The 57,671-nt window shown below is 73.9% G+C and carries 51 protein-coding genes and 1 tRNA gene (2 of these 52 cut by a window edge); 34 read left to right on the top strand and 18 right to left on the bottom strand.

What is annotated here, in order from left to right; genetic code table 11:
* Positions 1–700, top strand: the 3' portion of a protein-coding gene (locus CRP39_RS11495; protein ID WP_097206518.1) for a site-specific integrase. 692 nt of this gene lie to the left of the window's left edge; only the last 700 of its 1,392 coding nucleotides appear in the window; its start codon lies beyond the left edge, outside the window; it ends in the stop codon at positions 698–700.
* Between the two features lie 72 nt (positions 701–772).
* Here CRP39_RS11495 and CRP39_RS11490 read toward each other — a convergent pair whose 3' ends face one another.
* On the bottom strand, positions 773–2,473 hold the full coding sequence (locus tag CRP39_RS11490; protein WP_101811059.1) for a tyrosine-type recombinase/integrase: 1,701 nt from the start codon (positions 2,471–2,473) through the stop codon (positions 773–775).
* A 394-nt stretch (positions 2,474–2,867) separates the two neighbouring features.
* Between CRP39_RS11490 and CRP39_RS11485 the strand changes: the two genes are divergently transcribed.
* Both CRP39_RS11485 and CRP39_RS11480 read left to right on the top strand, forming a co-directional pair.
* Positions 2,868–6,230, top strand: coding sequence for an AAA family ATPase (locus tag CRP39_RS11485; RefSeq protein WP_101811058.1), 3,363 nt, complete (start codon positions 2,868–2,870; stop codon positions 6,228–6,230).
* A 14-nt stretch (positions 6,231–6,244) separates the two neighbouring features.
* Positions 6,245–7,456 carry an McrC family protein gene (locus CRP39_RS11480; protein WP_172442398.1) on the top strand — a complete coding sequence of 404 codons (1,212 nt, stop codon included), beginning with the start codon at positions 6,245–6,247 and terminating at the stop codon, positions 7,454–7,456.
* Between the two features lie 202 nt (positions 7,457–7,658).
* On the opposite strand, the gene CRP39_RS11475 is transcribed toward CRP39_RS11480, so the two are convergent.
* Positions 7,659–8,192, bottom strand: coding sequence for a hypothetical protein (locus tag CRP39_RS11475; protein WP_143426610.1), 534 nt, complete (start codon positions 8,190–8,192; stop codon positions 7,659–7,661).
* Between the two features lie 558 nt (positions 8,193–8,750).
* On the opposite strand from CRP39_RS11475, the gene CRP39_RS11470 reads away from it, so the two are divergent.
* The gene (locus tag CRP39_RS11470) at positions 8,751–9,347 is read left to right on the top strand and encodes a hypothetical protein (protein ID WP_097206513.1); all 597 of its coding nucleotides are present in this window, start codon (positions 8,751–8,753) and stop codon (positions 9,345–9,347) included.
* A gap of 21 nt (positions 9,348–9,368) precedes the next feature.
* On the opposite strand, the gene CRP39_RS11465 is transcribed toward CRP39_RS11470, so the two are convergent.
* On the bottom strand, positions 9,369–9,713 hold the full coding sequence (locus CRP39_RS11465; protein ID WP_097206512.1) for a hypothetical protein: 345 nt from the start codon (positions 9,711–9,713) through the stop codon (positions 9,369–9,371).
* A gap of 140 nt (positions 9,714–9,853) precedes the next feature.
* Between CRP39_RS11465 and CRP39_RS11460 the strand changes: the two genes are divergently transcribed.
* The gene (locus CRP39_RS11460) at positions 9,854–10,576 is read left to right on the top strand and encodes a hypothetical protein (protein WP_097206511.1); all 723 of its coding nucleotides are present in this window, start codon (positions 9,854–9,856) and stop codon (positions 10,574–10,576) included.
* 213 nt (positions 10,577–10,789) lie between these two features.
* On the opposite strand, the gene CRP39_RS11455 is transcribed toward CRP39_RS11460, so the two are convergent.
* The 5 genes from CRP39_RS11455 to CRP39_RS11435 all read right to left on the bottom strand — a co-directional run bounded on the left by CRP39_RS11455 (position 10,790) and on the right by CRP39_RS11435 (position 15,308).
* The gene (locus CRP39_RS11455) at positions 10,790–11,569 is read right to left on the bottom strand and encodes a hypothetical protein (RefSeq protein ID WP_097206510.1); all 780 of its coding nucleotides are present in this window, start codon (positions 11,567–11,569) and stop codon (positions 10,790–10,792) included.
* 226 nt (positions 11,570–11,795) lie between these two features.
* Positions 11,796–13,112, bottom strand: a complete 1,317-nt coding sequence (locus CRP39_RS11450; RefSeq protein ID WP_097206509.1) for a site-specific integrase — start codon at positions 13,110–13,112, stop codon at positions 11,796–11,798.
* A 62-nt stretch (positions 13,113–13,174) separates the two neighbouring features.
* A complete protein-coding gene (locus CRP39_RS11445; RefSeq protein WP_097206508.1) occupies positions 13,175–13,906 on the bottom strand; it encodes a hypothetical protein in 732 nt (243 codons plus the stop codon).
* Positions 13,907–14,130: 224 nt separating this feature from the next.
* Positions 14,131–14,215 (bottom strand) — tRNA-Leu (locus tag CRP39_RS11440).
* 67 nt (positions 14,216–14,282) lie between these two features.
* Complete coding sequence (locus CRP39_RS11435) at positions 14,283–15,308, bottom strand: GGDEF domain-containing protein (RefSeq protein WP_097206507.1); 1,026 nt, start codon at positions 15,306–15,308, stop codon at positions 14,283–14,285.
* Between the two features lie 93 nt (positions 15,309–15,401).
* On the opposite strand from CRP39_RS11435, the gene CRP39_RS11430 reads away from it, so the two are divergent.
* Together CRP39_RS11430 and CRP39_RS11425 are read left to right on the top strand one after the other, a co-directional pair.
* Positions 15,402–16,730, top strand: coding sequence for a M20/M25/M40 family metallo-hydrolase (locus tag CRP39_RS11430; RefSeq protein ID WP_097206506.1), 1,329 nt, complete (start codon positions 15,402–15,404; stop codon positions 16,728–16,730).
* Positions 16,731–16,753: 23 nt separating this feature from the next.
* The gene (locus tag CRP39_RS11425; RefSeq protein ID WP_097206505.1) at positions 16,754–17,557 is read left to right on the top strand and encodes an SDR family oxidoreductase; all 804 of its coding nucleotides are present in this window, start codon (positions 16,754–16,756) and stop codon (positions 17,555–17,557) included.
* Between the two features lie 3 nt (positions 17,558–17,560).
* On the opposite strand, the gene CRP39_RS11420 is transcribed toward CRP39_RS11425, so the two are convergent.
* Positions 17,561–18,139: a class I SAM-dependent methyltransferase gene (locus tag CRP39_RS11420; protein ID WP_097206504.1), complete on the bottom strand. Its 579-nt coding sequence runs from the start codon at positions 18,137–18,139 to the stop codon at positions 17,561–17,563.
* Positions 18,140–18,267: 128 nt separating this feature from the next.
* Between CRP39_RS11420 and CRP39_RS11415 the strand changes: the two genes are divergently transcribed.
* Entirely contained in the window at positions 18,268–19,224 is a 957-nt protein-coding gene (locus CRP39_RS11415; RefSeq protein ID WP_097206503.1) for an NADPH:quinone oxidoreductase family protein, read from the top strand.
* Positions 19,225–19,238: 14 nt separating this feature from the next.
* Here CRP39_RS11415 and CRP39_RS11410 read toward each other — a convergent pair whose 3' ends face one another.
* Entirely contained in the window at positions 19,239–19,445 is a 207-nt protein-coding gene (locus tag CRP39_RS11410) for a DUF5703 family protein (RefSeq protein WP_097206678.1), read from the bottom strand.
* Between the two features lie 122 nt (positions 19,446–19,567).
* On the opposite strand from CRP39_RS11410, the gene CRP39_RS11405 reads away from it, so the two are divergent.
* On the top strand, positions 19,568–19,834 hold the full coding sequence (locus tag CRP39_RS11405) for a hypothetical protein (RefSeq protein ID WP_097206502.1): 267 nt from the start codon (positions 19,568–19,570) through the stop codon (positions 19,832–19,834).
* Between the two features lie 46 nt (positions 19,835–19,880).
* On the opposite strand, the gene CRP39_RS11400 is transcribed toward CRP39_RS11405, so the two are convergent.
* Positions 19,881–21,527 (bottom strand): alpha/beta hydrolase, encoded by a 1,647-nt coding sequence (locus CRP39_RS11400; RefSeq protein ID WP_097206501.1) that lies wholly within the window; start codon positions 21,525–21,527, stop codon positions 19,881–19,883.
* Between the two features lie 224 nt (positions 21,528–21,751).
* On the opposite strand from CRP39_RS11400, the gene CRP39_RS11395 reads away from it, so the two are divergent.
* Positions 21,752–22,534 carry a DUF2470 domain-containing protein gene (locus CRP39_RS11395; protein ID WP_097206500.1) on the top strand — a complete coding sequence of 261 codons (783 nt, stop codon included), beginning with the start codon at positions 21,752–21,754 and terminating at the stop codon, positions 22,532–22,534.
* A gap of 89 nt (positions 22,535–22,623) precedes the next feature.
* Here the strand turns inward: CRP39_RS11395 and CRP39_RS11390 are convergent, their stop codons facing one another.
* Both CRP39_RS11390 and CRP39_RS11385 read right to left on the bottom strand, forming a co-directional pair.
* On the bottom strand, positions 22,624–24,558 hold the full coding sequence (locus CRP39_RS11390) for an AAA family ATPase (protein ID WP_097206499.1): 1,935 nt from the start codon (positions 24,556–24,558) through the stop codon (positions 22,624–22,626).
* Complete coding sequence (locus CRP39_RS11385) at positions 24,555–25,526, bottom strand: aldo/keto reductase (protein ID WP_097206498.1); 972 nt, start codon at positions 25,524–25,526, stop codon at positions 24,555–24,557. Before CRP39_RS11385 ends, CRP39_RS11390 begins: the two co-directional genes overlap by 4 nt.
* A gap of 166 nt (positions 25,527–25,692) precedes the next feature.
* On the opposite strand from CRP39_RS11385, the gene CRP39_RS11380 reads away from it, so the two are divergent.
* From CRP39_RS11380 to CRP39_RS11360, 5 genes are all read left to right on the top strand, one after another.
* On the top strand, positions 25,693–26,526 hold the full coding sequence (locus CRP39_RS11380; RefSeq protein WP_097206497.1) for an undecaprenyl-diphosphate phosphatase: 834 nt from the start codon (positions 25,693–25,695) through the stop codon (positions 26,524–26,526).
* A gap of 131 nt (positions 26,527–26,657) precedes the next feature.
* Positions 26,658–27,359 carry a histidine phosphatase family protein gene (locus CRP39_RS11375; RefSeq protein WP_097206496.1) on the top strand — a complete coding sequence of 234 codons (702 nt, stop codon included), beginning with the start codon at positions 26,658–26,660 and terminating at the stop codon, positions 27,357–27,359.
* A gap of 51 nt (positions 27,360–27,410) precedes the next feature.
* Positions 27,411–27,962, top strand: coding sequence for a DUF3090 family protein (locus CRP39_RS11370; RefSeq protein WP_097206677.1), 552 nt, complete (start codon positions 27,411–27,413; stop codon positions 27,960–27,962).
* A gap of 19 nt (positions 27,963–27,981) precedes the next feature.
* Positions 27,982–28,737 carry an SCO1664 family protein gene (locus tag CRP39_RS11365; protein ID WP_097206495.1) on the top strand — a complete coding sequence of 252 codons (756 nt, stop codon included), beginning with the start codon at positions 27,982–27,984 and terminating at the stop codon, positions 28,735–28,737.
* A 13-nt stretch (positions 28,738–28,750) separates the two neighbouring features.
* A complete protein-coding gene (locus CRP39_RS11360) occupies positions 28,751–29,137 on the top strand; it encodes a VOC family protein (protein ID WP_097206494.1) in 387 nt (128 codons plus the stop codon).
* 4 nt (positions 29,138–29,141) lie between these two features.
* Here the strand turns inward: CRP39_RS11360 and CRP39_RS11355 are convergent, their stop codons facing one another.
* Positions 29,142–29,858 (bottom strand): maleylpyruvate isomerase family mycothiol-dependent enzyme, encoded by a 717-nt coding sequence (locus CRP39_RS11355; RefSeq protein WP_097206493.1) that lies wholly within the window; start codon positions 29,856–29,858, stop codon positions 29,142–29,144.
* Positions 29,859–29,942: 84 nt separating this feature from the next.
* On the opposite strand from CRP39_RS11355, the gene mshC reads away from it, so the two are divergent.
* Positions 29,943–31,265, top strand: coding sequence for a cysteine--1-D-myo-inosityl 2-amino-2-deoxy-alpha-D-glucopyranoside ligase (mshC, locus tag CRP39_RS11350; RefSeq protein ID WP_097206492.1), 1,323 nt, complete (start codon positions 29,943–29,945; stop codon positions 31,263–31,265).
* On the top strand, positions 31,208–32,293 hold the full coding sequence (locus tag CRP39_RS11345; protein ID WP_245853798.1) for an HD domain-containing protein: 1,086 nt from the start codon (positions 31,208–31,210) through the stop codon (positions 32,291–32,293). The genes mshC and CRP39_RS11345 overlap by 58 nt, the downstream gene beginning before the upstream one ends.
* Before the next feature lie 317 nt (positions 32,294–32,610).
* Here the strand turns inward: CRP39_RS11345 and CRP39_RS11340 are convergent, their stop codons facing one another.
* On the bottom strand, positions 32,611–33,471 hold the full coding sequence (locus CRP39_RS11340; RefSeq protein ID WP_097206491.1) for a PAC2 family protein: 861 nt from the start codon (positions 33,469–33,471) through the stop codon (positions 32,611–32,613).
* A 224-nt stretch (positions 33,472–33,695) separates the two neighbouring features.
* On the opposite strand from CRP39_RS11340, the gene metH reads away from it, so the two are divergent.
* Both metH and CRP39_RS11330 read left to right on the top strand, forming a co-directional pair.
* Positions 33,696–37,496: a methionine synthase gene (gene metH / locus CRP39_RS11335; protein WP_097206490.1), complete on the top strand. Its 3,801-nt coding sequence runs from the start codon at positions 33,696–33,698 to the stop codon at positions 37,494–37,496.
* Positions 37,497–37,569: 73 nt separating this feature from the next.
* The gene (locus tag CRP39_RS11330) at positions 37,570–38,310 is read left to right on the top strand and encodes an HAD family hydrolase (RefSeq protein ID WP_097206675.1); all 741 of its coding nucleotides are present in this window, start codon (positions 37,570–37,572) and stop codon (positions 38,308–38,310) included.
* On the opposite strand, the gene CRP39_RS11325 is transcribed toward CRP39_RS11330, so the two are convergent.
* Positions 38,307–39,491 (bottom strand): amidohydrolase family protein, encoded by a 1,185-nt coding sequence (locus CRP39_RS11325; RefSeq protein WP_097206489.1) that lies wholly within the window; start codon positions 39,489–39,491, stop codon positions 38,307–38,309. The two genes, CRP39_RS11330 and CRP39_RS11325, sit on opposite strands and share 4 nt — an antisense overlap.
* A 68-nt stretch (positions 39,492–39,559) precedes the next feature.
* Positions 39,560–40,636, bottom strand: coding sequence for a RecB family exonuclease (locus tag CRP39_RS11320; RefSeq protein WP_245853797.1), 1,077 nt, complete (start codon positions 40,634–40,636; stop codon positions 39,560–39,562).
* Between the two features lie 83 nt (positions 40,637–40,719).
* Between CRP39_RS11320 and CRP39_RS11315 the strand changes: the two genes are divergently transcribed.
* The 8 genes from CRP39_RS11315 (at position 40,720) to pafA (ending at position 49,739) form a co-directional block, all read left to right on the top strand.
* On the top strand, positions 40,720–41,667 hold the full coding sequence (locus tag CRP39_RS11315; RefSeq protein ID WP_281253767.1) for a tRNA (adenine-N1)-methyltransferase: 948 nt from the start codon (positions 40,720–40,722) through the stop codon (positions 41,665–41,667).
* 140 nt (positions 41,668–41,807) lie between these two features.
* On the top strand, positions 41,808–43,583 hold the full coding sequence (arc, locus tag CRP39_RS11310; RefSeq protein WP_097206488.1) for a proteasome ATPase: 1,776 nt from the start codon (positions 41,808–41,810) through the stop codon (positions 43,581–43,583).
* 136 nt (positions 43,584–43,719) lie between these two features.
* Positions 43,720–45,225 carry a depupylase/deamidase Dop gene (dop, locus tag CRP39_RS11305; RefSeq protein ID WP_097206487.1) on the top strand — a complete coding sequence of 502 codons (1,506 nt, stop codon included), beginning with the start codon at positions 43,720–43,722 and terminating at the stop codon, positions 45,223–45,225.
* 117 nt (positions 45,226–45,342) lie between these two features.
* On the top strand, positions 45,343–45,552 hold the full coding sequence (locus tag CRP39_RS11300) for a ubiquitin-like protein Pup (protein WP_097206486.1): 210 nt from the start codon (positions 45,343–45,345) through the stop codon (positions 45,550–45,552).
* 36 nt (positions 45,553–45,588) lie between these two features.
* Positions 45,589–46,350, top strand: a complete 762-nt coding sequence (locus tag CRP39_RS28020) for an endonuclease VII domain-containing protein (protein ID WP_097206485.1) — start codon at positions 45,589–45,591, stop codon at positions 46,348–46,350.
* 73 nt (positions 46,351–46,423) lie between these two features.
* Complete coding sequence (gene prcB, locus CRP39_RS11290; RefSeq protein ID WP_097206484.1) at positions 46,424–47,266, top strand: proteasome subunit beta; 843 nt, start codon at positions 46,424–46,426, stop codon at positions 47,264–47,266.
* 4 nt (positions 47,267–47,270) lie between these two features.
* Positions 47,271–48,134 carry a proteasome subunit alpha gene (gene prcA, locus CRP39_RS11285; protein ID WP_097206483.1) on the top strand — a complete coding sequence of 288 codons (864 nt, stop codon included), beginning with the start codon at positions 47,271–47,273 and terminating at the stop codon, positions 48,132–48,134.
* Between the two features lie 246 nt (positions 48,135–48,380).
* Positions 48,381–49,739 carry a Pup--protein ligase gene (pafA, locus tag CRP39_RS11280; RefSeq protein ID WP_097206482.1) on the top strand — a complete coding sequence of 453 codons (1,359 nt, stop codon included), beginning with the start codon at positions 48,381–48,383 and terminating at the stop codon, positions 49,737–49,739.
* Between the two features lie 169 nt (positions 49,740–49,908).
* Here pafA and CRP39_RS11275 read toward each other — a convergent pair whose 3' ends face one another.
* Complete coding sequence (locus CRP39_RS11275; protein WP_097206481.1) at positions 49,909–51,006, bottom strand: DUF3866 family protein; 1,098 nt, start codon at positions 51,004–51,006, stop codon at positions 49,909–49,911.
* 80 nt (positions 51,007–51,086) lie between these two features.
* Between CRP39_RS11275 and CRP39_RS11270 the strand changes: the two genes are divergently transcribed.
* The 7 genes from CRP39_RS11270 to CRP39_RS11240 all read left to right on the top strand — a co-directional run.
* Positions 51,087–52,055, top strand: a complete 969-nt coding sequence (locus CRP39_RS11270; RefSeq protein WP_097206480.1) for a helix-turn-helix transcriptional regulator — start codon at positions 51,087–51,089, stop codon at positions 52,053–52,055.
* Between the two features lie 73 nt (positions 52,056–52,128).
* Positions 52,129–53,115, top strand: coding sequence for a helix-turn-helix transcriptional regulator (locus CRP39_RS11265; RefSeq protein WP_097206479.1), 987 nt, complete (start codon positions 52,129–52,131; stop codon positions 53,113–53,115).
* Between the two features lie 10 nt (positions 53,116–53,125).
* Positions 53,126–53,320: a hypothetical protein gene (locus CRP39_RS11260; protein WP_097206478.1), complete on the top strand. Its 195-nt coding sequence runs from the start codon at positions 53,126–53,128 to the stop codon at positions 53,318–53,320.
* Between the two features lie 90 nt (positions 53,321–53,410).
* Complete coding sequence (tatA, locus tag CRP39_RS11255) at positions 53,411–53,731, top strand: Sec-independent protein translocase subunit TatA (RefSeq protein WP_097206477.1); 321 nt, start codon at positions 53,411–53,413, stop codon at positions 53,729–53,731.
* Between the two features lie 23 nt (positions 53,732–53,754).
* A complete protein-coding gene (tatC, locus tag CRP39_RS11250) occupies positions 53,755–54,711 on the top strand; it encodes a twin-arginine translocase subunit TatC (protein WP_245853795.1) in 957 nt (318 codons plus the stop codon).
* An 80-nt stretch (positions 54,712–54,791) separates the two neighbouring features.
* Positions 54,792–55,658 (top strand): diacylglycerol kinase family protein, encoded by an 867-nt coding sequence (locus CRP39_RS11245; RefSeq protein ID WP_245853794.1) that lies wholly within the window; start codon positions 54,792–54,794, stop codon positions 55,656–55,658.
* A gap of 201 nt (positions 55,659–55,859) precedes the next feature.
* Positions 55,860–57,671 carry the 5' portion of a DEAD/DEAH box helicase gene (locus tag CRP39_RS11240; RefSeq protein WP_097206475.1) on the top strand. It continues 1,035 nt past the right edge of the window, so the window shows 1,812 of its 2,847 coding nt (coding positions 1–1,812); it begins with the start codon at positions 55,860–55,862; its stop codon lies off the right edge, out of view.

Here is a 57,671-nt window from a genome sequence, read left to right as displayed (position 1 = left end):
CCCGCTGGCCGGGCCCCCGGGGGAGTCGCGGCGCCTGACGTCGCAGGCGGCGGCTCGGGCAGGGCTGCTCCAGCAGGGCGCGGGGCTGCTGGCCGCGTTGTCGCCGTCCGACCTGCACTTCCTGCTGGCGAACGTGGACGAGCACTACCAGCGGCGGGTGCGCGACTGGGCCTACGTGCTGGCCGGGGTGTTCACCGCCTGCCGCCACGACGAGCTGTCCCGCTTCATGCTCGACCGGGTAGACGAGACCGCGCACGGCTACGGCGTGTGGGTCGACCGGGTCAAGAACCACCCGGAGGGACACGACTACGAAGTGCAGCATGTGGAGGATCCGCTGACCTGCACGCATCCGCTGTGCCCGGCCTGTGCGCTGCGCACCCACCGTCACGTGGTGCGCCGGGCGCACGGGCGGACCACTGGGCCGGTGTTCGCTACCCGCTACGGCGGGCAGTGGCGGGTCATGACCCGGCAGAACGGGCGCCGGGTCGTCAAGGGCCTGTGGGAGCGCGCCGGCCTGCCCGGTGAGGCGCGGGTGGCCACTCGGGCGCTGCGGGCGGGCGGCATCACCAGCGCCAGCGAGGGCGGCTGGGAGGTGTGGCAGATCGCCGAGGAGCTGTCGTTCCACCAGGACGTCAATGTCTGTGAGGTGTACGTGCGCCGGCTGGATCCGTTCTCGCACGAGTTCTTCCTGCCGGTCTGACCCGATACTCGCCGCAGCGTCGGTGGCGCCTCGGCCGCGGGCCGTCTTCGGACGGCCCGCGGCCGAGCCCGATCAGGTGGCCAAAGCCAGGCCGGCGGCCTCGACGAGCTTCTTCGCGATGTTGTTGTGCTGACGGTCGTACTCGCGCTGATACCGCTTGAGGGTGTTCATGTCACGGTGGCGGGTCTGCTCGGCGATCTCCGCGATGCCCAGGCCCTGCCGCAGGCCCTCGGTCACGAAACCGACCCTGCAGGAGTGCCCGCCGAACGGGTTGCGCCACTGGCGGCGCGTCTCCGGGTCGGTCGGGGGCTTGACCAAACCGGCGGCGAGGCAGCGGCGCTGCACCATCTCGTTGAAGCCGTGGTCGTTCAGCGGCCGCAGCCGGCCGGCGCGGTCGCGGCGGGCGCGACCGTACCGGTCGACGGAGACGAACACCGGCTCGTCGGGGAAGCGCGTGACCGGGTCGGCGCCGGTCAGCTCGGTGACGTGCGCTCGCCAGGCGTTCAGCGCCGTCACCGGGCACATCAGAGGATCGGCGACCGGAGGCAGCCACAGCTCATCGCCTTCGCCCTCCTGGTCAGTCTTCGACGTGACCAGAAACACCCGGACCTGACCGCCGATCCATGCCAGCTGGCCCCAGGTCAGCGTGGTCAGCTCGGAGCGCCGCAGCGCGGCGAAGAAGCAGGTCAGCAGGGCCGCGGCGTCGCGCAGGGAGGCGGTGGACCCGCCGGCCTTGTCCGGCCGTAGGGCCGGGCGCAGCGCGGCGTCTAGCCGCCCGGGCGGGGCGGTGAGGTCCAGGCCGGCCGGTAGCCGTCGCTCCACCAGCTGGTAGACCGTGGTGCGCGCGATCGGCTCACCGTCGGCGTGCACGGCGATCTCCTTCAGGTGCGGCGCAGCCGCCCGCAGGTTCCGCAGCGCGGTGACCAGACAGAGCGTCTCGTCGCGGTGCGCGGTGACGGTCACGGCGCGGACAGGGCCGCCGCGGCGCTCCGGCTGCAAGGTGATCGTCACCCGCATCGGCTCCAGCACGATGTCCGTCCACCGCAGCCGGGCCAGCTGCCCGCCGGTGGCGCGGGTGCGGGCGCGCAGCAGCAGCAGGGCGTGCTCGCGGCGCTGCTCGAAGCGCCCCGCGTGCACCACGGTCAGTACGCGCCGCAGCCGCGGCAGGTCCAGCGCCGCCTTCGCGTACCGCGGCCGGACGGAAAAGGTGCGCCGGATGCCGCGCAGCACCCGGCGCAGCTCCGGGTCGTCGCCGGGCTTGGGCCGGCCGAGCAGCTCGAAGGCCTTGTCGATCGCGGCCAGCCGGGTGGACACCGACACCGCGGCGACGGCGGGGACGAGCTTGCCGTCGGCGGTGCGCCGCGGCTGGCCGTTCTCGCCGAACGCGACGGCGTAGCCGCTCAGGTGCAGCCCCACCTGGTGCGCGCTGGCCTGCAGCGGGTCGATGCCGCGGGCCCGGCACCAGTCGGTGAAGCCGTGCACGTGGGAGGTGTAGCTGGCCCGGGTGGTCGCGGCCAGCGCGTTGCCGGCCAGCTCCTCGGCGACGGCGAGCTCGTGCAACAGCTGGGCCGACGTCGTCTCATCGACCGCCACCAGCGCAGCCCCCGGCGGGCGGGGCCCGCGGGCAAACAGGCGGGCGACCGCGTCGCGGTCGCCGAGGTCGTTGGTGCCAGCTGGCGCCGGCCATTCGGCGGCGCGGCCGCTGGGCTCGTCGTCGGCGAGCACGGCGACCAGCCGCGGATCCACGCGGCCGGTGCGGGCGGAGGAGGGCATGGGTCGTCCTGTCCGTCGGGAGCGGTACGGATGGGACGGTGACGCTGAGCGCCCGGATTGCATTCAAGCCCTGAGCTGGGCAAACGCCACTGCAGTGTCATCTCGGCCTCCGTGAAGGGAGGTTCACGACGGCCGACGTGACACATGGCCGGGGGCCGCGCCGTCGTGCTTACGGCGGCTCCTAGCTTCTGCCGAGGGCAGCTGGAGCGGGGTGATCGGGCAGTGTGACTGGGCCTCCCCTGATCGGGCCAAGTTCGTCGATCTTTGGTGGTCGGCACGCCGTCGCGGGCGGTGGCGTCCGGCTCGGGGGAGGCGGCCGTAGGGTCGGGCGCAGATCAGCAACGGGGGAGTGATGAGCGGCCCGACGGCACCCCTTGAGGGATTCAGTGAGGCAGTGGTGTTCACGGCCGCGGCGACTGCCGGGGCCCCGGCGGAGCCGGGGGTGCACGTCGTCGCGGACGCCGACGGAGTGCCGGTCTACGTGGGGGAATCGGAGAACCTGCAGCGGAGGCTGCGCCAGCATCTGCAGGGCAACCGACAGTCCTCCGTGCTTCGCGAGCAGGTTGGCGAGGAGCTGGACCGGCTCGGGCAGGAGGCGACGGCTGAGGAGATCACCGATTGGCTGGGCCGGTGCAAGGTGTCCTGGCGACGGTCGGACGGTCGGCGGGAGCTGAAGGCGCAGCTGGTCGCGGCGTTGAAGCCGCGGTTCAATCGGGTGACCGAGCAGCCGCGATCGGGCATCTGGTGGGTCAACCAAGGCCAGTCGTTCGATGAGGAGCGCGACGTCGGCATCGTGTTCGCGGGCAGCGACGGGCCGCAGGTCGCCCATCACCTGAACCTGGGCCGGATGCGGCCCGGTGACGTGGTGCTGCACTACCGCAAGGGTGCCGTCGTCGCGATCGGGGAGACGGTCACCGAGGCGGTGCATGCAACGCGGCCGTACGGCCCGGTCAAGGAGCGGGACGAGGGCTGGTTGACCCGCGTCGAATACTTCCCCCTCACCTCACCGGTGCCGTTGGCGGAGCTGCCGGAGCGGAACGGGGATGAAGGGCCGTTCAACTCCGCCGGCGGGGTGAAGCAGGGCTACCTGTTCGCGCTGGATCCCGAGTTCGCGGCGGCGGTGCAGGAGCGGTTCCTCGACCGGTGGCCGGCCGGCTCGCCGTGGGCGGCAGGCGAGCGGCGGTTCTGGCTGTTCCAAGCGAATCCCAAGCAGTGGAGTCTGGTCGAGCATCTCCCGGCGATGCAGCCGGGGCAGGTGACCGACTGGACGGTGACCCGGCACCGGACGGAGATGAATCCCGGCGACGCCGTCGTGCTGTGGCAGGGCGGGCCGGACGCCGGGGTATACGCGCTCGGCCGCCTGGTCGGCCGCCCGGACTTGCGGCAGACCCCGGAGTTCCGACCGGAGACGGTCGGCGGGCAGGAGCACCGCGTCAAGTTGCTCGTGGAGCGGCACGTGTTGCCACCGATCACCCGCGCGGAGGCGCAGGCGCACCCGGTGTTGTCCGCGATGGATGTGCTGCACCGGCCGTGGGCCGGGACCAACCTGGTCGTGACGTCCGAGCAGTGGTGGGCGATCCGAGCCCTCGCGCCGCTGGAGGCAGGCGGCACGCCGGTGCGCTGGGATCCGCTGGTGCACTGGGCGGCGCGCTTCGCCGAGTCGGTGGATCTGGAGGCGGAGGAGCGGGCGTACAAGCTGGAGATCGCCGTGCGGCTGCGCGCCGCTGCCGATGCCGTGCAGGGCGGCGATCCGGAGTGGCCGCGGCTGCTGCGCCGCGCATTCGGGCCGCCGAACAACCTGACCGCGTGGCGGATGCACGCGGCGTTCCTCACGTGGGTGGACGAGAACACCGATACCGCCCGCGAGCTGTTGCTCGGCCTGTGGGATCCCCATCGGGACGTCGAGACAGCCGTGGACGCTTTCTGCGCGCAGCTGCCTTCCACCGTCTCCGGCGCCGGCACCCAGACCAACCTGGCGTCGTTCCTGCTCGCCGCTCGTGACGTTACCGGCCTCCCGGTCTTCCGGGTCACCCCCTTCACCACCGCCTACCAGCTGACCGGTTGGCCACACGAGCGCGACGCCGGGCCGGGCGATCGGTACGCCGAGGCGCTGGCGTTCCTCGACGCTTTCGCCGCGGAATGCGGCCGACGCGGCGTGGCCGGGCTGCGGGACCGCCTGGACGCGCAGGGGCTGCTGTGGCAGGTGCTGGCCGGCCAGCCGCCGACGGGCTGGGACACCGCGAAAGTCGAGGCCTATCAGCGCTTCCTGAAGGGACAGAACGTGGACGAGCTGGGCGAGCTGGTCGAGCAGTTCCGCACCGAAACCGGCTACCCCGCCGGTCGCGCCCGGCGCGACGGTGAGCGCGCCGAGCTCGCCGCCGCACTGACCCCCGAGGGGCTCGCCGACCCGGACCTGCCGCTGCTGCGCCGCCTGGCCGGGCCGGCGTACGGCTCACCGGGACCGCAGCCGGGCTTCAACCGGCTGCTGCAAACCGAGGAGGACCTGGCCCGGGTCACCGGCAGCCTCCAGTTCCTGCTGTACGGCCCCGGGGATGTCGTCGCCCGGCTCGAGGACTGCCTCGCCGGGGATCGGAAGCTGCCCGGCGTCGGCGAGGCGATGCTGGTCAAGGCGCTCGCGGTCACCGACGCGCAGCGGTGGATTCCCTGCTACCCGACCCGCGGCAAGGTCGGCAAGCGCACGATCCTCGACCTGCTCGGCGCGGAGGTTCCCGGCGGGCTCAGCGCCGGCGCGGCCGCGGCCGCCACCAACGACGCCATCCGGGATTTGCTGGAACCACACCTGCCGGGCGATCCGTGGGGCATGCAGGAGTTCACCTGGTGGCTGCTGCACCGCGAGCACGTCCCAGAGGAACCGCTGGCGGCGCTCGCCGACGAGCTGTACCTCAGCGAGGACTTCCTGGCCCGCATCGTGGGACTGCTGGCCGACAAGGGCCAGGTGGTCTTCTACGGCCCGCCGGGCACGGGCAAGACCTTTGTCGCCCGCAAGCTCGCCGGGCACATTGCCCGCGGCGGCGGCACGGTGGAGAAGGTCCAGTTCCACCCGTCCTACGCCTACGAGGACTTCATCGAGGGCTACCGGCCGAAGCTGGTCGACGGGCAGGTCACCTACGAGGTCGTCGACGGCCCGCTGAAGCGGATCGCGGCCACCGCGCAGCGGCGGCCAGATGTGACCCACGTGCTACTGATCGACGAGCTCAACCGGGCCAACGTCTCGAAGGTGCTCGGCGAGCTGCTGTTCCTGCTGGAGTACCGCGACGAGGAGATCCGGCTGCAGTACTCCGACACTCCATTTGCCCTGCCGACGAACCTGCAGATCATCGCCACGATGAATAGCGCCGACCGGTCGATCGCGCTGGTCGACTCGGCGTTGCGGCGCCGCTTTCACTTCGTACCCTTCTTCCCGGACACTGCGCCGATCGACAGCCTGCTGCGGCGCTGGCTCGCCGACCGGAAACCGGAGCTCGCCTGGGTGGCCGATGTCGTCGATCGCGCCAACGCGCTGCTCGACGACCGGCACGTGGCAATCGGCCCTAGCCACTTCCTCAAAGACCACCTGGACGCGGATCTGGTGCAGCGCGCCTGGGAGTTCTCTGTCCTGCCCTATCTGGAGGAGCACTTCTTCGCCGATCCCGACCAGCTGCGCCAGTTCGAGCTGGCACGGCTGCGCGGGCGCACCGCTGCATTGGACACCGGCGGCGAGGAGGGGGAGAGCGTCGAGGTGGACGAGGCGTCCTGATGCGGCCTCCGCTCGTGCTCACCGAGTACATCCCGAGCGATCCGGTCGCCCTGTCGGTGGCCGAGCGGGACGCGCTGCGCGGACTCGTGCCTGGCTTGACCATCGAGCCGATCCCGGGAAGCACCGACACATACACGCTCACCGGCGGCTCCTCGGTCGGAGTGGTGCGCGTCGGTGAGCTGACCGTGGAGCTGCGACCGAAGATCGGGATCGCGCCGGTGCTGTTCCTGCTGTCCTACGCCCTGGACGCGAAGGCGTGGCGGGAGCCACCTGCCGAGCTGGTCCGTGATGCCAACTTGGCCGAGGCCATCGTGCCGCTGTTCGTTCGGGCCGCGCAGGCGGCGCTGCGGCCGGGTCTTTTACACGGCTATCGGCCCCAGGACGACACCTTGGTGACCGTCCGGGGCCGTGTGCGCATGGCCGAGCAGATGCGGGCCCGCACCGGCCTGCCGATGCCGGTGGAGGTGCGCTATGACGAGTTCACCCCCGACATCCTTGAGAATCGGCTGCTGCGGACCGCCGTCGACGTGCTGGGCCGGCTGCGGCTACGCCATCGGGCGCCACGGATCGCCCTGGCCCGGCTGCGTCAGCAGTTCAACGGCATCGGTGGCCTGGTGGTTGACCGCAGAGACGTGCCCGAGCCGACGTGGACCCGGCTCAATGAGCGCTACCGGCCTGCCGTGGCGCTTGCGCGGCTGATCCTCTCCGGCGCAGGGCTTGAGGGGCGGGCCGGCGGCCAGGACGCAAGCGCGCTCGTCGTCGACATGAACACCGTTTTCGAGCGGTTCATCCGGGTTGCGCTGCGCGAGGCGCTGCAGCTCGACGCGAAGGCCTTCCCGGCGGCCGGCTGTGGGCACCGTATTCATCTGGACGTCGGCCGCAGCATCCCGCTCGAGCCGGACCTGTCGTGGTGGATCGCCGGCCGGTGCGTATTCGCCGGGGACTGCAAGTACAAGCGGACTACTGGCACCGTCCCAAATGCCGACGTGTATCAAATGCTCGCGTATCTCACGGCGCTGCGGCTGCCCGAGGGGCTGCTTATCTACGCCGCCGGTGAGAACGCGCCGCCCGATCTGCGGATTGAGCACGTGGACAAGCGCATCCATGTCCGGATCATCGACGTGGCGCAACCTCCGGCCGTGGTAATCGCGAACGTACGAACGCTCTCGGCGCTGGTCCACGGCATGGCGCATTCCCGGCCTTCGTCGGTGAGCCCAGGTGCCTGAGCGAGGCTGCCGCCTTTCGCGCTGGCGCGGTGCCGCTCCGACCTGCGGACGGGCTTAGCTACAGCGTCGACGAAGATGTGGCGCTCGGTGCCGGTTGATCGTCGCTGCTAATCACCGCCCACTCAGGGACACCACGACTGCACACCAGTCGCCGCGCGTGCTCGTCGCTCCGCCGCAGCGAGCCCCGGCCGCGGTCTGCGGCTCAGGTGGTCGGAACGAACGCGGCGAGCTCGCCGGCCCGGGCGGCGCAGTCGTCCAGGTAGCCGGCGAACGAGTCCCGGCCGAGGTTGTTGACCCGGCCGACGAAGGCCGTCCAGGCCAGCCAGCTGAGTAGGCACTCCAACAGCGGATCGGCGTGCAGGCCGTCGAAGGAGGAGAACCCGGCCAGGTACAGCCAGCCGCGCACCACACCGGGCCGGACCAGGCCGAGGGTGCCCGTGTGGTCCGGCGTCATCGGTAGGGCCCAGCCGAGCGAAAGACCCACCGCGATCGGGTTCTGCGGGGACCATCCCTCGGGGCGGCCACGGTCGAGCCCGGATGGTAGCCGGGGCACGACGATGTCGTGAGCGAGGTCGTTCATCATCGACAGGTACTGCGGCACGAGCTCCTGGGCCACCCGGTGATCCCACAGGGTCACCGCGGCGTTGGTGGCGGCGACGACCTTCCGGTCCTGCAGCAGGTGGACCGGAGGTAGGCGCACCTCCCCGGGGCCGGTCACCTCCAGCGGAACCGTCACGTCCTTGCTGCCGCCGAACCAGCCCACCGGTCACCCCATTTCCGCGCCGCTCCTGCGGCGACCGGCGGGACGGTACGGCCCGGATGCAGCCCGGATCGAGCAACATGGACCGGCGGTCACCTGCTCGGGGAGGTCGTTCACCTCTTCGACGTGCCGGCCGCGGCATCAGCCGCTCGCCGCCACGCCCGCTTGCGGTATGGGCAGGGAGCCTTGAGGGACCGCAGTCCAACCCCAAGCAGACTGCGGCGCTCCGTTCCCGTACCGCGGTCCTCCCCGCAGTCAGTGGCGGCCGAGGGTCGGTTCGGGCCGCTCCGATGTGACCTGGGCGACCGTGCCGTCTCTCCTGTCTCACGGGATCAGCCCGGTTAGCACTCCTCGGCGCCGACCTCGGCGCCGAAGCACCCAGCGCCCCCGCCGCCGTCCCCACGACCTGGCTGGCGGTCCCCACGCTCGCCGAGTCCCAACACCGGGCGCCGGCTGGCCGGGACCTCCTTCCACCAGCAGCTGCTCGCCGGCGCCGCGCGGCAGCTACGGGCAGCGTCCCCGATCGTCGACGTGGTGACCCTCCAGCTGGCGGTGCTCGAGCACGGGGAGTATGCCGGCGCCATCGGGGTGTACCTGGCCGGGCACCGCGCCGGGTCGATCCCGGCCGATCAGCTCGAGGCCTACCGGCCCGTCGTCGCCGAGCTCACCGCACAGGGCCATCCGGCCACCTGCCGGGCCGCTTTCGTCGGCGGTGGCGCCATGCGCGACGGCGACGGGGTCCTGAACTTCGGCCTCGGCATGCTGCAGCCCAACCGCCCCGAGATCGCCGGCCCGGACGCGCCGTTCCTGCCACCGCACGTCGGGATGCGGGTGAGCGTCGACGAGCAGCTGGCCGCGGAGCTCGACGCGGGATCCCCAGCCCGGCGAAGAGGTTCGTGCAGCGCCGCGCCGGCGTGCTCACCCCGACGGGACGCTGTCGATCGGCGGTGCCGAGGTCGGACGGCTCGAGGATGCGCGCGGCGTCGCCAGCTCCTGCAGGTGGCGCAGGGCGCCGGGATACCTGCTGACCTGCTCCGTGCGGCTGGTCCGCGAGCCGGAGCGGCCGCGGGGCGTCGCAGTCGACCTTCCGATGAGCTGAGCGTTCTGACCACTGCCGGCGCCATTCCCTGAACGGCGCCGCGGCGGCTCGGGTCAGCGGACGACGGCGGTCGCTGCGTCCCACAACTCGCCGGCGGTGCCCGCCCAGCGGTGCCGCCAGCCGACGTAGCGGCCGCCGGGGCTGTGCTCCCCGTACTCGATGCACGCCGGGACAAAGCCGGCCGCGGCCACCAGCGCGCGCGCCAGCTCCGGCCGACCCGCGACGGCCGCCGTCAGTGGGCCGTAGTCGTTGCGCAGGGGCCATCCGGCGGCGAGGTCGGCGAGCACCCAGCCCAGGGCCTCCCCGTGGCCGCCGGGCCGATGCACCTCGTCCTCGGCGACAGCGGCGAGGAACTGGGCGCGTCTGCAGATCGGCGCCTCCAGCGACCTGCCCGGCATGAGGTCCTTCCTACTCCCGGGGCGGGCGGGGCACCGCACCGCGATCCGCACGACCCCGCTCCGATGCTGACGGTGAGCACGTCCTGTCAGTGCGTACGCATACCGTCCCTCGCAGGTGCCAAGAGCAAAGGGGAGTGGAGATGTTCGAGCGCGACGTGGACTACCCGGCGGCCGTGTCCAGCTACGACGACGACGGTGTCACCGCCGCCATCGACTGGTGCGTCCAGCACATGGCCGAGGGCGACACGTTGACCGTGTGGACCAGCCAGAAGTCCAACCTGCGCAACTGCGCACAGCTCGAGCAGCTCGTCGCTCGGAACCGCGACGTCGAGCACGTCACCGGCCGTGGTGGCGCCATCCTGCGCGGAACCGGGCCCGTGCTGATGGCGTGGGCGCACATGGACGACATCGGCGAGCTCGTCCGCAGCGGCGGCCGCCGCATCCGGGCCCTGTGCGTCATCACCTGGAGCGAGGAGGCCATCAGGCCGTGGGTGACCGCCGTCCGACCCACGCTTCTCGGTGATGGCTCGGCATGGCAGGACCTGACGCCCGATCTCGACCCGGTCGTCGTCGAGGCGCTCATCGGCCTCACAGCGTCGATCAACCACAACAACACCATCTCGGCCGGCTACGAGAAGGACATGGTCGTCGGCGCGCTGCTCGCCCTGCACGACGCCGGCATCCCGATGGATGGAGCGGCGATGCAGGGCTGGGCCCTGGCCCACGGGTGGTCCGGCAAGAACCCCGAGCGTCTGGCCGAGTACGTGCGCAACATCAACATCGGCAAGCGCCCGCGCAGCCGCCACGTACTGCGCACGGACTACGTCGACCGCCTTCGCCGTCGGGCCGCCGACGCGTCCTAGCCGATCGTCGTTGAGCTCCGGGAAGGCCACCGTCGAGGACCTCGAGGCCTACGAGTCCGACCGCTCGGCCGGGTCCTGGGAGCGCGACCCCGACATCGACTGACGCACCGGCCGACGGCGGGCAAACCCGTAGCCGCATACCAGGAGGTCTTGTAGTCACGGACAGCACGAAGCCCCCGACGGCCGATGGTCGTCGGGGGCTTCGTGTCCTGCTCAGCAGTCCGTGCCGCCGGGGTGATCTCCGGCCGGGTGCTCCGGCAGGTCGCCGAAGAGGTGGCTCTTGAGCCGGCCGAGCCGCTGGCGCGCCGCCTCGGCGTCGAGCACGGTGCGCGGGGCGCTGCGGGGGCCGAACCAGTGCACGGCCTCGCCGCCGCCGGCGGACCAGATGAGTCGGATGCTCAGCGCGCGGACCACCGACGCGGTCAGCGCCGGCCCGCCGTTCTGGCGGATGCGTACCACCAGGGAGGTCAGCCGCCTGCCGGTCATCGGGCGCACCTGCCGGTCGACGAGGTAGCCGTCGGCGTCGAAGGTGTCGACCGGGCGCCGGTAGAAGACCGGGTCGTCGCCGCTGAGCGCCGGGATGCCGGCGCGGCGCACCTCCTCGGGGGCGTCCGGCGGGGCCGGCGTGCGCGGTCCGCGCTCGGCCACGTGCGCGGCGAGGGCGGCCACGTGCTCCGGCGTCGACGGGCGCCTGTGGGACCGGAAGGGTCGGCTGTCCCACACGGTGATGATCGCGTCGATCGGGTCGAGGTCGCCGTACCGCAGGGAGAGCAGCTCGGCGGGCCGGGCGGCCTCGATGAGCAGGTGCTGCAGCAGCAGCCCGTCCAGCGCCGGGTCGTCGCCGGTGGAGACGGCGAGGGCGTAGGCGGCGTGGAACTCCTCGAGCGTGAGGTGGCCGATGCGCGCGGAGCCCCGCGCGAACCGGCCGGGGACGGACCCACCCTCGGGGAGCGGGTCGGGGGAGGGGGCGTCGGGGTGGGGGGTGACGGTCACAGCCGTCTCCTTCCTGTTCGCCGGCGGGGCCGGCATCAGTGGGACCCCGGCGACCGTGCGCGGCTGCGCGGGTTGCGCAGTCATCCCGTGGAGAGCCCCCGCCTGCCAGGTCGCTGCGCTCCGGGCGTGATGCGGGCAGCGGCCTGGCCTGTTCCGATCACCGCGTGATCCGGGAATGCCGCAGGCCCACCGGGCAACCCGGTGGGCCTGCGGAAGGGGTGGCGGGCTACGGCTGGTCGCCGTCCCGCCGGGGCTCGAAGAGCTGCTCCTTGAGCTTGGCGAGCTCGTCGAGCCGGTCCTTGAGGTAGTGGTCGGTGGTGGTGCCGCCGTCGTGGGCGAGGTGGAGCTTGGCCATCTGCTGGTCGGCGGCCTTGTAGATCAGCCGGCCGCTGGTGTGGCGGATGTCGTGGCAGCGCAGCTCGACGTTCTCCGTCCAGGGGAGGTTGCGGCGGATGCGGGCGAACAGCAGCTCGATGCGCTTGCGGGTGATCGGCCGGACCTCACGGGAGACGAAGTAGCCGTTCTCGTCGAAGGTGTCGACCGGCTGGGCGTAGAAGACCGGCGAGGTGGCGGTCAGCGCGGGGATGCCGTGCCGCCGCTCCTCCTCGCTCGCGTCCGGGGGCGCGGCCACGCGCGGACCCCGGACGATGGCGTGCGTGACCAGGTCGGCCAGGTGGGTGCGGGTGGTGGGGCGCCACCGCCAGGTCTTCTTCTTCTGGTCCCAGTAGCGGATCGCGCAGTTGGCGACGTCGAGCCCCTCGCAGGTGCTGTCCAGCAGCGCGCCGCGGCGCACGCCCTGGATGAGCAGGTGGCGCAGGATCAGCCCGTCCAGGGTGGGGTCCTGGCCGGTGCTGACCGCGACGCCATAGACCTCACCGAACTCCTCCGGGGTCAGCGAGCGGGCCGTGGCCTCCTGCCGTGGGGGCAGCTTGACGTCCAGGGCCGGGTTGCCGTCGATCTTCTTCTTCCGGTCCAGCCAGGTGAACATCCAGCGGCTGGCCTGGATGAGCTGCTCGCGGGCGCCGCGGCCGTCGCTGTGCAGCAGGTTGCGGCCCTTCGCCTCGCGCTTGGCGTTGCGGGCGACGGTGCGCTTGAGGCCGTGCCGCTCGGCCCACCAGGCCGCCTCGGCGACCTCGCTGAAGGTGACCTCGGCGACCGGCAGGTCCGCGATGCCGGTGTAGCGCGCGGCGCAGTCGGTGTGACGGTTGCCCTCGGGCATGGCGCAGGTGTCGTGGTGGCCGGCGGCGTCGCCGGGGCACGGGCACGGGCCGGCGGCGCAGGCGGTGCAGGGGCACGGGCACATCGCGGGGAACCCGTCGACGTAGACCTGCAGGTACGGCTCCCAGGTCTTGACGCTGCGCGGCAGGTCCCGGCGCATCTCCTCTACGGCGTCGGTGACGCCCTGGCGCATCCGGTACACCGACACCGGCGGCGCCGGGGGGAACGCTGCGTCGATGTCGGCGGTGTTCCAGCCCTGTGCGAGAAGCGCGGCGCGCATCGCCTCGCGCTTGGCGTCGTCGACGAGGGACGGGACGGGGTTCACGATCGGTTCTCCGTTCGGTCGGCGGCACCGGTCGTGCCGCGGGACGCAGGCGACGGTGCGGGTCAGCCGACGCTGCGCAGTCGCCGGTCGGGGTTGGGCTCGTCGCTCGGCGCACCTGCGGCGATGGGGAGCCCGACCGGCACTGTGTCGGTGGAGCCGGTGTCGGCGCGGTCGGAGGCGGGGGAGGGGCTGCGCAGCCCGTCGAGGGCGTCGGCCAGCGCGGCGGTGAGGCGGCTGGCGGCGGTGACGGTCACCGTCTGCCGCTCGAGGTCGATCTGGGCGTAGACGTCGGCGCCGTCGGGAATGCCGGCCGCGCGCCGCACGCCGGTGGTCAGCGTGAGCCGCCCGCGGGCATCCAGCGGCAGGGGCGCGACGGCGAAGTTGGGCCGCGGGCCCTCGGCGGCGCCGGGCAGGAAGACGGTGAGCACCGCACCGTCGCGCTCAGCGGGCACCCGCGCCGCGCCGGCGGCCTCCAGCGGCAGCATCAGGCGACCCTTGCCGTCCAGGGCGCGCAGCACGGTGTTGCTGCGCGCCGCCGCCATCGCTGCGTCCAGCATCCAGATGCCGGAGAGGTCCACCGTCGAGCCGGACCCGGCCGCGGCGGTGACGGCGGTGAGGGTGAGCGCGTCGGCGGGCACCCGCTCGCCGGCGTCGGCGAGAAGCGCCCCGATCCCGGCGAAGGAGGCGGGCAGCCCGGCCGGTGCCGGGGAGGTCGACGCGGACGAGGTCCGGGCCGGCGCGGCCGGCGCGGAAGCAGTCGGGACGGGCGGCGGCGCCGCGGCCCGGCGGCGCACGGCCGCAGGCTTCGGGGGAGCAGCGTTGGGCATTGCCCGGACCGTCCGTACCGCCGCCGGCTCGGCAGTCGCTCCCAGCACGCGGCGCAGCGCTGCCTCGTCGGAGACGGCCGCAGACGCGGTGGGAGGGATGGTTGCCGAACCGGGGTCGGCTGGGACCGTGTCGGTCGTGGACACAGAACGTGGGTCTGGCCCGATGAGGTGGGAAGAATCCCACTTCTGAGTGTCCGAGGGGGGACTTGAACCCCCACGCCCGATAAAGGGCACTAGCACCTCAAGCTAGCGCGTCTGCCATTCCGCCACCCGGACGAGTGCGAGTCAGAGACTACCGGACGTCCGGACGTCGATCACGCACCCCCTCCCCGCGTCGAGGTGGTCAGGCGGAGGCGACGGCGACGCGTCCCCGGCCGGCCCGCTTGGCCTCGTACAGCGCCCGGTCCGCGGCCGAGTAGAGGGCGGCCAGGTCGTCGGAGCCCTGCGGCAGGTGGGCCACACCCAGGCTGATGGAGACTGTCAGCAGGGTGCCGTCGGGCAGGAGGAGCGGGGTGGCCCGGACGGCGTCCCCGAGCTGCTCGGCGCGGCGGGTGGCCGCGGGGGCGTCGCAGCCGGGCAGCAGGACCGCCAGCTCGTCACCGCCCAGCCGGGCGAGCACCGCGTCGTCGGCCCGCACCTGCTCGCGCAGGATCCGCGCCAGGTGCACCAGCGCCGAGTCACCGACCGGGTGGCCGTGCGAGTCGTTGATGGTCTTGAAGGAGTCCACGTCGATGAGTACCAGCGCCGTTCCGGCCGGCGCCCACCCGGTCACGGTCCCGGCCAGCGCCTCGTCGAACACCCGCCGGTTGACCAGGCCGGTGAGGGCGTCGACCCGGGCCTGCTCCTGCAGGGCGGCCACCAGCTGCTCCTGCTTCTCGTGGCCACGCACCAGCATCACCGCCATGACGACCAGGACGGCGCCGAAGAAGAGCAGGTTGGTCGTGGCCGTCTCGGCCGGTAGGAGGATGTAGAGGGACAGCGCGTCGGCGGCCACGGCGATGGTGGTGACGAGGACCACCGCGCCGCGGCGTAGGTGCGAGGCCGCCCAGAGGACCGGGAAGGCGAGGAAGGACTGACCGGTGATGCTCGCATCACCGGTCATCGAGTTCAGCGTGGTCGCCAGCAGGACCCCACCCAGGGCCAGGCCGACGCAGAACCCGACCCGGTCCAGCGTCTCCGCGGACACGAACCGGCAGACCGCAGCCGCACCGAGCAGGACGAGCACGCCCGCCCACGACGCGACGGCCACGACGGCCCGTGGCGCCTCGACGGCGGTCAGCCCGGCCAGTGCCGCGGCGCACACGGCGAGGATGAGCACGGCGCTGCGTGCGGCCGTGCGGGGCTCACGAGCCCGCAGGGCACTCGGCATCCTCACACCGAGCTGATCGGCTCCACGCCGTCCGCGGTGGAGGCCGTCCCACTCATCCGGGGGACGCGCCGTGCCGGTGGCACGATCTGCGGCATGCCCGAGCCGACGCCCGCCCCCCTCGCCCGCGCCCAGGCCGAGGTCGCCGAACTGCTCAGCGACCTCATCCGCATCGACACGACCAACACCGGCGACACCGCCACCGGCAAGGGTGAGCGGCAGGCCGCCGAGTGGGTCGCCGGCAAGCTCGACGAGGTCGGCATCGGCAGCGTCGTCCACGAGTCCGAGCGGGGCAGGGCGAGCCTGGTCGCCCGCATCCCGGGGCAGGACCGCGAGCGGCCCGCGCTGCTGGTGCACGGCCACCTGGACGTCGTCCCCGCCGATCCGGCCGAGTGGAGCGTCCACCCGTTCTCCGGCGAGGAGCGCGACGGCTACGTCTGGGGTCGCGGCGCGGTCGACATGAAGGACATGGACGCGATGGTCCTGGCGCTGGTCCGCGACTGGGCGCGTACCGGTGTCCGGCCCCCGCGCGACATCGTGCTGGCCTACGTCGCCGACGAGGAGGCCGGCGGCCGGCTCGGCGCGCGCTTCCTCGTCGAGGAGCACCCCGACCTGTTCGAGGGCTGCACCGAGGCGATCAGCGAGGTCGGCGGCTTCTCCATCACCGTCCGCGACGACCTGCGCCTCTACCTCGTGCAGACCGCCGAGAAGGGCCTGGCCTGGATGCGGCTGACCGCCGGCGGCAAGCCCGGCCACGGCTCGTTCGTCCACGACGACAACGCCGTCACCCGGCTGTGCTCGGCCGTGGCCCGGCTCGGTTCGCACCGGCTGCCCACCGTCCTCACCCCGCCGATGCGCCAGTTCCTCGCCGCCGTCGAGGACGCCTACGGCATCGAGATCGACCCCGACGAGCCCGAGGAGGCACTCGCCCGGCTCGGCAGCATCAGCCGCATGATCGGCGCGGCGCTGCGCAACACGGTGAACCCCACGATGCTCGACGCCGGCTACAAGGCCAACGTCATCCCCGGCACCGCCAGCGCCACCGTCGACGGCCGCTTCCTGTACGGCCAGGAGGAGGAGTTCGAGCGGCAGCTGGCCGGGCTGCTCGGCGAGGGCGTGCAGCGCGAGTGGCTCGTCCACGACCAGGCCGTGGAGACGACGTTCGACGGCCCGCTGGTCGACCAGATGGTCGCCGCGCTCGAGGCCGAGGACGACGGCGCGCGGCCGGTGCCGTTCACCATGAGCGGCGGCACCGATGCCAAGAGCTTCGAGCGGCTGGGCATGCGCTGCTTCGGGTTCTCCCCGCTGCGGCTGCCCCCGGACCTCGACTTCGCCTCGCTGTTCCACGGCATCGACGAGCGGGTGCCGGTGGAGTCGCTGCGCTTCGGCATCCGCGTGCTCGACCGCTTCCTGCGCGCGGCCTGAGACGCCCGTGGTGTGATGCGACGGTGACGCACACCACTCCAGGCCCTGGCTCCGTCGCGCTAATCACCGGGGGGACCGGCGGCTTCGGCCGGGCGCTGGCCGCCCGGCTGCGCGAGGGCGGGGTCACCGTCGTCCTCGCCGACCTGGACAGCGAGCGGAACCGCTCGGTCGCCGCCGACCTGGGCTGCGGCTTCGCCGTCCTCGACGTCACCGACCGGGCGGCCAACCGCGCCGTCGTCGAGCAGGTCGAGGCCGAGCACGGCCGGCTCGACGCGGTGTTCCTCAACGCCGGCATCGCCGGCTTCGACTCCGACGAGCTGCTCGACGTCGACGGCTTCCTGCGGGTGCTCGACGTCGACCTGCTCGGCGTGGTCTACGGCACCGCGGCGGCCCTGCCGGCGCTGCAGCGGGCCGGCGGCGGCGCGATCGTCGTGACGGCGTCGCTGGCCGGGCTCTCGCCGATGGCCACCGACCCCGGCTACAGCGTCGCGAAGGGCGGCGCGGTGGCGTTCGTCCGCTCGATGGCGCCGCGGCTGGCCGCCGAGGGCATCACCGTCACCGCGGTCTGCCCCGGCTTCGCCGACACCGCGATCATCGACCCCATCCGCGCGGAGTTCCAGAAGGCCGGCTTCCCGGTGCTCACCGCCGGGGAGGTCGCCGACGCGATGCTCGCGGCCTGGGCCTCGGGCGAGCCGGGCGCGGCCTACATCGTGCAGCCCGGCATCGGCGCCGTCCCCTACCGGTTCAAGGGCGTGCCCAGCGCGAGGACGGCGACCGGCGAGACCGCCGTCGTCCCTGAGGCGCTGCGGCCGCCGTCGATGCGCTGACCGCTACCGGGCCGGGCCGGTCGGCCCGGTGCAGGCGAACAGGAAGGCCGGCGGCACGTTCCACGGGGAGACCCGGCGCCGCACGGAGGCGAACCGCCGGCGCAGCTCGCCCTGCATCAGCGGCGAGTACTGGATCACCAGGGTGACGCCTTGCGGGGCCGTCGCCTTCGGCAGCACGTCGAGGATCCGGCGCCGCAGCCCTGGCTCCAGCGAGGTGTAGGGCAGCGCGGACACCACGACGTCGGCGAGCGACCCGTCCAGGTGCGCGTCGAGGAACTCGGCGGAGTCGCAGACCACGGTCAGCCGCGGGTCCTGGTACCGCTCGCCGAGCAGCTTGGCCAGCTGCGGGTCGATCTCCAGGGCCACCAAACGGGCGTCCGGGCCCAGCCGGGCGAGGATCTCGCCGGTCTGCGAGCCCGTCCCGGCGCCGAGCTCCACGACCAGCCCGGCCGCGGGCAGGTCGGCGAGGTCGAGCATGTCGCGCACCGCCCAGCGCGACGTCGGCAGGATGGCCCCCACCTGGCGGGGGTTGGTCACGAAGGCCCGCAGGAAGCGCAGCCGATCGGTGAGCTGGGAGATCATGGACGTCCTTCCCGGCCGCCATGGGGAGCGACGACCGCCGGCCCGCACCCTGTCACGGCCGCGCCGCCGGGGCGAGCCGGGCCGGGGCCGTGACACCGGTCACCCGCGCGTCTGGCAGGGTCGGCGGCATGCGTGCATGGCGGGTCCGCGAACTCGGAGATCCCTCGACGGTGCTGCGGCTGGAGGACGTCGAGCAGCCCACCCCCGGCGACGGCCAGGTGCTCGTGCGGGTGCGGGCGGCAGCGCTGAACTTCCCCGACATCCTCATGGTGCAGGGGAAGTACCAGGAGCGGCCGCCGTTGCCGTTCACCCCCGGCGTCGAGCTGTGCGGGGAGGTCGTCGGGACCGGCCAGCGGGTGATCGGCGGCCCCTCCGGCGGACCGGGTGCGTTCGCCGAGTACGCGCTGATGGACGCCGACAACGCCTGGCCGGTGCCGGACGGGATGCCCGACGAGAAGGCCGCGGCCCTCTACCTCACCTACCAGACCGGGCACGTCGGCCTGCACCGCCGGGCGCACCTGCAGCCGGGGGAGTGGCTGCTGGTGCACGCCGGCGCCGGGGGCGTCGGGTCGGCCGCCATCCAGCTCGGCAAGGCGGCGGGCGCGCGGGTCATCGCCACCGCCGGCGGGGCCCGCAAGACGCAGGTGTGCCGGGACCTGGGCGCCGACCACGTCGTGGACTACACCAGCGAGGACTTCGTCGCCGTCGTCAAGGAGGTCACCGGTGGGCACGGGGCCGACGTCGTCTACGACCCAGTCGGTGGCGACGTCTTCGACCGCTCCCGCAAGTGCATCGCCTTCGAAGGCCGGCTGGTCGTGGTCGGCTTCACCAGCGGCCGGATCCCCGAGGCCCCCGCCAACCACGCGCTGGTCAAGAACTACAGCGTCGTCGGCCTGCACTGGGGGCTCTACCGCACCAAGGAGCCCGCGCTGATCGCCAGCACCCACGAGGCGCTGACGGCGCTGGTCACCAGCGGGCAGGTCGACCCGATGGTGGGCGACGTGCTGCCGCTGGACCAGGCCCCCCAGGCGCTGGCGCGGCTGGCCGACCGCGGCACCGTGGGCAAGGTCGTGCTCGTCCCCTGATCGGGGCGCAGGGCTCAGATGTGTGGTTTGGGCAGGTAGGACAACCGCGCCCGCCGGCGCAGGATGGCCTTCCGCGTGCCGTCGGCGTGCAGCTGGAGCCGGGCGAGTTCCCAGCCACCGACGTCCGACTGCAGGCTCAGCATGGTCGCCGCTGCGGACCGGGACGTACCCGGCGGGATCCGCAGCGGCGCGAACTCGTAATCCCCGGCAACCGCCTCCATCCGCCCGATTGTGCCTGTCCGCCGCCTGCCGGTCACGTGCTCGCGGTCACCCGTCCTGCCGGTCACCCGGCCGGGCGGCAGGATGGCACCGAGCCCGACCGCATGACGAGAGGGAGGACGACGTGACCGACCCCGGCACCGACGCGACCGACGCCGACCGCGCCGAGCAGCAGGACCTGGTCGATCCGCCCGAGGTGTCCCTCGCCGCCGACGCCGCGCCGCCGGCGGGAGACGTGCCCGAGGCCGATGCCCTCGACCAGCAGCTCGTGGCCCGGCCGCGGGGCACCGGTGCGCCCGCGCGGCCGGTGGGCGACCGCGAGGCCGACGCCGCCGACGTCCTCGAGCAGGAGGCCGACGTCCCCGTGGAGGAGGACCCCGACCTCACCTGAGCCCGGCGACCGGGCCGGGGTGCACCCCGGCCCGGTCGGCGGTCGCTCAGCGCCCGCCGGTCAGCAGCGACCCGAGGACGTCGGTGCGGACGGCGGTCGGAGCCTCGACCGGGGCCGGGGCGGGGGCGACGAACGGCACCTCCTGGCGGCACACGGTGCCCTCGGCGGGCAGCGTCCCCTCGAGGAGGTAGACGTCGGCCGCGGCGGTGATGCAGCCGGAGTTGCGCAGGTAGGCGGTGTGGTTGTCGCCCTCCATCGTCAGCAGCCGCGCGTTGCCGAGCTGGGCGGTCAGCCGCTGCGCCCACGGGTACGGCGTCGCCGGGTCGTAGGTGGTGCCGATGACCAGCACCGGCGGGGACGACGCCGGGACGGTGAACGGACCGGCGAAGGCGTCCTCGTCGGAGACCGGCCACAGCCCGTAGTTGATCTCGGCGTACCCGCTGTTGGACCAGAAGTGCGGGAACGACGCCCACGACTCCGCGCCGCGGTCGAGGTAGACCTCGAGGTCGCCCCGGGGGTAGCGCTGCTCCGAGGCGCCGATGGTGAAGTACCGGTCGAGGCCGGGGGAGTAGCTGCCGTCGTCCCGGCGGCCGTACCAGCCGTCCACGATCGCCCGGACGGCCGAGCCGTCCCCAGCCGCCGCCTGCGCCAGCGCGGCCGCGAGCGTGCCCCACCGCCGCTTGGCGTAGAGCTGCCCGAGGGTCGCCGTCAGGATGTCGTCGCCGGTGACCGCCCGCGGGTCGGCGGGGTACCCGTCGGCGGGGATCGGCGCCTCGTTCGCCGCGGCGACGAGCTGGTCGAAGGCCAGGTACGGGTCGGCGCCGCCGAAGCCCGAGCACGCGACCTGGTCCACCGCGCACGCCTCGGCGAACCGGGCCAGCGACTGCTCGAACCCGGCCGTCTGCTCGGCGATGTGGCTCAGCGGGTCGTGCACGTACTCCTCGGCGTCGATCGCGCCGTCGAGCACCATCGTCCGGTACCGGTCGGGGAACAGGGTCGCGTAGGTGGCGCCGAGGAACGTGCCGTAGGAGAAGCCGAGGTAGCTCAGCTGCTCGTCCCCGACGGCGGCGCGCAGCAGGTCCATGTCCCGGGCGACGTTCGCCGTCGACACGTGCTCGAGGACCGGCCCGTTGGCCAGGCAGGCGTCCACGTAGCCCTGCGCCTTGGCCACGTAGGCGTCCACGTCGATGTCCAGGGGTGTGGGTGCCGGGATGGAGTAGATGCCCTCGGTCTCCTGGTTGACGCCGCAGTCGATGGCCGGCGAGCTCTGCCCGACGCCGCGCGGGTCGAACCCGATGACGTCGAAGCGCCCGCTCAGCCCGGGGAGGAACGCCGCGCCGGCGGCCTGCAGCACGTCGACCGTCGTCCCGCCGGGGCCGCCGAAGTTGAGGAACAGCGACCCGACCCGCGCGGCCTGGTCGGGAGCCGGCACCCGGGCGAGGGCGATCTGCACCTGTGCGCCGGCCGGGTCGTCGTGGTCGAGGGGCAGCGTCGCGGTGGCGCACTGGACACCGGCCGCCGTCCCGGCCTCGGTGGTGCCGCAGTCGGTCCACGTCAGGGTGGGCACCACCGGCTCGGCGGCCGGCGTCCCCGCGGCCGGGGCCCGCGCGCCGGCGACGGCGCTGCCGGTGCCCAGCGTGAGGACGGCGACGACGCCGATGACGGTGGTGCGACGGCAGGTGGTCACGAGCACGGCAGCCCCCTGGTCGGACCCGGTGCCGCGGGCCGGCGCCCGGGGTGCAGCCCATGGGACACCCGCCTGGGAGGGCGGGGCAACGGGCCGCCGGGGAGTCGCGCCGTCTCGATCTGAGACGCCCTGGTCGGGGCGGTGTCGCGTCCGGCCGGACCTTCCGCCGACCGTCCGACTATGGTTAGGCTGCCCTAAGTGCCGTGTCGCAGATCTCGAGGGAGCGCCCCATGACGACCAGTCCCGGCCGGACCCCCGCGCCGCCTGCCGTGCTGGCCGACCCGGCCGAACGGGCCCGCACCGTCGCCTCCCGCGAGGCGGCCGCCCTGTGCGTTCGCGGCCTCGCGCCCAGCCGGCCGCTCGCCCACGCGACGACCCGCGACGGGCAGGTGCTGGTGCTCGTGCCGAGCGGGGGAGAGGTGGCCACCGCCCTCGCCGCCGAGCCCGACCTCACCACCGTGCTGATGGTCAGCGACCGGGCGCCGGTCCCGCTGCGCGACTCGCTGCGCGCCCAGCTGTGGCTCTCCGGCTGGCTCACCCCCGTGCACCCCGCCGACCAGCGGGTCGCCGCGGTGGCCTTCGCCGACGTCCGCCCGGTGGGGCACCTGCTCGACGTCGGGCGCGGCACCACCCTGCTGCGGCTGGACCTCGCCGAGGTGGTGCTGCGCGAGGGCACCTCCTGCGCCGAGATCGGTCCCCCCGAGTACGCCGCCGCCCGCCCCGATCCGCTGGCCGGCGTCGAGGCGGGGATGCTGCGCCACCTCGACCGCGACCACCCCGAGGTGCTGCACCTGCTGCGCAGCCGCATCCCCGCCGGGGAGCTCGGCCCGCGCGACGTCGTCCGGCCCCTGGGGATCGACCGGTTCGGCTACCGGCTGCGCATCGAGCGGCTCACCAGCTCCCGCGACCTGCGGATCCCGTTCCCCCGGCCGCTCACCTGCCCCGGGCAGCTGCACGCCGCCACCCGGCAGCTGCTCGGCGCCGCCCGCGCCGCCCTCGCCCGCCGCGACTGAGAGAGGACCCCGTGCCCCCACCGTTCGCAGGCTCGCGGCGGGATCCTGCACGGGGCCACCGGGCGCGGAGGGCCTCGGGCCCGTCGGCCTCAGCCGGCGTTCTCGGCGAGCAGCTGGGCGAGGCGGGTGCGGCGGGGCCGCACGTCGACCTGGCGCACCGCCCGGGCCAGCGCCGCGCCGCTGGCGTGCACGATCGACAGGTGCCGCTGGGCGCGGGTGAGCGCGGTGTAGACCAGCGGCCGCGACAGCATCCCGCCGGCCTCGGGCGGCAGGACGACGACGACGCCCGGCCACTCCGAACCCTGCGCGCGGTGCACGGTGATCGCCCAGCCGTGCCGCAGGTCGCTCATCGCGGAGCCGCTCACCGTGACCGGCCCGGAGGCGAAGTCGACGTCCAGGGTGCCGTCCCCGGTGCCGGTGACCACGCCGACCTCGCCGTTGGCGAACCCGATCGGCTCGAGGTCGAGGTGGTTCGCGGTGGCCACCACACGGTCGCCGACGTCGAACCCCCACACCGTGCCGTCGCCCGGGTTGAGCACCGCCTTGAGCGCCTTGTTCAGCTCGATCGTGCCGGCCGGCCCGCGGTGCACCGGGGTGACGACCTGCACCGTCGCCGGGTCGATCCGCAGCGCCCGCGGGATCGAGTCGGTCACCAGCTGCACCACCCGCTTGGCCGCCTCGGCGCTGCCGGCCGCCGGGACGACGACCACCTCGCGGTCGGGGGAGTCCACCGGCGGCAGCTCCCCGCCCCGGACGGCGTTGGCCAGCCGCGCGATCGCGCCCCCCTCGGCCTGCCGGTAGAGGGTGGTCAGCTCCACGACGGGGACGACGCCGGAGTCGATGAGGTCGCCCAGCACGTGGCCGGGGCCGATCGAGGGCAGCTGCGCCGGGTCGCCGACCAGCAGCAGGTGGGTGCCGTCCGGACAGGCCTCCAGCAGCGCCGCGGTCAGCTCGACGTCGAGCATCGAGGCCTCGTCCACCACGACGACGTCGGCGTCCAGCGGCCACTCCTCGTTGCGGGCGAAGCCGCCGGAGGTGCCCTGGGCGCCCAGCAGCCGGTGCACCGTGACCGCCGGGTGGTCCGTCAGCTCCTCCAGCCGCTTGGCCGCCCGACCGGTGGGAGCGGCGAGCGCGACCTCGCTGCCCTTGGACCGCAGCAGGGAGACCACCGCCGCGACCGTGCGGCTCTTGCCGGTACCGGGCCCGCCGGTCAGCAGGGACACCCCGGCGCCGAGCACCTGCGCCACGGCCTGCTTCTGCGCCTCGTCCAGCCCCTTGGCCACCGACCGGACGGCGGCCGGGTCGGCGATCCGCTCGGCGGTGGCGGCCAGGCGCGCCACGTTCTCCGCCACCGCCTCCTCGGCCATGCCGTAGCGGGCCAGCGAGAGCAGCCGCAGCGCCGGGTCCGGCTCGGGCAGCTCGTCGAGATCGGCCTCGTCATCCACCTCCGGTCCCGGCGGCTCGTGCTCGAGCACGTCCCCGGACTCGACCGCCGCGACGATCGCCGCCGCCGGGTCGGTGATCTGCTCGGCCCGCAGCGCGGCCACGACCAGGTCCGCCGGCAGCACGGTGTGCCCGTCGCGGGTCGCCGTCCGCAGGGTCATCGCCACCACCGCGCGGCCGCGCCGGGTGTCCTGCCGGTCGGCGCCGGGGAGGACGGCGATCGCCAGCCGGTCGGCGTCGGCGAGGGTGACCCCGGGCAGCGTGAGCAGCGCCCACGGGTCGTCCCGCAGCCGCCGGGCGGCGTCGTTGCCCAGGGTGTCGGCGGCGGTCGCGGCCAGCTTCGCCTCGAGGCCGGCGCCCACCAGCAGCGCCACGACGTCGTAGGTCGGCGCCGCCGCGAGGAAGCCGGAGAACAGCCGCTCGGCGCGCTGCCGGCCCACCCGGGGCAGCTTCAGCAGCCGGTCGGCGGTGACCTCGTCGGGGGAGGTGATGCCCGCGGCGGGCAGCTCCGCGGCGGTTCGCCTGCCCAGACCCGGCCACAGCCCCGCGGCGCAGAACGCGGTGAAGACGGGGTCGTTCATCGCCGCTCGGGATATCCGAAGTAGGGCGCGGAGACGTCCTCCAGCGCGGTGCGGATCGCGGCCGGCAGCCGCACCGTGTCGGCGTCCAGCGAGGCCTGCAGCTGCTGCGCGGTGCGCGCGCCGACGACCGGCGCGGTGACCCCGGGGCGGTCCCGCACCCAGGCCAGGGCGACGGCCAGCGGGCTGGTGCCCAGCCCCTCGGCGGCGGTGATCACCGCCTCGACGATCCGGTCGGACGTCGCGCTGCGCAGCCCGTCGATGAACCCCTGCCACTGCGGGGAGGCGCCGCGGGACTCCGACGGCGTGCTGTGCCGGTACTTGCCGGTGAGCAGCCCCCGGCCCAGCGGCGACCAGGCGAGCACGCCGAGCCCCAGCGCCTCGGCGGCCGGCACGACCTCCCGCTCCACCCCGCGCTGCAGCAGTGAGTACTCCACCTGGGTGCTCACCACCGGCACCCGGCCCGGCCAGGCCCGCTGCCAGGTCGCCGCCTGGGCGGTCTGCCAGCCGGTGAAGTTGCTGACCCCGACGTAGCGGGCCCGGCCGGAGGTGACGGCGGTGTCGCAGGCGGCGAGGGTCTCCTCGACGGGCGTCGTGTCGTCCCAGGCGTGCAGCTGCCACAGGTCCACGTGGTCCAGACCCAGCCGGTCCAGGGAGGCGTCGAGGGCGGCCAGCAGGTGCCCGCGCGACGCGCCGCGACCCATCGGCCCGGGGGCGGTGCGCCCGACGGCCTTGGTGGCGACCAGCACGTCGGCGCGGGGGACGACGTCGGCCAGCAGCCGCCCGAGGGTGCGCTCGCTGTCCCCGTCGCAGTAGACGTCGGCGGTGTCGACCAGGGTGCCGCCGGCGTCGACGAACGCCGTCAGCTGCATGGCGGCCTCGTCCTCGTCGGTGTCCCGACCCCAGGTCATGGTGCCCAGCGCCAGGCGGGAGACGACCAGGCCGCTGCGCCCCAGCGCGCGTTGTTCCACGGGGGGCCAACCTACCGGCGACCCCCCGCCCGGGCCGGGGAGCGGCGGTTCCCGGGGCGGCGCGCCGGGAACGGGCCCGCGCCCGCCTAGGGTGGCCTCCCGTGCTCTGCAGATCCGCCCCGCCCCGCCGCCGCACGCCCACACCCCGTCGGGGGCTGAGCACCCGATGAGCTGGGTCGAAGCGATCGTCCTCGGGCTGGTGCAGGGCCTCACCGAGTTCCTGCCGATCTCCTCCAGCGCGCACCTGCGGGTGGTGGGCGAGGTCTTCGGCTGGGGTGACCCCGGCGCGGCGTTCACCGCCATCACCCAGATCGGCACCGAGGCCGCGGTCCTGCTCTACTTCCGCCGCGACATCGGCCGGATCATCGCCGCCTGGGTGCGCTCGCTGGGGAACCGCTCGCGGTACAGCGACCCCGACGCGCGCATGGGCTGGCTGATCATCGTGGGCACCGTGCCGATCGTCGTCCTCGGTCTGCTGTTCCAGGACGACATCGAGACCACCTTCCGCAGTCTCTGGATCGTGGCCACCGCGCTGATCCTGTTCTCGCTGATCCTGTTCTGGGCCGACCGCGTGGGCTCGAAGAAGCGGGAGCTGACCCAGCTCACCGTCGGGCACGGCATCGCCTTCGGCTTCGCCCAGGCGATGGCGCTCATCCCCGGCGTCTCGCGGTCGGGCGGCACGATCACCATGGGCCTGTTCCTCGGCTACTCGCGGGCGGCCGCGGCGCGCTACTCGTTCCTGCTCGCCGTCCCCGCCGTCCTGGGGTCGGGGTTCTTCCAGGCCTACGAGGCGCTCACCGGCGACGTCGCCGGTGAGACGGTGGCGTGGGGTCCGACGGTCCTCGCCACGGTGCTCGCCTTCGGCGTGGGCCTGACCGTGATCGCCTGGCTGCTGCGCTACCTCGACCGTGGCAGCTTCACGCCGTTCGTCGTCTACCGCGTGCTGCTGGGCGGGCTGCTGCTCGTCCTGCTCGGCACCGGGGTGCTCACCGCCGGCTGAGGGACGGCGATCCGCCCACTCGCCCCCCGCTGCGGCCCGCCGTCGACGCGGGAGAGGGGAGCCCTCGACGCGGGAGGGATGGCGCCGTCGACGCGCGAGCGGCGGAGCGAGGCCCCTTACGCTCGGCGGCCGTGACCACCGTTCTCCTCCTGCGGCACGGCCGCTCGACGGCCAACACCGGCGGCGTCCTCGCCGGCTGGACCCCGGGCGTGCAGCTCGACGAGACCGGGCAGGCGCAGGTCGCGGCGGTGGGGGAGCGGCTGGCGCCGGTGCCCCTGGCCGCGGTGGTCAGCAGCCCGCTGGAGCGCTGCCGGCAGACCGCCGCCGCCGTCCTGGACGGGCGCGACCTGCAGCTGCAGACCGACGACCGCCTCGGGGAGGCCCGCTACGGCGACTGGACGGGCCGGCCGCTCAAGGAGCTGGTCAAGGAACCGATGTGGAAGGTCGTGCAGCAGCATCCCTCCGCGGCGGTCTTCCCCGGCCCGGAGGGGGAGGGGCTCGCCGAGACCCAGGCCCGCGCGGTCGCCGCCGTCCGCGCCTGGAACGCCACGCTGGGGCCGGACGCCGTCTGGCTGGCCTGCAGCCACGGCGACGTCATCAAGGCGGTCCTCGCCGACGCGCTGGGGCTGCACCTGGACCAGTTCCAGCGGATCGTCGTCGACCCGGCGTCGATCTCGGTGGTCACCTACACCGAGACCCGGCCGTTCGTGGTGCGCATGAACGACACCGGCGGGGACGTCGCCGCGCTCCTCCCGCCGAAGAAGAAGGGCCGGCGCCGGAAGCAGGCCGACTCCGACGCCGTCGTCGGCGGCGGGGCCGGTGCGACCGTGTGACCTCGGTGTCTCCCGCTCGCCCGCGACGCCCGCCCGCGTAACCTGATGCCCGTGCCGCGCCAGGTCCATCTCTTCGACCGCCCCTCCCGGTTCGTCGCGGGGACGGTCGGGCAGCCCGGGGACCGCACCTTCTACCTGCAGGCCTCCGACGCCGCCGGCCGGGTGGTCAGCGTGGCGCTGGAGAAGACCCAGGTCCAGGTGCTCGCCGACCGCATGAACGAGCTGCTCGACGAGGTCGCCGCCCGGCCGGGCACCGTCGTCCCGCCCGACGCGGAGGTCGACGACCTCGATCCGCTGACCGCGCCGGTCGACGAGGAGTTCCGCGTCGCCGCCATGGGCCTGGCCTGGGACGGCGAGGCGCAGGCCGTCGTCGTGGAGGCCGTGGCCGCCGGCGAGGAGCCGGTCGACGAGGACGCGATCCTGTCCGACAGCGAGGAGGGGCCCGACGCGTTGCGGGTCACCATCACCCCCGCGGCCGCCCGGGCGTTCGTCGTCCGCGCCCGCCGGGTGATCGCCGCCGGCCGCCCGTCCTGCCCGCTGTGCTCGCTGCCCCTGGACCCCAGCGGGCACGTGTGCCCGCGGCAGAACGGCTACCGCCGCTGAGCACCGGCCGCCCGCCCCGATGACCGAGCGCCCCGCCGACCCGGCGTCGGACCTGCGCGCGCCGGCCGGGGACGACGAGGCGCGGACCCTGCTGCTCGAGGGCGAGATCGACCTCGAGGGCCGGATGCTCGACGCCAGCAACGTCACCCTGGTCGGGACGATCCGCACCGGCGAGCTCGAGGCCGAGTGCGTGTACAAGCCGATCGCCGGTGAGCGCCCGCTCTGGGACTTCCCGGACGGCACCCTCGCCGGCCGCGAGGTCGCCGCGGCCCTGGTCTCCGAGGCCACCGGCTGGCGGGTCGTGCCGCCCACGGTCCTGCGCGACGGCCCGTTCGGGCCCGGCATGGTCCAGCTGTGGATCGACGGCGACGTCGACGTCGACCTCGCCGCGTTCGTCCGCTCCGACCACCCGGGGCTGCGCCGCATGGCGGTGTTCGACGCCGTCGTCAACAACGCCGACCGCAAGGGCGGGCACATCATCCCGACGCCCGAGGGGCACGTGTACGGCGTCGACCACGGCATCTGCTTCTCCGTGGACCCGAAGCTGCGCACCCTGCTGTGGCGCTGGGCCGGGCAGCCCCTGCCCGACGAGGCCGTCGAGGTCCTGGAGAGGCTGACCGGCGACCTGCTCGGCGACCTCGGGGAGCAGCTGCACGAGCACCTCACCCGCCGCGAGGTGCGCCGCACCCAGCAGCGGGTGGCCGAGCTGCTGCGCACCGGGCGGCACCCGCTGCCCAGCGGCGAATGGCCCGCCCTGCCCTGGCCGCCGTTCTGACAGGCTGGCCGGCGTGCCGCACCGCAGTCGTCTGGCCGTCCTGCTGATCGACCTGCCGCCCGAGCTGCACGACGGCGGGCGGGACTTCTGGTCCGCAGCGACCGGCCACCCCGTGGAGCCCGATCCGATCGACGGCCACTGGTCCTCCCTCGGCTCCTTCGCCGACGGCTTCCACCTCGAGGTGCAGCGGACCGGTGCGGGGACGCTGCCGCGTTGGCACGTCGACATCGAGACCGACGACGTCCCCGCCGAGGTCGCCCGGCTGGAGGCGCTGGGCGCCCGGCGGTTCGCCGACATGGGCGGGTTCTGGCAGATGAAGGACCCGTCCGGGCTGGTGTTCTGCGTGGTGGGCGTGCAGACCGGCGAGGAGTTCGAGCGGTACGCCACCACCTGGCCCTGAGCCGCTACTCCAGCCGCACCAGGCCGATCATCGCCGCGGCCTGCAGCCCGTCGCCGTCCACGGTGAGCACCTCCAGCGGCACCCGTCGCCACACCGCCAGCAGCAGGTCGCCGGCGGTACCGGTCAGCGCCGCGATCGGGAAGGGCCGCGAGCCGGGGAAGAGGGTGCGCTCGGCGTCGGCGTCCACCGCGTGGAACACCACCGGGTGCGCGGCCTCCGGGGGCCCGTCGGGGAAGACCCCCGGCACCATCACCTCCAGCCACTCGTCGAGCCCGTCGAGGCCGACGGCCGCCGGGATGGGACGCACGTCGCCGAGCACCTGCTCGACGTCGGCGGTGTGCACCACCGCCTCCGCCGTCTGGCGGCGCAGCACGAACGCGACGTCCTGGCGCGGCGCCCACGTCCACACCCGTTCGGCCGGGTCCGCGCCGGCCAGCACGGTCTCCAGCTCCGCGGACTGCGCCAGCCCGAAGCCGAGCAGCTCGTCGTCCGGACGCCGCACCGGCTCGACGTACGTGCCGGGGTCGGCGGCGCGGGTGCGCACCACCCACGCCCAGAAGTGCTGCACCCCGGCCAGGTGCCAGACGAGGTCGGCCAGCGTCCAGCCGGGACAGCCGGGCACCCGCGCCCGCCAGCCGTGCGCCAGCACCGCCTCGGCGGCGGCGTCGGCGAAGCGCGCGTTCGTCCTCTGCAGGACCGGCAGGTACTCGTCGAGCTCCACGGTGGCTCCTCCGGCACGGGGCGTCGTCCACCGACAGGATGAGGGGCGGCGAGTGCGCCCGGTAGCCGCATCTAGGCTCGGGGCGTGCTCGCCTGGCCTGCTCCGCTCCTGCCGACCCTCCCGGGCACCGGTCCCGTGCTCAAGCTGCACGACACCGCGCGCGGCGAGGTGGTCGCCACCAACCCCGACGGCACCGCCCGCATGTACGTCTGCGGGATCACCCCGTACGACGCCACGCACCTCGGCCACGCCGCCACCTACCTGGCCTTCGACCTGGTCAACCGGGTGTGGCGGGACGCCGGGCACGCGGTCCACTACGTGCAGAACGTCACCGACATCGACGACCCCCTGCTCGAGCGCGCCGAGCGCGACGGCGAGGACTGGGTCGTGCTCGCCATGCGGGAGACGGCGCTGTTCCGGGAGGACATGACCGCCCTGCGGGTGCTGCCGCCCGAGGACTACATCGGGGCGGTGGAGTCGATCCCGCGGATCGTCGCCCACATCGAGGACCTGCTCGACGAGGGGCTGGCCTACGTCCTCGACGACGGCACCGGCGACGTCTACCACGACGTGTCCCAGGCGCCCGGCTTCGGCGGGGAGTCCGGCTACGACGAGGCGACGATGCTGCGGTTCTTCGCCGAGCGCGGCGGAGACCCGGACCGGGCGGGCAAGCGCAACCGCCTGGACCCCATGCTGTGGCGGGGGCAACGCCCCGGGGAACCGTCCTGGGCGGGCCCGCGCGGGGTCGCCGGCCGGCCGGGCTGGCACATCGAGTGCGCCACCATCGCGCTGGAGACGATCGGCATGGGCTTCGACGTCCAGGGCGGCGGCAGCGACCTGGTGTTCCCGCACCACGAGTTCTCCGCGGTCCACGCCGAGGCGCTCACCGCCACTGCGACAGGGGTGAAGGGGCCCTTCGCCCGGGCCTACGTGCACGCGGCGATGATCGGCCTGGACGGCGAGAAGATGAGCAAGAGCCGCGGCAACCTGGTGTTCGTCTCCAAGCTGCGCGGTGAGGGGGTCGACCCGATGGCCATCCGCCTCGCGCTGCTGTCCGGGCACTACCGCACCGACCGGTTCTGGACCCCGGACCTCCTCGACGCCGCCTTCGCCCGGCTGGCCACCTGGCGGCGCGCGGTCGCCCTGCCGGCCGGCGCCCCGGCGGCCCCGGTGCTGCAGGGCCTGCGGGAGCGGCTGTCCGACGACCTCGACAGCCCCGGGGCGATCGCGCTCGTCGACGCCTGGGCGGCGGCGACGCTCGCCGCCGGGCCGGACGACGTGCTCGAGGACGGCGCCCCCACAGTGGTGTGCGACGCCGTCGACGCCCTGCTCGGTGTGGCGCTGGACTCGTGCGCCCCGGTGACGGCGCTCGACGGGAGCACGGGGACGACGGCGGCCGGCAGCTGATGGAGGACTTCCGGCTGGTCGACCGGGCCGCCCGGGAGCGCGAGGAGGAGGCCCTCGCACCGGCGGCCACCCGCTCGACCGCGACCCGCGGGCGGGCGGTCGCCGAGCCGGAGGACGCACTGCGGACCGCCTTCGAGCGCGACCGGGACCGCATCCTGCACGCCAAGGCCTTCCGCCGGCTCAAGCACAAGACGCAGGTCTTCCTCAACCCCGACGGCGACCACTTCGTCACCCGGCTGACCCACACGCTGCAGGTCACCCAGGTCGCCCGGTCCCTGGCCCGCGCCCTCGGGCTCAACGAGACCCTCGCCGAGGCGATCGCGCTGGGCCACGACCTCGGCCACTCGCCGTTCGGGCACATCGGCGAGGACGCGCTGGAGCCCTACGTCCCGGGCGGCTGGCACCACGCCGCGCAGGGCGTGCGGATCGTGGAGGTGCTGGAGCGACTCAACCTCACCTGGGAGGTCCGCGACGGCATCCGCGCGCACAGCTGGAAGATCGACCCGCCGCCGGCCACCCGGGAGGCGGAGTGCGTCCGGTACGCCGACCGCATCGGCTACCTCTCCCACGACGCGCTGGACGCCGTCCGTGCCGGTGTGCTGCAGGAGGGCGATCTGCCCGCCCGGGCCCGCGCGGTCTTCGGCGCCCCGGGCAGCGAGATGGTCGGCGCCATGGTCGACGCCGTCATCGAGGGCAGCCTCGCCGCGGGCGGCGCCGTCGTGATGGCCCCGGAGCCGCTCGAGGCGATGCACGAGCTGCGCACGTTCATGTTCCAGCGGGTCTACGCCTCGGAGACCGCCGCCGGGCAGAAGCACCTGGCGATCGGCGTGACCCGCCGGCTGGTCGACCACCACCTGGCCCACCCGGAGCTGATCCCGGCGTCCTACCGGGACACCGAGGCCGATCCGGTGACCCAGGTCGTCGACTACGTGTCGGGGATGACCGACCGGTTCGCCCTGGCCACCCACGACCGGCTCTTCGGCGCTGACGCGACGTCGGCGATGCGTCCCCTGCTACGCCAGGTCTGAGGCGCGCGGCGGTCCGCCGGCGGGGCACACTGGTCGACGATCGACCGTTATCCCCAACATCCCGGCGCCAACAAAGCGCCCGGCGCGGTACGCCCGGACGGGCATCAGCACCGAAGGCACCCGAAGAACCGGCAGTCGGGGGAGCGCCCCGGCGGCGCAGCGGAAGGACCACGTCGCCCCCCACCACTCGCACGCTCGTGGCGGGATCCTGCGACGCGGCCGACGTCAGCTCGTGCCGCCCCGGCGGCGCAGCGGAAGGACCACGTCGCCCCCCACCACTCGCACGCTCGTGGCGGGATCCTGCGACGCGGCCGACGTCAGCTCGTGCCGCCCCGGCGGCGCAGATACCTCTCGAACTCCCGCGCGATCGAGTCACCGTTGGCGTTGGAGAGGTCGACCTCCGTGGCACGCTCCTCGAGCGAGCGCACGTACTCGACCACCTCGGCGTCCTCGTTGGCCATCTCGTCGACGGTCTTCACCCAGTCCTCGGCCTGCGCGGGCAGGACGCCGAGCGGCACGGGGATCTCCAGAACCTCCTCCACGCGCTGCAGCAGCGCGACGGTGGCCCGCGGCGACGGCGGCTGGGAGACGTAGTGGGGGACGGCCGCCCAGAAGCTGATCGCCGGCAGCCCGGCCTGCACGCAGGCGTCCTGGAAGACACCGAGGATGCCGGTGGGCCCCTCGTAGCGGGAGGTGTCCAGGCCGTAGCGCTCCGCGGACTCGTTGTCGTAGGCCGAGCCAGTGACCGGGGTGGGGCGGGTGTGCGGCGTGTCGGCGAGCAGGGCACCCAGGCCGATGACGGCGCGGGCGTCGAGCTCGTGGCACAGCTCGATGAGCTCCTCGCAGAAGCCCCGCCAGCGCATGTTCGGCTCGATGCCGCGGATCAGGACGACGTCGCGCTCGGCGCCCGGCGGGCGGGCCATCGAGATCCGCGTCGTCGGCCACTCGATGCGGCGGCTCACGCCGCCGACGAGCGACACGGTGGGCCGGTTGACCTGGAAGTCGTAGTAGTCCTCGGGGTCCAGCGCGGCGAGCGGGGTGGCGTCCCAGATGAGCTCGAGGTGCTCCAGCGCCCCGGTGGCGGCGTCCCCGGCGTCGTTCCAGCCCTCGAAGGCGACGACCACCATCGGGTCGGTCAGCCGGGGCAGGTCCTCAGGGGTGGACTTCGGGTCGATCACCCCTGGAAGCCTACGTCGGTCCGGGCAGCGGCCCCGGTCCCCGCGCGCCCCGGGGGGCCCGCGTCGCCCGACCGGGCGAGGGGGACGACCGAGCGAGTGCCTGGGGATGGGACGATGGGGCCCGCAGTTCGCGGACGACGAGGCGCCGCAGCCCGTCGGAGTTGCCAGAGCCCTGGCGCCGGACGCTCTCGTGACCGTGCCCGAACCCCTCCCGAGGACACCCCGTGCCCGAGTTCCCCGCACTCCGTCCCGATGCCACCGCCGAGCTCACCGCCCTGCTCCAGCGCCGGGTCCTCGTGCTCGACGGCGCCATGGGCACCGCTATCCAGCGTCAGCGACCCGACGAGGCCGGCTACCGGGGGCAGCGGTTCGCCGACTGGCCGGTCGACGTGCAGGGCAACAACGACCTGCTGAGCATCACCGCCCCGGAGATCGTCGCCGGCATCCACCGCGAGTACCTCGAGGCCGGCGCGGACCTCATCGAGACCAACACGTTCAACGCCACGGCGATCTCCCTGGCCGACTACCGCATGGAGGAGCTCGCCTACGAGCTCAACGTCGCCGCCGCCCGGCTCGCCCGCCACGAGTGCGACGTCATGACCGCGCGGACGCCGGACCGGCCGCGCTACGTCGCCGGCGCCATCGGCCCCACCAGCCGCACCGCCTCCATCTCGCCCGACGTCAACGACCCCGGCGCCCGCAACGTCACCTTCGACGAGCTGGCCGAGGCCTACCTGACCCAGGCCGACGGGCTGGTCGACGGCGGCGTCGACGTCCTGCTCATCGAGACGGTCTTCGACACCCTGAACGCCAAGGCGGCGGTCTTCGCGCTGGAGACGCTGTTCGAGCAGCGCGGGCGCCGGTGGCCGGTGATGGTCTCCGGGACCATCACCGACGCCTCCGGGCGGACCCTCTCCGGCCAGGTCACCGAGGCCTTCTGGCACTCCGTGCGGCACGTGCGGCCGCTGCTGGTCGGGCTCAACTGCGCGCTGGGCGCCGCGGAGATGCGGCCCTACGTCGCCGAGCTGGCCCGGATCGCCGACACCTACGTCTCCTGCCACCCCAACGCCGGCCTGCCCAACGCCTTCGGCGAGTACGACGAGTCGCCGGAGGAGACCGCTGCGGTGCTCGGCGAGTTCGCCGCCAGCGGCCTGGTGAACCTCGCGGGCGGCTGCTGCGGCACCACCCCGGAACACGTCGCGGCGGTGGCCGCGGCCGTGGCGGGGGTGGCTCCCCGGACGCCGCCGACGCCTCGCCCGGCGCTGCGGCTGTCGGGCCTGGAGCCGCTCACCGTCGACGAGGACTCGCTGTTCGTCAACGTCGGGGAGCGGACCAACATCACCGGCTCTGCCCGCTTCCGCACCCTCATCCGGGACGGCGACTACCCGGCCGCCCTCGCCGTGGCCCGCCAGCAGGTCGAGGCCGGCGCGCAGGTCATCGACGTCAACATGGACGAGGGGATGATCGACGGCGTCGCGGCCATGGACCGCTTCCTCAAGCTGGTCGCGACCGAGCCCGACATCTGCCGCGTGCCGGTGATGGTCGACTCCTCCAAGTGGGAGGTCATCGAGGCCGGCCTCAAGTGCGTCCAGGGCAAGTCGATCGTCAACTCCATCTCGCTGAAGTCCGGCGAGGAGGAGTTCCTGCGGCAGGCGCGGCTGTGCCGCAAGCACGGGGCGGCCGTCGTCGTCATGGCCTTCGACGAGCAGGGCCAGGCCGACAACCTGGAGCGCCGCACGCAGATCTGCCGGCGCGCCTACGACATCCTCACCGCGCAGGTCGGCTTCCCGGCCGAGGACGTCATCTTCGACCCCAACGTCTTCGCCGTCGCCACGGGCATCGAGGAGCACGCGGCCTACGGCCTGGACTTCATCGAGGCCACCCGCTGGATCAAGGCGAACCTCCCCGGCGCGCTGGTCTCCGGCGGGGTGTCCAACGTGTCGTTCTCCTTCCGCGGCAACAACCGTGTCCGGGAGGCCATCCACGCGGTCTTCCTGTTCCACGCCGTCGCCGCCGGCATGGACATGGGCATCGTCAACGCCGGCGCCCTCGAGGTCTACGACGAGGTCCCGGCGGTGCTGCGGGAGCGCATCGAGGACGTCGTCCTCAACCGGCGGCCGGACGCCACCGAGCGCCTCCTGGAGATCGCCGGCGACTACGCCGTCGACGGCGCGGCCAAGGAGGCCGCCACCGAGGAGTGGCGGACGCTGCCGGTCGGCGAGCGGATCACCCACGCGCTGGTGAAGGGGATCGACGAGTTCGTCGAGGCCGACACCGAGGAGCTGCGCGCCGAGATCAGCGCCCGCGGCGGCCGGCCGATCGAGGTCATCGAGGGGCCGCTCATGGCCGGCATGAACGTCGTCGGCGACCTCTTCGGCGCCGGGAAGATGTTCCTGCCGCAGGTGGTCAAGTCCGCCCGGGTGATGAAGAAGGCCGTCGCCTACCTCATCCCCTTCATCGAGGCCGAGAAGCGCCCCGGCGACGCCGAGCGCAGCAACGGCAAGGTCGTGATGGCCACGGTCAAGGGCGACGTCCACGACATCGGCAAGAACATCGTCGGCGTCGTCCTGCAGTGCAACAACTACGACGTCGTCGACCTCGGCGTCATGGTCCCCGCCCAGACGGTGCTCGACACCGCCAAGCAGGAGGGCGCCGACGTCATCGGCCTGTCCGGGCTGATCACCCCGTCGCTGGACGAGATGGTCATCCTCGCCACCGAGATGGAGCGGCAGGGCTTCGAGATCCCGCTGCTGGTCGGCGGGGCCACCACCTCGCGGGCGCACACGGCGGTCAAGGTCGACCCCGCCTACCACGGCCCGGTGATCTGGGTGAAGGACGCCTCCCGGTCGGTGCCCGTGGTCGCGGCGCTGCTGTCGGACGAGCAACGCCCGGCGCTGCTGGCCGGCGTCGAGGACGAGTACGCCGCGCTCCGCGAGCGGCACGCCGCCCGTCAGGACACCCGCACGCTGCTGCCGCTGGCGGCCGCGCGCGCCGCCGCGCCGCCGCTGGACTGGACCGGCTACACCCCGCCGCGACCCCGCATGCTGCTGCAGCAGGCCCGCGACGTGTGCACCGCGCCGGACTGCGAGCACTGGCACGGTGCGGCGACCCAGTTCGTCCGGACCTTCCCCAACCAGCCGCTGGACGAGCTGCGCCGGTACATCGACTGGCAGCCGTTCTTCTCCGCCTGGGAGATGCGCGGCCGGTTCCCCGACATCCTGCACAACCCGGCGACCGGCGAGACCGCCCGGCGGCTGTTCGAGGACGCCCAGGCGATGCTGGACCGGATCGTGGGGGAGCGGTGGCTGCGGGCGGCCGGCGTCGTCGGCCTGTTCCCCGCCAACCGGGTGGACGGCGAGGACATCGAGGTCTACACCGACGAGTCCCGCACCGCCGTCCGCGCGACCCTGCACCAGCTCCGCCAGCAGACCGAGGGCCGCGACGGCGCCCCCCGCAAGTCCCTGGCCGACTTCGTGGCGCCCCGGGAGAGCGGGCTGGCCGACTACGTCGGCGCCTTCGCCGTCACCGCGGGGCTGGGCGTGGCCGAGCGCGTCGCGGCGTTCAAGGCGGCCAACGACGACTACAGCGCGATCCTGCTGGAGTCGCTGGCCGACCGGCTCGCCGAGGCCTTCGCCGAGCGGCTGCACGAGCGGGTCCGCACCCAGCTGTGGGGCTACGCCCCCGACGAGCACCTGGACAACGGCGCGCTGATCGCCGAGCGCTACCGCGGCATCCGCCCCGCTCCGGGCTACCCGGCCTGCCCCGAGCACACCGAGAAGCGCACCATCTGGCAGCTGCTGGACGTCGAGGCGGCCACCGGCATCCAGCTCACCGACAGCATGGCCATGTGGCCGGGGGCGGCGGTCAGCGGGCTGTACTTCTCCCACCCGCAGTCGCGGTACTTCGTCCTGGGGCGCCTGGGCCGCGACCAGGTCGAGGACTACGCGCGCCGCAAGGGCTGGACCCTCGCCGAGGCCGAGCGGTGGCTGTCGCCCAACCTCGGCTACCGCACCGACGACGAGTGAGCGCCCCGGACGTCGCCGATCTCACGCCCCGCGGGGGACCGGTCGCCGCGGCCGCGCGCCTACCGTGGACGTGATGGAGACGCTGGACGACGACGCCCGGACCCGGACGACGGCGGGGACCGCCCTGCAGGCGGTGCTGTTCGACATGGACGGCACCCTCGTGGAGACCGAGCAGTACTGGGGCGAGGCGATGTTCGCCCTGGCCCGGGAGCTCGGCGGCCGGATGTCCGACCGGGCCCGGCAGCGGACGGTCGGCACGAGCATGCCGGTGGCGATGGACATCCTCTACACCGACCTCGGCGTGGTGCGCAGCGAGGCGCAGTCCCGAGCCGACGCCCGGTGGATCGAGGACCGGGTGGCCGGCCTGCTGGGTGGGGACATCCACTGGCGGCCCGGGGCGCGCGAGCTCATCGCCGAGCTCCGGCACGCCGCCGTCCCGACCGCGCTGGTGACCACCACCCCGCGCCGGCTGGCCGACGTCGTGCTGGCCGCGATCGGTGCCGCGTTCCCCGACGTGCCGCCGTTCGACGTCACCGTCTGCGGCGACGAGGTGCCCGCCCGCAAGCCCGACCCGGCGCCCTACCGGCAGGCGATGGCCGCGCTCGGCGTGCCGCCCGAGGGCTGCGTCGTGCTGGAGGACTCCGTCGCCGGGGTGACCGCCGGTCTGGCCGCGGGCGCCGCGGTGCTCGGCGTGCCCTCCCTGCAGCCGCTGGAGCCCGCGGAGGGGCTGGTGCTGCGGGAGACGCTGGCCGGCGTCGGGCTCGCCGACCTCGATGCCGTGCTGGCCGCCCGCGCCGTGGACATCCTCGCCTAGTCCGCCAGCGGCACCTCCTGGCCGCGGGACACCACGAGCAGCGGCCGCCGCAGGCAGCTCACGTCGACCGCCGGGTCGCCGTCCACCACCAGCAGGTCGGCGTCCAGACCGGCCCGGAGCCGGCCGGTGCGGTCCTGCAGGCCGCAGGCGCGCGCCGCGACGGCGGTGGCCGCCGCCAGCGCCTCGGCGACCGGGACGCCGCAGCCGGCCAGGTCGGCCACCGCCATCGGGACCACCCCATGCCGCTTGGAAGGTGAGATCCCGGCGTCGGTACCGGCCAGGAGGGTCACGCCGGCCTCTCGCAGCCGGGTCACGTTCTCCAGCTGCGCCTCGAACGTGCCGCCGGTGGCGTCCATCCGCGCCTGGACGTGCGGCGGCGGGTCGATGCCGGGAGCCCGCCCGAGCGTCGGGCACACGACGACGCCCGCCGCGGCGAGGCCGGCCGCGACCTCCGGCGGCGTCCGCACGCCGCTCGCGGTCAGGCAGCTGCAGTGCTCGATGCCGTCGACCCCGGCCGCGAGGCACTGCTCCACGGCCGTCAGCGCGTGGGCGTGCGCGGTCACCGGCAGCCCGTGCCGGTGCGCCTCGTCGACCACGGCCCTGACCTCGTCGAGGCCGAACTGGCAGGCGGTGAGGTCGGTGCCGGGCGTCATCAGCCCGCCGCTGGCCATCACCTTGACGACGCCGGCACCTCGCTCGGCGCGCTCGCGGACCGCCCGGCGCAGCTCGCGGACGCCGGCCGCCTCACCGCCCATGGACCAGCAGTGCCCGCCGGACGAGGTGATCGGCGGGCCGGCGGCGACGACGGTCGGCCCGCCGTCGTTGCTCCGGGCGCGCTCGAGGACCGCCCAGCGGTGGTCACCGAGGTCCCGGACGGCGGTGACCCCGGCACGCAGGTGCTGCTGCGCGGCTGCGGTGATGACCGCGTCCAGGGCGGCTGCGGACAGCTCGGGGACCTGCTCCAGCGCGCGCGGCCCGCTGTCCGCGCAGAGGTGGACGTGCGAGTCGATCAGCCCGGGCAGCAGCGTGCCACCCGCGAGCTCGGTGACGGCGCACCCGTCCGGGGCAGCGGCGGTGGCCTGTTCCACGGCCACGATCGCCCGCCCCTCGACGAGGACGAGCGCACCACCGGGGAGGAACCGCTCGCCGTCGAAGGCACGGGCCGTTCGGTATCCGCGCATCGGTGCTCCCCTCGGCCACGGCCGGCCCGCTCCTCCCGTCCCGAGCCCGCGGAGGACGGGGTGTTCTGTCAGTCGTGCTCCACGATCGGCAGCTGGGTGTGCCAGCCGGCGGCGGCCGCCGCCTCGGCCGGGAACGGCGGGGGAGTGCCGCCGAAGGACGGGCACAGCGCCTGGTGGTCGCACCAGTCGCACAGCCGGGTGCGGTTGGGGCGGAAGTCGCCGGTGGCCACCGCCCGCTCGATCGCCGCCCAGATCGCCCGCAGCGTCCGCTCGAACCGCACCAGCTCGCCCTCGTCGGGCGCGTAGGTCAGGGCGTCGCCGTTGCCGAGGTACAGCAGCTTCAGCTGGCTGGCCACCACGCCGCGGGTGCGCCACAGCACCAGCGCGTAGAACTTCATCTGGAACAGGGCCTTGCCCTCGAACGCCTCGCGCGGCATCGAGCCCGTCTTGTAGTCGACCACCCGCAGCGCCCCGTTCGGCGCGACGTCCAGCCGGTCGACGTAGCCGCGCAGCAGCAGCCCGTCGGGCAGCGTGACCTCGACCAGCTCCTCGCGCCCCTGCGGCTCGATGCGCGACGGGTCCTCCAGCGAGAAGTAGGTCTCCACCAGCCGGCCCGCCGAGGCCAGCCACCCCTCCAGCGACCGCGCGGCCGGCTCCTCGTCCGCGGCGCGGCCCTCGGCGAACAGCTCCGCGACCTCCGGGTCGGCCCGCAACTCCTCCCACGCCGGCGCGACCAGCTCCTGCGCCGACCGCACCGTGCGCTCGCGGGCCGGCAGGTCGTAGAGCTTCTCCAGCACCGCGTGCACCAGCGTGCCGCGCACGGCCGCCAGGCTCTTGCGCTCCGGCAGCCGGTCGATGGTGCGGAACCGGTACAGCAGGGGACAGGTCTTGAAGTCCGCCGCCCGGCTCGGCGACAGCGAGGGCCGCCGCGGGGTCGGCTGCTCGGCGGGCGCGCCCGGGGCAGAGGCAGCCGCGTCGGCGGGCTGCCCGGCCTGCACCATGTCCCCGAGCGCCGAGTCCTGCGCGCCGCCCCCGAGCGCCGAGTCCTGCGCGCCGTCCCCGAGCGCCGAGTCCTGCGCGCCGTCCCCGAGCGCCGAGTCCTGCGCGCCGTCCCCGAGCGCCGAGTCCTGCGCCATCGCCGTCATACCCTCGAGGCTAGGTCGGCCCACCGACAGTTCCGAGCGCGCGCGCCGAGAGGCGCGCCACGCACTCCGTACGCTGGCCGCCCGTGGACGACGAGCAGCAGACCCCCGTGGCGGACGAGCAGCAGGCCCCCGAGACCGCCGACGAGCCCGGGACGGCCGACGAGTCCGGGACCCCCGAGCAGCCCGGCACCGCGCCGCGGACGCCGGTCCCCGGAGCGTTCGTCGCCGGTGACCGCGTGCAGCTCACCGACCCCAAGGGCCGGCTGCACACCGTCGTCCTCGAGCCGGGGAAGCTGTTCCACACCCACCGCGGGGCCATCGCCCACGACGACCTGATCGGCGCCCCGGAGGGCTCGGTGGTCCACTCCACCGCCAACACCGGGTACCTGGCGCTGCGCCCGCTGCTCGCCGACTTCGTGCTCTCCATGCCCCGCGGGGCGCAGGTGATCTACCCCAAGGACGCCGCCCAGATCGTCGGCTTCGGCGACGTCGGGCCGGGGATGCGGGTGCTGGAGGCCGGCGCCGGCTCCGGCGCGCTGACCTGCTCCCTGCTGCGCGCGGTGGGGGAGGGGGGCACCGTCACCAGCTACGAGCGGCGCGAGGACTTCGCCGACGTGGCCCGCGCCAACGTCGGCGCCTTCTTCGGGGAGGTCCCGGCGAACTGGTCGCTGCGCCTGGGCGACCTCGCCGAGCACCCGCCGGCGGAGACCGTGGACCGGGTGGTGCTCGACATGCTGGAGCCGTGGGCGGTGCTGCCCACGGTGGCCGCCGCCCTGCGCCCCGGCGGGGTGCTCGTCGGCTACGTCGCCACCGTCACCCAGCTGTCCACCTACGTGGAGGCGCTGCGCGCCCAGGGCGGGTGGACCGAGCCGTACTCGTGGGAGTCGCTGGTGCGCCCCTGGCACGCGGTCGGGCTGGCCGTGCGCCCCGAGCACCGGATGGTCGCCCACACCGCGTTCCTGGTGACCGCCCGGCGCCTCGCCGAGGGGGTCGTCGCCCCCACCCGGCAGCGGCGGGCGCAGAAGCACTGACGCCGCGCCCGGACACCTGCGACGATCGCAACGCAGTCGTAGCCGGGCCGTGACCCAGTGTCCCGCGAGCCCCCGGCGGGCTGTCGCTGGGCGTGTATAGATTTGCCTCCTGGCTCTCCCGATGTGTGCGGAGGTGCGCGATGGGCCTGGGTCCCGACGAGTTCCGAGCGCGACGTGAGCGTGACGTGGCGGCACTGCTCACCCAGATCTCCTACCTGGAGGAGGAGATCGGTCTCCTGCGCCGCAAGGTGGCCGAGAGCCCCCGCCAGGTGCGGGCGCTCGAGGAGCGCATCGCCGAGGCGGAGGGGCGCGCGGCGTTCCTCTCCGAGCGCAACGACAAGCTCACCAGCACGCTGCGCGACGCACGCGAACAGCTGGTCACGCTCAAGGAGGAGGTCGACCGGCTCGGGCAGCCCCCGTCCGGCTACGGCGTCTTCCTGACCGGCCACGACGACGGCACGGTCGACGTCTTCACCGGTGGTCGCAAGCTGCGCGTCTCGGTCTCCCCGTCGGTGGAGGTCGAGACGCTGCAGCACGGCCAGGAGGTCATGCTCAACGAGGCGATGAACGTCGTCGAGGCGTGCGGCTTCGAGCGCGCCGGCGACGTCGTCATGCTCAAGGAGCTGCTGGAGCCGATCGACGGGGTCACGCCGCGGGCCCTGGTCATCGGGCACACCGACGAGGAGCGGGTGGTCTACCTGGCCGACTCCCTCGCCGACCAGCCGCTGCGCAGCGGCGACTCGCTGCTGCTGGAGACCCGCTCGGGGTACGTCTACGAGCGGATCCCCAAGAGCGAGGTCGAGGAGCTCATCCTCGAAGAGGTCCCCGACATCGACTACGCCGACATCGGCGGCCTGTCGCGGCAGATCGAGCAGATCCGGGACGCCGTCGAGCTGCCGTTCCTCCACGCCGACCTGTTCCGCGAGTTCGAGCTGCGCCCGCCCAAGGGCATCCTGCTCTACGGCCCGCCCGGCTGCGGGAAGACGCTCATCGCCAAGGCGGTGGCCAACTCGCTGGCCAGGAAGGTCGCCGAGGTCCAGGGCGAGGGCTCCCGTGCGGCGAAGTCCTACTTCCTGAACATCAAGGGCCCGGAGCTGCTCAACAAGTACGTCGGGGAGACCGAGCGGCACATCCGGCTGGTGTTCCAGCGGGCCCGCGAGAAGGCCAGCGAGGGCACGCCGGTCATCGTCTTCTTCGACGAGATGGACTCGATCTTCCGCACCCGCGGGTCGGGGGTCTCCTCCGACGTGGAGTCCACGATCGTGCCCCAGCTGCTCAGCGAGATCGACGGGGTGGAGGGGCTGGAGAACGTCATCGTCATCGGCGCCTCCAACCGCGAGGACATGATCGACCCGGCGATCCTGCGGCCCGGCCGGCTGGACGTGAAGATCAAGATCGAGCGGCCGGACGCGGAGGCCGCCCGCGACATCTTCAGCAAGTACCTCACCACCTCGCTGCCGCTGTCCCCCGACGACCTCGCCGAGCACGGCGGCAGCCGCGAGGCCACGATCGCCGCGATGATCCAGCGCACCGTCGAGCGCATGTACACCGAGAGCGAGGAGAACCGCTTCCTCGAGGTCACCTACGCCAACGGTGACAAGGAGGTCCTCTACTTCAAGGACTTCAACTCCGGGGCGATGCTGCAGAACATCGTCGACCGCGCCAAGAAGATGGCGATCAAGGAGCGGCTGGAGACCGGCACCGGCGGGCTGCGGGTCGGCCACCTCATGCAGGCCTGCGTCGACGAGTTCAAGGAGAACGAGGACCTGCCCAACACCACCAACCCCGACGACTGGGCGCGGATCTCGGGCAAGAAGGGCGAGCGGATCGTCTACATCCGCACGCTCATCAGCGGCAAGGGCAGCGAGTCCGGCCGCGCCATCGACACCGCGACCAACACCGGCCAGTACCTGTAGGCGCCGAGGCCGGCTCACCCGGCCCGGTCCCCGCTGACCGCGGGGGCCGGGCCGTCGGCGTCCCCGGCCGGCGGGACGTGCCGGGCGCGCGCGGGCCGTGCCGGACGGTGTCGGTGCGGCGGCCTAGGGTTGGGACATGAGCGTGCGGCGGGTCATGGGCACCGAGGTCGAGTACGGCATCTCGGTGCCCGGGCAGCCGACGGCGAACCCGACCACCCTGTCCAGCCAGGTGGTCAACGCCTGGGCGGTGGCCGAGGCGCCGGCCCCGCGCCGGCCCCGGTGGGACTTCGAGGAGGAGTCCCCGCTGCGCGACGCCCGGGGCTTCGACCTGTCACCGGCCCAGGCGCTGGACCACAACGACCTCGACGACGACTCCGGGATGGCCAACGTCATCCTCACCAACGGGGCGCGGCTGTACGTCGACCACGCCCACCCCGAGTACTCGACGCCGGAGGTCACCAACCCGCGTGACGTCGTCCTCTGGGACAAGGCGGGGGAGCAGGTGATGGCCGAGGCGGCGCGCCGGGCCGCGCGGGTGCCCGGCACCGTGCCGATCCAGCTGTACAAGAACAACACCGACGGCAAGGGCGCCTCCTACGGGTCCCACGAGAACTACCTCATGGACCGCCGGACGCCCTTCCTGGAGATCATCCGCGGCCTGATCCCGTTCTTCGTGACCCGGCAGGTCTTCGCCGGCTCCGGGCGGGTGGGCATCGGCACCGAGAGCCGCACCCGCGGCTTCCAGCTGTCCCAGCGCGCCGACTTCTTCGAGGTCGAGGTGGGCCTGGAGACGACGCTCAAGCGGCCGATCATCAACACCCGCGACGAGCCGCACGCCGACGCCGACAAGTACCGCCGGCTGCACGTGATCATCGGCGACGCCAACCTCGCCGAGCTGTCCACCTACCTCAAGGTCGGGACGACGTCGCTCGTGCTGGCCATGATCGAGGCGCGCACCCTCACCCAGGACCTCAGCATCGACGAGCCGGTGGACGCCCTGCAGGCGGTCAGCCACGACCCGACGCTGTCGCACAAGATCCGGCTGCGCGACGGGCGCCGGATGACGGCGCTGGAGGTCCAGGAGGCGTACCTGGAGATGGCGCAGCGGCACGTCGACCGCACGGGGAACGGCGACGAGCAGACCGCCGACGTGCTGCGCCGGTGGGCCGAGGTGCTGCAGGACCTCCGGATCGACCCGATGCGCTGCGCCGACCGGCTGGACTGGCCGGCCAAGCTGCGCCTGCTGGAGGGCTACCGGTCGCGCGACGGCCTGGAGTGGGGGGACTCCCGGCTGCGCCTGGTCGACCTGCAGTACTCCGACGTCCGGCCGGACAAGGGCCTCTACCACCGGCTGGTGGCGCGGGGGGCGATCGAGCGGCTGCTCACCGACGAGGACGTCGCCCGGGCGGTGGTGCACCCGCCGACCGACACCCGCGCGTTCTTCCGGGGCGAGTGCCTGCGGCGCTACCCGGCGCAGGTGGCCGCGGCGTCGTGGGACTCGGTGGTGTTCGACCTGGGCCGGGAGAACCTGGTGCGGATCCCCACCATGGAGCCGCTGCGCGGCACCCGCGAGCACGTCGGCCGGCTCTTCGAGTCGACGTCCTCGGCGCAGGAGCTGGTCGACACGATCACCGGCGGCTGATCGGCGGGGTCCACAGGCGCGGGGCGGTCCCCGGGCCCGCTCGCCGACACCCGTTCGTCACCCGCCACGGGTAGTTTTCGTCTCAGGCACCAGCCACGACACGACCTGGAGGCAGCCATGGCCACGAGGGACACCGGCGGACAGCAGAAGGCCACCCGCACCCGGGAGGAGGCCGAGGAGGTCGAGGCCTCCGTCGACACCGAGGTCGCCGAGCGCCACAAGGAGATGACCGAGGACGTCGACTCCATCCTCGACGAGATCGACGAGGTACTCGAGGAGAACGCCGAGGAATTCGTGCGCTCATATGTGCAAAAAGGGGGCCAGTGACCATTCGCCGCTACGTATTCGTAGTGCATTCCGGGAATGGTTGCAGGCAAGTTCTGCCCCGATTGCCGTGAGACTCGTCCGGTCGAGTCCTTCACGAGGGACAAGAGCCGTCGTGAAGGACTCGCCGCCTACTGTCGCGACCATGCGCGTCAGCGTCTGAGGGAGTCGAAGGTGCGACGGGTCGGGCTCCCGACTCGTCGCCACCCCGGGGACCGCGAGGTGCCGGATGGCTTCAAGTGGTGCCCAGACTGCGCTGTGGTCAAGCCCGTGACTGACTTTCCCAGGTCTCGTGCGAGTCCGAGTGGGACGTACACGTACTGCAAGCCCTGCCACAACGTGCGAGGCAGGGAGTCCAAGGCCAAAGTCGGCGGATCGCGCACTTACCACCTCAAGCGGCGGTACGGGATCAGTGCCGAGGACGCCGACGCGATGCTCGAGGCCCAGGGCGGGTTGTGTGCCATCTGCCGCTCTGCCCCGGCCTTGCACGTCGACCACGACCACGGGACCGGCGCCGTTCGCGCGCTGCTGTGCTTCAACTGCAACGGCGGCCTGGGTCAGTTCCGGGACGACCCGTTCCTGCTCCGGATGGCCGCCTTCTACGTCGAAGGACATCGACAGCGCCAGGCCATGGGGCTGCTCGAGGAGTCGGCCGGCAACGGCCCGGGTGAGGCCAGCCGGCCGGGGAGCCCGCCGGTAGGGTCGCAGCGACGCCCTGGACGACCGCGCACCCCGCGGTCGACGGGGCGTCACACGAGCGGGGAGCGCCGCCAGGGTGCGGCGGGAGAGGCGGATACGTGAGGGAGCTCGCGAGCTCACCCAGGAACGCAGCAACGCCGGGCACGCGGGCGCCGAGCAGGAGCGGGGCGAGCGCGTGAACGGGTCGTCACCCGGCCGGAACGGGTTCACGGCCGCCTACCTGGACCGGGTGGGTTCCTCGTTCACCGACTTCCTCGCGGTCACCGCGCCGGACCTGCTGCCCGGGCGCCGGCCGATCCCGCAGCTGCCGGTCGGGGACATCACGCCGCACGGCACCACGATCGTCGCGGTGACCTACGACGGCGGCGTCCTCATGGGCGGCGACCGGCGCGCCACCATGGGCAACCTGATCTCCAGCCGGGACATCGAGAAGGTCTACCCGGCCGACGCCTGGTCGGTCATCGGCATCGCCGGCGCCGCGGGCATCGCCATCGAGATGGTGAAGCTCTACCAGGTGGAGCTGGAGCACTACGAGAAGATCGAGGGCCTCACGCTCTCCCTCGACGGCAAGGCCAACCGCCTGGCCCAGATGATCCGCGGCAACCTCGGCGCGGCGCTGCAGGGGCTCGCGGTCGTCCCGCTGTTCGCCGGCTACGACCTCGACGCCGCCCCCGGCACCAGCCCGGGCCGCATCTTCAGCTATGACGTCACGGGCGGGAACTACGAGGAGCGGGGGTACTCCGCAGTCGGCTCCGGCTCCCTGTTCGCCCGCAACTCGCTGAAGAAGACCTGGCGGCCGGGCCTGGGCGGGGACGCCGCCACCCGCACCATCGTCGAGGCGCTCTACGACGCCGCCGACGACGACTCCGCGACCGGCGGGCCGGACCCGGTGCGCCGGCTGTACCCGATCGTCTACCGGGTGGACGCCGAGGGCACCGTGCGGCTCCCCGACGACGAGGTCTCCGCCATCGCGAAGCGCATCACCGACGAGCGGTCCGCCGCGGACGGGCAGGGCTGATCCCATGACCATGCCGTACTACGCCTCGCCCGAGCAGCTGATGCGCGACCGCTCGGAGTACGCCCGCAAGGGCATCTCCCGCGGCCGCAGCGTCGCCGTCGTCACCTACGCCGACGGCGTGCTGTTCATCGCCGAGAACCCCAGCTCCACGCTGCACAAGGTCGGCGAGCTCTACGACCGCATCGGCTTCGCCGCCGTCGGCCGCTACAGCGAGTTCGAGAGCCTCCGGGTCGCCGGGGTGCGGCTGGCCGACGTCCGCGGCTACTCCTACAACCGCCGTGACGTCACCGGCCGGGTGATCGCCAACGCCTACGCGCAGACCCTCGGCGAGATCTTCACCATGCAGACCAAGCCCTACGAGGTCGAGCTGTGCGTCGCCGAGGTCGGCGACACCCCCGAGTCCGACCAGCTGTTCCGGCTCACCTTCGACGGCTCGGTCGTCGACGAGCCCGACTTCGTCGTCATGGGCGGCCAGGCGGAGGCGGTCAGCACCCACCTGCGCGAGCACTTCCTCCCCGGCCTGCCCCTCGCCGAGGCGCTCCAGGTGGGGGTGCGGGCGCTGTCGGCGGTCAGCCCGGCCACCACCAGCGGCAACGGCGGGCCGAGCCTGCTGTCCGCCGAGCAGCTGGAGGTCGCCGTCCTCGACCGGCGCCGGCCCAAGCGGGCGTTCCGGCGCGTGGTGGGCGCCGCCCTGCACACCCTGCTGGACCGGGGCGACGCCGCCGCCGCCGAGACCGTCGAGGAGCCGCACACCGCCTCCCACGCCCCCAGCACGCCGCAGCCCGGCGCGCCGGCCGGGCTCGGCGACCCGGCGGCCCCCGACACCGGCGGCACCGCCGGCAGCGGGGGACAGGCCCCGACGAACTGACGCTCACCGGCCGGGTCGACGAGGCCGGTGGGCGCGGGGCACGCCGGATCGTCGCCCCGGGCACCGTGGAGGTCGGCACCGGGCGGTCGCGTGCCGCGTCGGGCTCCGCCGAGCAGCGCGCCGGTCACAGTGACCACCCGGGACCGCCGCGGCCGCCGCCGACCTCCTGCGCCGGCCGGACGACCGGCTGCAGGAGCCGTGCGTCGCGGGCGGGCCAGTGTCGGTGTCGGCGCCTAGGCTCGGTTCGTGGAACGACGGATCTTCGGGATCGAGACCGAGTACGGCGTCACGTGCACCTTCAAGGGGCAGCGCCGGCTGTCCCCGGACGAGGTGGCCCGCTACCTGTTCCGCCGCGTGGTGTCGTGGGGGCGTAGCTCCAACGTGTTCCTGCGCAACGGCTCCCGCCTCTACCTCGACGTGGGCAGCCACCCCGAGTACGCCACCGCCGAGTGCGACGACCTCACCGAGCTCGTCGTCCACGACAAGGCCGGCGAGCGGATCCTGGAGGGGCTGCTGGTCGACGCTGAGCAGCGGCTGGCCGAGGAGGGCGTCACCGGCGACATCTACCTGTTCAAGAACAACACCGACTCCGCCGGCAACAGCTACGGCTGCCACGAGAACTACCTGGTCGGCCGGCACGGGGAGTTCAGCCGGCTGGCCGACGTCCTGATCCCGTTCCTCGTCAGCCGGCAGATCGTCGTCGGCGCCGGCAAGGTGCTGCAGACCCCCCGCGGGGCGATCTACTGCGTCAGCCAGCGCGCCGAGCACATCTGGGAGGGCGTCTCCTCCGCCACCACCCGGTCCCGGCCGATCATCAACACCCGCGACGAGCCGCACGCCGACGCCGAGCGCTACCGGCGGCTGCACGTCATCGTCGGCGACTCGAACATGAACGAGACGACGACGCTGCTCAAGGTCGCCATCACCGACCTCGTGCTGCGGATGATCGAGGCCGGCGTCCCGATCCGGGACATGGCGCTGGAGAACCCGATCCGCGCCATCCGCGAGATCAGCCACGACATGACCGGACGCCGCAAGGTCCGGCTGGCCAACGGCCGGGAGATGTCGGCGCTGGAGATCCAGGCGGAGTACCACAGCCGCGCCGCGGAGTTCGTCGACCGGGAGGGCTTCGGGCCGGTGCACCGGCAGATGCTGGAGTTGTGGGGCCGGGTGCTCAAGGCCGTGGACTCCGGCGACCTGTCGCTGATCGACCGCGAGATCGACTGGGCGACGAAGTACACGATGATCGAGCGCTACCGGGCCAAGCGGGACCTCCCGCTGTCCCACCCGCGGATCGCGCAGATGGACCTCGCCTACCACGACATCAGCCGCAGGCGCGGCCTGTACTACCTGCTGGAGCGCAACAACTCCGTCGACCGGGTCGCCCACGAGCCGCGGGTGTTCGAGGCCAAGAACGTGCCCCCGCAGACCACCCGCGCCCGGCTGCGCGGGGAGTTCATCCGCAAGGCGCAGGAGAAGCGCCGCGACTTCACCGTCGACTGGGTGCACCTGAAGCTCAACGACCAGGCGCAGCGCACCGTGCTGTGCAAGGACCCGTTCAAGGCCGTCGACGAGCGGGTCGACAAGCTCATCGCCTCGATGTGAGGTCGACGAGTGGGGGCCGCAGGCCCCCGCGAGGTGGCCTCGGTAGCCGCCCGGCGAGGGTCGCGCTGCGGAGTGGGGGCCGGAGGTTCCCCGACGCGGTGCGACGGCGGGGCTCACGGCAGGCCGGGGACGGCTCCTGGCCGCGGTGCGGTCCGGTGGGACCGCGATGTCACAGCGGCACCCGCAGCGCGGCGTACCGGCCGGCGGCGGCCGCGGCGAGGAAGTACGCCCGCTCCTCGGGATAGCCCCGGCCCATCGTCGACAGCGGCACGGGGGACAGGCCCAGCGCCTCCTCCAGCCCGTCGACGTCCATCCAGACCACCGGGTTGCGCTCGGGCTGGCCGGCGAGGTCCTCCTCCACCTGGCCGCCGAGCTCGGATCCGAGGCCGCGCGGCGCCACGAGCGTCACCCCGGCCAGCGCCACCCGGCCGAAGGCGGTCAGGGAGTGGTGGGAGACGCCCCGGTGGCGCGGCCGCGGGTCGGCGTCGGAGATCCGCAGTGCGCCGATCGGCTGCCCGCCGAGCACGGACACGGCGTTGCAGGCCTCGCCGGCGGCCACCCCGGAGAAGCCCCACGACGTCCCGGTGCCGAGGTTGCCCGGCCCCTGCGTGACGATCGTGACGTCGGCGCCCAGCACGTGCCGGGCGGCCAGCAGGCCGGTGTGCAGCGTGACGGCCTCGACGTCCCCGCCGAACGCCTGCCCGACGGTGACGACGCCGGCCAGGGACGGGGCCAGCGCCGACAGCGTCCGGGAGAAGCCGGCCACCAGGGCGCCGCCGTCGGTCATCACGTACGCCACGCGCAGGTCGGGGTCGGTGCCCAGCACCCCGATCAGCGCCGCCGGCAGCGCCGAGTGCAGGTCCGCGACCACGACGGGCATGCCGCCGAGGTCCTCGGCGTCGGCGATGGTCCCGTGGTGCTCGGTGTCCTGCTCGTCGACGCCCTGCACGGTCACCTGCAGCGGCGTGTACCGGGCCTTGACCAGGTGGCCGGGCCCGGTCGGGTCCGGGGGCAGCCGATCGGGGACGGCGACGACCAGCGCGTACCCGCCGGTGCCCAGGCGCTGCGCCCACGCCGTGGTGTTGAGCAGCACCGTGTCGCCGACCTCGGGCACGCCCACGAGCGACGGGTGGGCCAGCGCGCGCACCTCGCCGTCCTCCGGCACCTCCGCGGTGAGCTCCTGCGCGTCCCGCCACGAGCGGCCCAGAGCCGTCACCGTGCCCCGCCGCCAGCGGATCCGTTGCTGCGTCGTCCCGTGTTCCCCCACGCGGGCAGGCTAGCCAGGCCGGGTGTGCAGTGCTGGCCGCCCACCCCACCACCCTCGGCCGACGTGACTAGCCTGGGCGCGTGGCGGCGAAGCGGGCGGAACGGCTGGTGAACCTGGTCATCGCCCTGCTCGGCACCCGGCAGTACGTGACCGCGGCGCGGATCCGGGCCACGGTGCCCGGCTACGAGCCCGACGACGGCACCGCCCGCGCCGACGAGGCGTTCAAGCGGATGTTCGAGCGGGACAAGGCCGACCTGCGCGAGATGGGCGTGCCGCTGGAGACCGGGCGGACCAGCGTCTTCGACACCGAGGACGGCTACCGGATCGCCCGGGCCGACTACGAGCTGCCCGAGATCACGCTGACCGGCGAGGAGGCCGCCGCGGTCGGCCTGGCGCTGCGGCTGTGGGAGTCCGCCCAGCTGGCCGGCGCCGCGCAGAGCGCCCTGGTGAAGCTCAAGGCCGCCGGCGTGGACGTCGACACCGGCCGGTCCATCCCGCTGCGGCCCCGCCTGGACTCCGACGAGCCGGCCTTCGAGCCGTGCTACGCCGCGGCCCGCGACCGGCGGGCGATCGAGTTCGACTACCGCCGTCCCGACGAGGACGCGCCGGCCCGCCGGCACGTCCAGCCGTGGGGCGTGGTGGCCTGGCACGGCCGCTGGTACCTGGGCGGGCTGGACCTCGACCGCCAGGCGCCCCGGGTGTTCCGGCTCTCCCGCGTGGTGGGCACCCCCAAGGCGGTCGGCCCCGCGGGCGCGTTCGAGCCGCCGGAGGGCGTGGACCTGGCCGCCATGGTCGCCGGTCAGTCCGCCGGCGAGGAGCGCCTGGTGGTGGTCCGCGCACGGCCGGGCACCGCGGTCGGGCTGCGCCGGCACGCCGTCCCACTGGGACCGGCCGAGGACGGCGACGACCTGCTGCAGGTGCGCACCACCGAGCCGCTGCGCCTGGCCGACGAGCTGGCCGCCTACGGCCCGGACGTCGTGGTCGAGGCGCCGGCCGAGGTGCGCGACGCCGTGATCGAGCGGCTGACCCGGCTGGCGGGCATGACGTGACCGGGCCGGCGAGGTCACGGAGGGGCGGAGCACCGTCGGGCGCAGGGCTGACGAGCGCCAGCGAGGAGGACCTGTGACCGCGCCCACGACCACCGAGCGGATGAGCCGGCTGCTCGCGCTGGTGCCCTACCTGACCGCCCGTCCCGAGGGCGTGCCGCTGCCCGAGGTGGCCCGCGACTTCGGCGTCCCCGAGCGGCAGCTGCGCCGCGACTTCGAGCTGCTGTGGATGTGCGGCCTGCCGGGGTACGGGCCCGGCGACCTCATCGACCTGGCGTTCGAGGGCGACCGGGTGCGGGTCACCTTCACCGCCGGCATGGTGCGGCCGCTGCGGCTGACCACCGACGAGGCGGTCGCCCTGGTCGTCGCGCTGCGCACGCTGCTGGAGCTGCCCGGCCTGGCCGAGCGGGAGGCGGTCAGCCGCGCGCTGGCCAAGGTCTCGGCGGTCGCGGGGCACGCCGGGGAGCGGGTCACCCCGGTGGCGTTGTCGGTGGACGCGCGGGAGCAGGCGCTGGCCGTCGTCCGGGAGGGGCTGGAGCGCAGGCGGGCGCTGCACCTGCACTACTACGTGCCCACCCGCGACGAGCGCACCGAGCGCACCGTCGACCCCATCCGGCTGCTGCTCGTTGACGGCAGGTGGTACCTGGAGGCCTGGTGCCGCCGGGCCGAGGGTCTGCGGCTGTTCCGCCTGGACCGGGTCGACGACGTCGCCGTCCTCGACGAGCCGGCCGCGCCGCCGGCCGGCGTCCACCTGCGTGACGTCGACGCCGGCCTCTACCAGCCCGGCCCGGGCGCCTCGGTCGTGCGGCTGCGGCTGGCCCGCACCGCCCGCTGGGTGGCCGAGTACTACCCGGTGGAGGAGGTCCGCGAGGTCGAGGACCCGCCCGGCGGGCTCGCCGTCGCCGTCCGCACCGCCGACGTGGCCTGGGCGCGGCGGCTGGTCGCCTCCCTCGGCGGAGCGGCGACGGTCGAGGAACCGGCCGAGCTGGCCGCGGCCGTCGCCGCCGACGCCCGCGCGGCGCTGCAGCGCTACGGGGCCGGGGCGACGCCGGCCGGGGACTAGGGTCGGTCCCGTGCTGCTGCTGGTCGTCTGGATCGCCGTCGTCGTCCTCGCCGTCGTGGTCCTGGGGGCGCTCGGCTACGGCCTGTTCGGTGCGGCGAACCGGCTGCGCCGGGAGCTCGAGGCGCTCGAGCGCGAGGTGCGCCCGGTGCTCACCGAGGTCCAGGCCACCGCCGCGCGGGCCGCGGACACCCGGCCCTCACCCTGAACTCACCCGACGACCCCCCGGTTGCGGGGGAGGCACGGCGGGCTCCGGCACGTAGCATCGGAGTCGCCACCGCACCCCTGGAGGACCGTCATGGCCGGACTCGGCCCGCTGGAGATCGGCCTGATCATCCTGGCCATCCTGCTGCTCTTCGGCTACAAGAAGCTGCCTGACGCCTCGCGGTCGCTCGGCCGCTCGCTGCGCATCTTCAAGGGCGAGATGAAGGGCATGAAGGACGACGACGTCCGCACCAAGGACGCCGCCAAGACCACCCCCGTCCGCGGTGAGGTCCTCCCGCCGGCCGACGCCGAACGCGCCGCGCTGGAGGCCGAGGCCCGGGCCGCGGAGGCGCGGGCCGCCGAGCTGCGGGCGCGCGCCGCCCAGCAGTCCGGCCCGGCCGACAGCACCCGCTGACCCCCTCCCGCACCGGCACCACCATGAGCGACGACGGTCTCCGACGGCCCCGGATGCGGCGACGCCGTCCACCGCGCGACGCCGCGGCGACGATGACGCTGATCGCGCACCTCACCGAGCTGCGCAACCGCGTCGCCAAGGCGCTGCTGGCGCTCGTCCTGGCCGCGGGGTTCGCCTTCTGGTGGTACGCGCACGGCCTCGGCGACTTCATCCGGGCGCCCTACTGCGGCCTGCCCGGTGAGCTGCGCTACGGCGACGCCGACGGCGCCTGCGGCCTGCTGATCACCGACGTGTTCGGCGGCGTGTTCATCCGGCTGAAGGTGAGCCTGCTGGTCGGGGCGGTGCTGTCGGCCCCGTTCTGGCTCTACCAGCTGTGGGCCTTCATCACCCCGGGGCTCAAGCGCAACGAGAAGCGTTACGGGGTCGGCTTCGTCGCCGTGTCGACGATCCTGTTCGCCCTCGGCGCGGTGCTGGCCTACATCTCCCTGTCGGCCGGCCTGGAGCTGCTGCTGAGCCTCGCCGGGGACGGCGTGGTGGTCGCCCTCACCGCGCAGGACTACATCGGCTTCGTGCTCTCGCTGCTGGTGGCCTTCGGGGTGAGCTTCGAGGTGCCGCTGCTGGCCATCGCGCTCAACCTGGTCGGCGTCCTCAGCTACGAGGTGCTGCGCAAGAGCCGCCGGTGGATCTTCTTCCTCACCGTGGTCTTCGCCGCGTTCGTCACCCCCACCCAGGACCCGTTCACGATGCTCCTGATGGCCGGGCCGATGATCGTGCTGTTCGAGCTGGCCATCCAGATCGCCCGGGTCGTCGACCGGCGCCGGGCCAAGCGGGCGGCCACGGAGCACTTCCACGACCTGTCCGACGACGAGGCATCCCCGCTGGACGCCACGCCCTCGGACCTCGACCCCGGCCCGGTCGATGACCTCCGCCGCGAGGACGACGCGCCGGTCGACGGCCCCGCGGTCCGCTCCTCCCGCTGAGAGAGGGTCCCCTGCCCCCCACCCCTCGCAGGCCCGCGTCAGGCCCCTGCAGGGGGGCCGGCCCGGAGGTCGCCGTCCTGGTGAGCCCGGCCGCGGGCCGCGGCCGGGCCCGCGCGGCCGCCACCGCCGTGCTGGCGGCGCTGCACACCGCCGGTCTCGCGCCACGGGTGCTGCCGGCCACCACTCGCGCCGACGCCGAGCGGCAGGCCGCCGAGGCGGTCGCCGCCGGCGCCGCGGCGGTCGTCGCCGTCGGCGGGGACGGCGCCGCGCACGCCGGGCTGCAGGCCGTCGCGGGCACCGGCACGCCGCTGGCGGTCGTCCCGGCCGGCACCGGCAACGACCTGGCGCTGGCCCTCGGCGCGCCCGGCGACCCGGTCGCCGCGGCGCGCGCCGCCGCCGAGGACCTGCGCGCCGGGGCGGTGCGCACGCTGGACGCCGGGCGCACCGGCTCGCGCTGGTGGGCCACCGTGCTGTGCTGCGGCTACGACTCCGCCGTCACCGCCCGCGCCAACCGGCTGCGCTGGCCGCGCGGCCCTCGCCGCTACGACGTCGCCATCCTCGCCGAGCTGGCGCGGCTGCGGCCCCGCGAGGTGACGCTCGTGCTCGACGGCGTGCCCCGCACCCTGCCGGTGACGCTGGTCGCCGTCGGCAACACCGCCTGGTACGGCGGCGGCCTGCGGATCTGCCCGGACGCCGACCCCACCGACGGGTTCCTCGACGTCACCGTCGTCGGGCCGGTGTCGCGGCGGGAGCTGGTGCGGACCCGGCCGCGGCTGACCGCCGGCACGCACGTGGACCACCCCTCGGTCAGCGTGCACCGGGCCGCGCGGGTGGAGCTGGCGGGGGAGGGGCTGGTCACCTACGCCGACGGCGAGCCGGTCGCACCGCTGCCGGCCACGAGCGTCTGCGTGCCCGGTGCGCTGTGCGTGGTGGGCACCGGCCGCTGAGCCACGACCAACCACGGCCAGCCACGACCCACTGTGCCCATCGTCCGGCGTCCTGGCGTGGCGCCGGTGGCGAGCCGGGACCGGCCACGACGAACGGGGCCGATCGTCGTTCCGTTCAATTGCCCCCTTCCCGTTATCCCCAACATACACGACCCCAGGATCGGACGCGCCGTGCGGGGGAGAGACGCCTAACGTGGAGGCATGTCCAGCCCCGCTGAGCGGTACGCGGCTGCCCGGCGGCGCAGTGCCCACCCCACGCTGGCCGACTTCACCGCCGAGCTGTCCTTCTCCCTCGACCCGTTCCAGGTGGAGGCGTGCGAGGCCCTGGAGGAGGGCGCAGGCGTGCTCGTCTGCGCCCCCACCGGCGCGGGCAAGACCGTCGTCGGCGAGTTCGCCGTCCACAAGGCGCTGGCCGAGGGCCGCAAGGCGTTCTACACGACGCCGATCAAGGCGCTGTCCAACCAGAAGTACGCCGACCTGGTGGAGCGCTACGGGGAGGCGGAGGTCGGGCTGCTGACCGGCGACAACGCCATCAACGGCGACGCGCCCGTGGTGGTGATGACCACCGAGGTGCTGCGCAACATGCTCTACGCGGAGTCCCCGGCGATCGACGGCCTGGGCTACGTCGTCATGGACGAGGTGCACTACCTGGCCGATCGGTTCCGCGGCGCGGTGTGGGAAGAGGTGATCATCCACCTCCCGCAGTCGGTGACCCTGGTGTCGCTGTCGGCGACGGTGAGCAACGCCGAGGAGTTCGCCGACTGGCTGGTCACCGTGCGCGGCCACACCAGGGTCGTGGTCAGCGAGGTCCGCCCCATCCCGCTGTGGCAGCACATGCTGGTCGGCAACCGGGTGTTCGACCTGTTCTCGCTGCGCCCGGCCGCGCACGCCGCCGAGCAGGGGGAGACGCCGCGGGACCTGTCCACCCGAGACCGTGGCGCCAGCGTCGTCGACCCGGAGCTGGTCCGGTACGTACGGGAGTACGAGCGCCGGATCGACACCTGGGGCGGCGGCAACGGCGGCTCGCGGCGGGACCGCGACTGGCACAAGCCGCGCTACCGGCCCCCGGCGCGGCCGGACGTCATCGAGCGGCTGGACCGTGCCGGCCTGCTGCCGGCCATCACCTTCGTGTTCAGCCGCAACGGCTGCGACGCCGCCGTCGACCAGTGCCTGCGCGCCGGGCTGCGGCTCACCGACGAGCACGAACGCGCCGAGATCGCGCAGGTCATCGACGAGCGCACCGGCTCGCTGCCGGAGGAGGACCTGCACGTCCTCGGCTTCTGGGAGTGGCGGGAGGGCCTCATGGCCGGGCTCGCCGCGCACCACGCCGGCCTGGTCCCCGCGTTCAAGGAGACGGTCGAGGAGTGCTTCGTCCGCGGCCTGGTCAAGGCCGTCTTCGCCACCGAGACCCTCGCGCTGGGCATCAACATGCCCGCCCGCACCGTCGTCCTCGAGCGGCTGGTCAAGTGGAACGGCGAGGCGCACGTCGACGTCACGCCGGGGGAGTACACCCAGCTCACCGGCCGGGCCGGCCGCCGCGGCATCGACGTCGAGGGGCACGCCGTCGTGGTGTGGGCGCCGGGCATGGACCCCTCGGTGGTCGCCGGGCTGGCCAGCACCCGCACCTATCCGCTGCGCTCGTCGTTCCGGCCCAGCTACAACATGGCGGTCAACCTGGTCGGCTCCTTCGGCCGGGCGCGGGCCCGGGAGCTGCTGGCCTCCTCCTTCGCCCAGTTCCAGGCCGACCGGTCGGTGGTGGGGCTGGCCCGCGCCGCCGCGCGACACGAGAAGGACGCCGAGCGCTGGGCCGCCGAGATGCACTCCGACTCCGGCGACGTCGGCGGGTACGCCGCGCTGCGGCAGCAGATCGCCGACCGGGAGAAGGAGCTGTCCCGGGACTCGCAGGCCAAGCGCCACACGGAGGCCGCCGAGGCGCTCGCCGCGCTGCGGCCCGGCGACGTCATCCGGGTCCCCTCCGGCCGGCGGCAGGGGCTGGCCGTCGTCCTGGACCCC

Origin of the sequence: Geodermatophilus sabuli (assembly GCF_900215145.1) — a bacterium.
Classification (GTDB): domain Bacteria; phylum Actinomycetota; class Actinomycetes; order Mycobacteriales; family Geodermatophilaceae; genus Geodermatophilus; species Geodermatophilus sabuli.
This window is presented reverse-complemented; position numbering and strand designations above follow the sequence as displayed.

Excerpts from the sequence above, each read along its gene's own strand:
- CRP39_RS11395 (WP_097206500.1), top strand. The coding sequence starts at position 21,752 with ATGACGACCAGTCCCGGCCGGACCCCCGCGCCGCCTGCCGTGCTGGCC.
- CRP39_RS11320 (WP_245853797.1), bottom strand. The coding sequence starts at position 40,636 with ATGACGGCGATGGCGCAGGACTCGGCGCTCGGGGACGGCGCGCAGGAC.
- CRP39_RS28020 (WP_097206485.1), top strand. The coding sequence starts at position 45,589 with ATGGTTGCAGGCAAGTTCTGCCCCGATTGCCGTGAGACTCGTCCGGTC.
- CRP39_RS11390 (WP_097206499.1), bottom strand. The coding sequence starts at position 24,558 with ATGAACGACCCCGTCTTCACCGCGTTCTGCGCCGCGGGGCTGTGGCCG.
- dop (WP_097206487.1), top strand. The coding sequence starts at position 43,720 with ATGAGCGTGCGGCGGGTCATGGGCACCGAGGTCGAGTACGGCATCTCG.
- CRP39_RS11430 (WP_097206506.1), top strand. The coding sequence starts at position 15,402 with ATGCCCGAGCCGACGCCCGCCCCCCTCGCCCGCGCCCAGGCCGAGGTC.
- CRP39_RS11490 (WP_101811059.1), bottom strand. The coding sequence starts at position 2,473 with ATGCCCTCCTCCGCCCGCACCGGCCGCGTGGATCCGCGGCTGGTCGCC.
- tatA (WP_097206477.1), top strand. The coding sequence starts at position 53,411 with ATGGCCGGACTCGGCCCGCTGGAGATCGGCCTGATCATCCTGGCCATC.
- CRP39_RS11325 (WP_097206489.1), bottom strand. The coding sequence starts at position 39,491 with ATGCGCGGATACCGAACGGCCCGTGCCTTCGACGGCGAGCGGTTCCTC.
- CRP39_RS11365 (WP_097206495.1), top strand. The coding sequence starts at position 27,982 with ATGACCGAGCGCCCCGCCGACCCGGCGTCGGACCTGCGCGCGCCGGCC.
- CRP39_RS11460 (WP_097206511.1), top strand. The coding sequence starts at position 9,854 with ATGTTCGAGCGCGACGTGGACTACCCGGCGGCCGTGTCCAGCTACGAC.
- CRP39_RS11415 (WP_097206503.1), top strand. The coding sequence starts at position 18,268 with ATGCGTGCATGGCGGGTCCGCGAACTCGGAGATCCCTCGACGGTGCTG.
- CRP39_RS11420 (WP_097206504.1), bottom strand. The coding sequence starts at position 18,139 with ATGATCTCCCAGCTCACCGATCGGCTGCGCTTCCTGCGGGCCTTCGTG.
- CRP39_RS11300 (WP_097206486.1), top strand. The coding sequence starts at position 45,343 with ATGGCCACGAGGGACACCGGCGGACAGCAGAAGGCCACCCGCACCCGG.
- arc (WP_097206488.1), top strand. The coding sequence starts at position 41,808 with ATGGGCCTGGGTCCCGACGAGTTCCGAGCGCGACGTGAGCGTGACGTG.
- CRP39_RS11330 (WP_097206675.1), top strand. The coding sequence starts at position 37,570 with ATGGAGACGCTGGACGACGACGCCCGGACCCGGACGACGGCGGGGACC.
- CRP39_RS11465 (WP_097206512.1), bottom strand. The coding sequence starts at position 9,713 with ATGCCGGGCAGGTCGCTGGAGGCGCCGATCTGCAGACGCGCCCAGTTC.
- tatC (WP_245853795.1), top strand. The coding sequence starts at position 53,755 with ATGAGCGACGACGGTCTCCGACGGCCCCGGATGCGGCGACGCCGTCCA.
- CRP39_RS11410 (WP_097206678.1), bottom strand. The coding sequence starts at position 19,445 with ATGGAGGCGGTTGCCGGGGATTACGAGTTCGCGCCGCTGCGGATCCCG.
- CRP39_RS11435 (WP_097206507.1), bottom strand. The coding sequence starts at position 15,308 with ATGCCGAGTGCCCTGCGGGCTCGTGAGCCCCGCACGGCCGCACGCAGC.
- prcA (WP_097206483.1), top strand. The coding sequence starts at position 47,271 with ATGACCATGCCGTACTACGCCTCGCCCGAGCAGCTGATGCGCGACCGC.
- CRP39_RS11380 (WP_097206497.1), top strand. The coding sequence starts at position 25,693 with ATGAGCTGGGTCGAAGCGATCGTCCTCGGGCTGGTGCAGGGCCTCACC.